The sequence below is a fragment of the Kocuria sp. HSID16901 genome (assembly GCF_003989425.1).
GTDB classification, from domain to species: domain Bacteria; phylum Actinomycetota; class Actinomycetes; order Actinomycetales; family Micrococcaceae; genus Rothia; species Rothia massiliensis.
The window spans coordinates 115,344-173,014 of the sequence record NZ_RBLM01000002.1 but is presented as its reverse complement, the minus strand read 5'-3'; the positions used below and the strand labels follow the sequence as shown (position 1 = coordinate 173,014).

Annotated in this window: 54 protein-coding genes and 3 tRNA genes (2 of these 57 cut by a window edge); 17 read left to right on the top strand and 40 right to left on the bottom strand. The window is 61.0% G+C overall.

What is annotated here, in order from left to right; all coding sequences use genetic code 11:
* From ilvC to D8M21_RS02975, 3 genes are all read right to left on the bottom strand, one after another.
* A protein-coding gene (gene ilvC, locus D8M21_RS02985; protein ID WP_048678051.1) for a ketol-acid reductoisomerase crosses the window boundary here: on the bottom strand, positions 1-56 show its 5' end (the start). Its footprint begins 970 nt before the window's first position; the window shows 56 of its 1,026 coding nt (coding positions 1-56); its start codon is at positions 54-56; its stop codon lies beyond the left edge, outside the window.
* A gap of 169 nt (positions 57-225) precedes the next feature.
* Positions 226-735 carry an acetolactate synthase small subunit gene (ilvN, locus tag D8M21_RS02980; RefSeq protein ID WP_048678049.1) on the bottom strand — a complete coding sequence of 170 codons (510 nt, stop codon included), beginning with the start codon at positions 733-735 and terminating at the stop codon, positions 226-228.
* Between the two features lie 3 nt (positions 736-738).
* On the bottom strand, positions 739-2,556 hold the full coding sequence (locus tag D8M21_RS02975; RefSeq protein ID WP_048678048.1) for an acetolactate synthase large subunit: 1,818 nt from the start codon (positions 2,554-2,556) through the stop codon (positions 739-741).
* A 451-nt stretch (positions 2,557-3,007) separates the two neighbouring features.
* Here D8M21_RS02975 and D8M21_RS02970 point away from each other — a divergent pair, with 451 nt between their 5' ends.
* The 3 genes from D8M21_RS02970 (at position 3,008) to D8M21_RS02960 (ending at position 3,756) form a co-directional block, all read left to right on the top strand.
* Positions 3,008-3,460, top strand: a complete 453-nt coding sequence (locus tag D8M21_RS02970; protein WP_048678047.1) for a hypothetical protein — start codon at positions 3,008-3,010, stop codon at positions 3,458-3,460.
* 111 nt (positions 3,461-3,571) lie between these two features.
* A tRNA-Lys gene (locus D8M21_RS02965) sits at positions 3,572-3,644 on the top strand.
* Between the two features lie 36 nt (positions 3,645-3,680).
* Positions 3,681-3,756, top strand: a tRNA-Lys gene (locus D8M21_RS02960).
* A gap of 80 nt (positions 3,757-3,836) precedes the next feature.
* Here the strand turns inward: D8M21_RS02960 and D8M21_RS02955 are convergent.
* On the bottom strand, positions 3,837-4,397 hold the full coding sequence (locus D8M21_RS02955) for a MarR family winged helix-turn-helix transcriptional regulator (RefSeq protein WP_238650999.1): 561 nt from the start codon (positions 4,395-4,397) through the stop codon (positions 3,837-3,839).
* Between the two features lie 121 nt (positions 4,398-4,518).
* Between D8M21_RS02955 and bcp the strand changes: the two genes are divergently transcribed.
* The 8 genes from bcp (at position 4,519) to D8M21_RS02915 (ending at position 12,627) form a co-directional block, all read left to right on the top strand.
* A complete protein-coding gene (gene bcp, locus D8M21_RS02950; protein ID WP_048680123.1) occupies positions 4,519-4,998 on the top strand; it encodes a thioredoxin-dependent thiol peroxidase in 480 nt (159 codons plus the stop codon).
* Between the two features lie 90 nt (positions 4,999-5,088).
* A tRNA-Leu gene (locus D8M21_RS02945) sits at positions 5,089-5,173 on the top strand.
* A gap of 112 nt (positions 5,174-5,285) precedes the next feature.
* Positions 5,286-6,920 (top strand): ABC transporter substrate-binding protein, encoded by a 1,635-nt coding sequence (locus D8M21_RS02940; RefSeq protein WP_048680126.1) that lies wholly within the window; start codon positions 5,286-5,288, stop codon positions 6,918-6,920.
* Positions 6,921-7,049: 129 nt separating this feature from the next.
* Positions 7,050-8,588: a malate:quinone oxidoreductase gene (locus D8M21_RS02935; RefSeq protein ID WP_425432067.1), complete on the top strand. Its 1,539-nt coding sequence runs from the start codon at positions 7,050-7,052 to the stop codon at positions 8,586-8,588.
* A gap of 230 nt (positions 8,589-8,818) precedes the next feature.
* Positions 8,819-9,892, top strand: a complete 1,074-nt coding sequence (locus D8M21_RS02930) for a YihY/virulence factor BrkB family protein (protein WP_053089966.1) — start codon at positions 8,819-8,821, stop codon at positions 9,890-9,892.
* Positions 9,893-9,895: 3 nt separating this feature from the next.
* On the top strand, positions 9,896-10,765 hold the full coding sequence (locus tag D8M21_RS02925; RefSeq protein ID WP_048680129.1) for an alpha/beta fold hydrolase: 870 nt from the start codon (positions 9,896-9,898) through the stop codon (positions 10,763-10,765).
* Between the two features lie 105 nt (positions 10,766-10,870).
* Positions 10,871-11,971, top strand: coding sequence for an S-(hydroxymethyl)mycothiol dehydrogenase (locus D8M21_RS02920; RefSeq protein WP_048680133.1), 1,101 nt, complete (start codon positions 10,871-10,873; stop codon positions 11,969-11,971).
* A gap of 2 nt (positions 11,972-11,973) precedes the next feature.
* Complete coding sequence (locus D8M21_RS02915; protein ID WP_048680135.1) at positions 11,974-12,627, top strand: MBL fold metallo-hydrolase; 654 nt, start codon at positions 11,974-11,976, stop codon at positions 12,625-12,627.
* A gap of 12 nt (positions 12,628-12,639) precedes the next feature.
* Here D8M21_RS02915 and D8M21_RS02910 read toward each other — a convergent pair whose 3' ends face one another.
* From D8M21_RS02910 to D8M21_RS02900, 3 genes are read right to left on the bottom strand one after another with little or no spacing between them, the layout of a single operon-like run.
* A complete protein-coding gene (locus D8M21_RS02910) occupies positions 12,640-14,016 on the bottom strand; it encodes an MFS transporter (protein WP_126855649.1) in 1,377 nt (458 codons plus the stop codon).
* The gene (locus D8M21_RS02905) at positions 14,013-17,120 is read right to left on the bottom strand and encodes an AAA family ATPase (protein WP_048680140.1); all 3,108 of its coding nucleotides are present in this window, start codon (positions 17,118-17,120) and stop codon (positions 14,013-14,015) included. The genes D8M21_RS02910 and D8M21_RS02905 overlap by 4 nt, the downstream gene beginning before the upstream one ends.
* Positions 17,117-18,292 carry an exonuclease SbcCD subunit D gene (locus D8M21_RS02900; protein WP_048680143.1) on the bottom strand — a complete coding sequence of 392 codons (1,176 nt, stop codon included), beginning with the start codon at positions 18,290-18,292 and terminating at the stop codon, positions 17,117-17,119. Before D8M21_RS02900 ends, D8M21_RS02905 begins: the two co-directional genes overlap by 4 nt.
* A gap of 74 nt (positions 18,293-18,366) precedes the next feature.
* Between D8M21_RS02900 and D8M21_RS02895 the strand changes: the two genes are divergently transcribed.
* Positions 18,367-19,428, top strand: coding sequence for an ADP-ribosylglycohydrolase family protein (locus D8M21_RS02895; protein ID WP_161800265.1), 1,062 nt, complete (start codon positions 18,367-18,369; stop codon positions 19,426-19,428).
* Positions 19,429-19,457: 29 nt separating this feature from the next.
* Here D8M21_RS02895 and D8M21_RS02890 read toward each other — a convergent pair whose 3' ends face one another.
* The 7 genes from D8M21_RS02890 to clpS form a co-directional block, all read right to left on the bottom strand.
* A complete protein-coding gene (locus D8M21_RS02890) occupies positions 19,458-20,321 on the bottom strand; it encodes a phosphotransferase (protein ID WP_048680150.1) in 864 nt (287 codons plus the stop codon).
* A gap of 14 nt (positions 20,322-20,335) precedes the next feature.
* Positions 20,336-20,998: a non-canonical purine NTP pyrophosphatase gene (locus D8M21_RS02885; RefSeq protein WP_048680152.1), complete on the bottom strand. Its 663-nt coding sequence runs from the start codon at positions 20,996-20,998 to the stop codon at positions 20,336-20,338.
* The gene (rph, locus tag D8M21_RS02880; protein WP_048680154.1) at positions 20,995-21,756 is read right to left on the bottom strand and encodes a ribonuclease PH; all 762 of its coding nucleotides are present in this window, start codon (positions 21,754-21,756) and stop codon (positions 20,995-20,997) included. The genes D8M21_RS02885 and rph overlap by 4 nt, the downstream gene beginning before the upstream one ends.
* Before the next feature lie 76 nt (positions 21,757-21,832).
* Positions 21,833-22,618, bottom strand: coding sequence for an MBL fold metallo-hydrolase (locus D8M21_RS02875; RefSeq protein WP_048680157.1), 786 nt, complete (start codon positions 22,616-22,618; stop codon positions 21,833-21,835).
* 33 nt (positions 22,619-22,651) lie between these two features.
* Positions 22,652-23,638, bottom strand: coding sequence for a glutamate racemase (gene murI, locus D8M21_RS02870; protein ID WP_082156732.1), 987 nt, complete (start codon positions 23,636-23,638; stop codon positions 22,652-22,654).
* Between the two features lie 151 nt (positions 23,639-23,789).
* Positions 23,790-24,347, bottom strand: a complete 558-nt coding sequence (locus tag D8M21_RS02865) for a DUF2017 domain-containing protein (protein ID WP_048680160.1) — start codon at positions 24,345-24,347, stop codon at positions 23,790-23,792.
* A gap of 2 nt (positions 24,348-24,349) precedes the next feature.
* A complete protein-coding gene (clpS, locus tag D8M21_RS02860; protein ID WP_048680163.1) occupies positions 24,350-24,688 on the bottom strand; it encodes an ATP-dependent Clp protease adapter ClpS in 339 nt (112 codons plus the stop codon).
* A gap of 119 nt (positions 24,689-24,807) precedes the next feature.
* Between clpS and D8M21_RS02855 the strand changes: the two genes are divergently transcribed.
* Both D8M21_RS02855 and D8M21_RS02850 read left to right on the top strand, forming a co-directional pair.
* On the top strand, positions 24,808-26,070 hold the full coding sequence (locus D8M21_RS02855) for a nicotinate phosphoribosyltransferase (protein ID WP_048680560.1): 1,263 nt from the start codon (positions 24,808-24,810) through the stop codon (positions 26,068-26,070).
* Between the two features lie 60 nt (positions 26,071-26,130).
* Positions 26,131-26,766, top strand: a complete 636-nt coding sequence (locus D8M21_RS02850) for an isochorismatase family protein (protein WP_048680167.1) — start codon at positions 26,131-26,133, stop codon at positions 26,764-26,766.
* On the opposite strand, the gene D8M21_RS02845 is transcribed toward D8M21_RS02850, so the two are convergent.
* The 5 genes from D8M21_RS02845 to D8M21_RS02825 form a co-directional block, all read right to left on the bottom strand.
* Positions 26,750-28,525: a DEAD/DEAH box helicase gene (locus D8M21_RS02845; protein WP_048680563.1), complete on the bottom strand. Its 1,776-nt coding sequence runs from the start codon at positions 28,523-28,525 to the stop codon at positions 26,750-26,752. The genes D8M21_RS02850 and D8M21_RS02845 overlap by 17 nt on opposite strands.
* Before the next feature lie 73 nt (positions 28,526-28,598).
* A complete protein-coding gene (locus D8M21_RS02840; protein ID WP_085529725.1) occupies positions 28,599-28,925 on the bottom strand; it encodes a DUF3039 domain-containing protein in 327 nt (108 codons plus the stop codon).
* Positions 28,926-29,012: 87 nt separating this feature from the next.
* Positions 29,013-30,524, bottom strand: a complete 1,512-nt coding sequence (locus D8M21_RS02835) for a hypothetical protein (RefSeq protein ID WP_048680169.1) — start codon at positions 30,522-30,524, stop codon at positions 29,013-29,015.
* A 50-nt stretch (positions 30,525-30,574) separates the two neighbouring features.
* Positions 30,575-31,501, bottom strand: a complete 927-nt coding sequence (locus tag D8M21_RS02830; protein ID WP_082156708.1) for an ABC transporter ATP-binding protein — start codon at positions 31,499-31,501, stop codon at positions 30,575-30,577.
* A 138-nt stretch (positions 31,502-31,639) separates the two neighbouring features.
* Complete coding sequence (locus tag D8M21_RS02825; protein ID WP_048680172.1) at positions 31,640-32,605, bottom strand: tetratricopeptide repeat protein; 966 nt, start codon at positions 32,603-32,605, stop codon at positions 31,640-31,642.
* A gap of 144 nt (positions 32,606-32,749) precedes the next feature.
* Between D8M21_RS02825 and D8M21_RS02820 the strand changes: the two genes are divergently transcribed.
* The gene (locus D8M21_RS02820; protein WP_082156710.1) at positions 32,750-34,102 is read left to right on the top strand and encodes an AI-2E family transporter; all 1,353 of its coding nucleotides are present in this window, start codon (positions 32,750-32,752) and stop codon (positions 34,100-34,102) included.
* Between the two features lie 31 nt (positions 34,103-34,133).
* On the opposite strand, the gene D8M21_RS02815 is transcribed toward D8M21_RS02820, so the two are convergent.
* Complete coding sequence (locus tag D8M21_RS02815) at positions 34,134-34,925, bottom strand: alpha/beta hydrolase (RefSeq protein ID WP_048680572.1); 792 nt, start codon at positions 34,923-34,925, stop codon at positions 34,134-34,136.
* Between the two features lie 55 nt (positions 34,926-34,980).
* A complete protein-coding gene (locus D8M21_RS02810; protein ID WP_048680174.1) occupies positions 34,981-35,316 on the bottom strand; it encodes a hypothetical protein in 336 nt (111 codons plus the stop codon).
* 62 nt (positions 35,317-35,378) lie between these two features.
* On the opposite strand from D8M21_RS02810, the gene nucS reads away from it, so the two are divergent.
* Positions 35,379-36,074, top strand: a complete 696-nt coding sequence (gene nucS, locus D8M21_RS02805; RefSeq protein ID WP_048680176.1) for an endonuclease NucS — start codon at positions 35,379-35,381, stop codon at positions 36,072-36,074.
* Between the two features lie 116 nt (positions 36,075-36,190).
* On the opposite strand, the gene D8M21_RS02800 is transcribed toward nucS, so the two are convergent.
* The 13 genes from D8M21_RS02800 to D8M21_RS02740 form a co-directional block, all read right to left on the bottom strand.
* On the bottom strand, positions 36,191-36,454 hold the full coding sequence (locus D8M21_RS02800; protein ID WP_048680182.1) for a F0F1 ATP synthase subunit epsilon: 264 nt from the start codon (positions 36,452-36,454) through the stop codon (positions 36,191-36,193).
* Between the two features lie 2 nt (positions 36,455-36,456).
* Positions 36,457-37,917, bottom strand: coding sequence for a F0F1 ATP synthase subunit beta (gene atpD, locus D8M21_RS02795; RefSeq protein ID WP_048680185.1), 1,461 nt, complete (start codon positions 37,915-37,917; stop codon positions 36,457-36,459).
* A 49-nt stretch (positions 37,918-37,966) separates the two neighbouring features.
* Positions 37,967-38,893 (bottom strand): F0F1 ATP synthase subunit gamma, encoded by a 927-nt coding sequence (locus tag D8M21_RS02790; protein ID WP_048680189.1) that lies wholly within the window; start codon positions 38,891-38,893, stop codon positions 37,967-37,969.
* Between the two features lie 58 nt (positions 38,894-38,951).
* Positions 38,952-40,589 (bottom strand): F0F1 ATP synthase subunit alpha, encoded by a 1,638-nt coding sequence (atpA, locus tag D8M21_RS02785; protein ID WP_048680198.1) that lies wholly within the window; start codon positions 40,587-40,589, stop codon positions 38,952-38,954.
* 141 nt (positions 40,590-40,730) lie between these two features.
* On the bottom strand, positions 40,731-41,549 hold the full coding sequence (locus D8M21_RS02780; RefSeq protein ID WP_048680201.1) for a F0F1 ATP synthase subunit delta: 819 nt from the start codon (positions 41,547-41,549) through the stop codon (positions 40,731-40,733).
* Positions 41,549-42,091, bottom strand: coding sequence for a F0F1 ATP synthase subunit B (locus D8M21_RS02775; protein ID WP_126855688.1), 543 nt, complete (start codon positions 42,089-42,091; stop codon positions 41,549-41,551). The genes D8M21_RS02780 and D8M21_RS02775 overlap by 1 nt, the downstream gene beginning before the upstream one ends.
* 59 nt (positions 42,092-42,150) lie before the next feature.
* Positions 42,151-42,360: an ATP synthase F0 subunit C gene (atpE, locus tag D8M21_RS02770; RefSeq protein WP_048680206.1), complete on the bottom strand. Its 210-nt coding sequence runs from the start codon at positions 42,358-42,360 to the stop codon at positions 42,151-42,153.
* A gap of 120 nt (positions 42,361-42,480) precedes the next feature.
* Entirely contained in the window at positions 42,481-43,215 is a 735-nt protein-coding gene (gene atpB / locus D8M21_RS02765; RefSeq protein ID WP_048680575.1) for a F0F1 ATP synthase subunit A, read from the bottom strand.
* Between the two features lie 147 nt (positions 43,216-43,362).
* A complete protein-coding gene (locus tag D8M21_RS02760) occupies positions 43,363-43,656 on the bottom strand; it encodes an AtpZ/AtpI family protein (protein ID WP_048680210.1) in 294 nt (97 codons plus the stop codon).
* Positions 43,653-44,138: a hypothetical protein gene (locus D8M21_RS02755; protein ID WP_126855646.1), complete on the bottom strand. Its 486-nt coding sequence runs from the start codon at positions 44,136-44,138 to the stop codon at positions 43,653-43,655. The genes D8M21_RS02760 and D8M21_RS02755 overlap by 4 nt, the downstream gene beginning before the upstream one ends.
* Positions 44,135-45,163, bottom strand: a complete 1,029-nt coding sequence (locus D8M21_RS02750; RefSeq protein ID WP_048680216.1) for an MraY family glycosyltransferase — start codon at positions 45,161-45,163, stop codon at positions 44,135-44,137. Before D8M21_RS02750 ends, D8M21_RS02755 begins: the two co-directional genes overlap by 4 nt.
* On the bottom strand, positions 45,160-47,073 hold the full coding sequence (locus tag D8M21_RS02745; protein ID WP_065424255.1) for a polysaccharide biosynthesis protein: 1,914 nt from the start codon (positions 47,071-47,073) through the stop codon (positions 45,160-45,162). The genes D8M21_RS02750 and D8M21_RS02745 overlap by 4 nt, the downstream gene beginning before the upstream one ends.
* Positions 47,070-48,998 (bottom strand): glycosyltransferase, encoded by a 1,929-nt coding sequence (locus tag D8M21_RS02740; protein WP_048680218.1) that lies wholly within the window; start codon positions 48,996-48,998, stop codon positions 47,070-47,072. The genes D8M21_RS02745 and D8M21_RS02740 overlap by 4 nt, the downstream gene beginning before the upstream one ends.
* 223 nt (positions 48,999-49,221) lie before the next feature.
* On the opposite strand from D8M21_RS02740, the gene D8M21_RS02735 reads away from it, so the two are divergent.
* Positions 49,222-50,277, top strand: coding sequence for an NAD-dependent epimerase/dehydratase family protein (locus D8M21_RS02735; protein ID WP_048680219.1), 1,056 nt, complete (start codon positions 49,222-49,224; stop codon positions 50,275-50,277).
* 106 nt (positions 50,278-50,383) lie between these two features.
* On the opposite strand, the gene D8M21_RS02730 is transcribed toward D8M21_RS02735, so the two are convergent.
* The 6 genes from D8M21_RS02730 to thrC all read right to left on the bottom strand — a co-directional run.
* Complete coding sequence (locus D8M21_RS02730) at positions 50,384-51,358, bottom strand: L-threonylcarbamoyladenylate synthase (RefSeq protein WP_053089967.1); 975 nt, start codon at positions 51,356-51,358, stop codon at positions 50,384-50,386.
* A gap of 53 nt (positions 51,359-51,411) precedes the next feature.
* A complete protein-coding gene (gene prmC, locus D8M21_RS02725; protein WP_238650995.1) occupies positions 51,412-52,371 on the bottom strand; it encodes a peptide chain release factor N(5)-glutamine methyltransferase in 960 nt (319 codons plus the stop codon).
* A gap of 3 nt (positions 52,372-52,374) precedes the next feature.
* Positions 52,375-53,457, bottom strand: coding sequence for a peptide chain release factor 1 (gene prfA, locus D8M21_RS02720; protein WP_048680222.1), 1,083 nt, complete (start codon positions 53,455-53,457; stop codon positions 52,375-52,377).
* Between the two features lie 130 nt (positions 53,458-53,587).
* A complete protein-coding gene (gene rho / locus D8M21_RS02715; protein WP_048680224.1) occupies positions 53,588-55,627 on the bottom strand; it encodes a transcription termination factor Rho in 2,040 nt (679 codons plus the stop codon).
* A 367-nt stretch (positions 55,628-55,994) separates the two neighbouring features.
* Complete coding sequence (gene thrB / locus D8M21_RS02710) at positions 55,995-57,005, bottom strand: homoserine kinase (RefSeq protein ID WP_048680226.1); 1,011 nt, start codon at positions 57,003-57,005, stop codon at positions 55,995-55,997.
* Positions 57,006-57,015: 10 nt separating this feature from the next.
* Positions 57,016-57,671, bottom strand: partial view of a threonine synthase gene (thrC, locus tag D8M21_RS02705; RefSeq protein ID WP_048680229.1) — the 3' portion only. It continues 445 nt past the right edge of the window; only the last 656 of its 1,101 coding nucleotides appear in the window; its start codon lies off the right edge, out of view — the gene reads right to left on this strand; its stop codon occupies positions 57,016-57,018.

Genomic DNA, 57,671 nt, shown 5'->3' with positions numbered 1-57,671 from the left:
GAGCGATCCTGAATTGCCGCGAGGTTTGCGTCGTCGTCGTAAAAGATGTCAGCCATGAGATTGAGAACTCCTCTGATCTTCTCCGCGGGCCGGTGCCCGCAGTATCTGGTCGTTGTGGACCGAGCCACCAGTTTTCACCCTAGTAGGCCGGTCCCCCACGCAACGGTTGGACACCGTCACGTGACGAATATGTGAACTCTTCGCGGAAATATGTTTCGCGGAGACTTAGTAACGGAGGGCCTTCTCGCTCATGGACCGCGCGCCGCGACCCATGCCGAGAGTCCCGGCGCGCACGATTTCGCGCACACCGAAGGGCTCCAAAATTTCCAAAAACGCCCGCAATTTTTCGGACGCTCCGGTGGCCTCGATAATGACGGACTCTGTGGAGACGTCGACAATCTGGGCGCGGAATAGGTCGGCGGCCTGCGTGACCTGTATGCGTGTTGCCGCATCGGCACGAACCTTGACCATGATGTGATCTCGCTGCACCGAAGTTTCCGATGGCAGCTCCACAATTTTCAACACGTGAATCAACTTGTTGAGTTGTTTGGTGACCTGCTCGAGCAGGACCCCGTCCGCGTCGACGACCACGGTGATCCGAGAGATTCCCGGGACCTCGGTGCCACCCACGGCGAGGGAGTCAATATTGAACTGGCGGCGGGCGAAGAGGCCCGAAACGCGGGCAAGGACGCCGGGGGTGTCTTCGACCAGAACAGACAGCGTATGACGTGACATGAATTATTCCTCCGTGTTCCAGTCGGGCGAGGTGTCCTTGGCGATTTGAATCGCGTCGTTCGAGACTCCCGCAGGCACCATGGGCCACACCATCGCGTCCGGGCTCACGGTGAAGTCAATCAAGACGGGACGATCGTTGATGTCGAGCGCCTTCCGGATGGTGGCATCGACGTCGTCGTCGCCTTCACAGCGGAATGCCGCGCATCCATACGCCTCCGCGAGCTTGACAAAGTCGGGGATTCTGACGGTGTCGTGCCCGGTGTTCAAATGGGTGTTGGAATACCGACCGTCGTAGAACAATGTCTGCCACTGCCGCACCATACCGAGCGAGGAATTGTTGATGACCGCGATTTTGATCGGGATGTTGTTGAGCACGCAGGTTGCGAGTTCCTGGTTCGTCATCTGGAAACAGCCGTCTCCGTCGATGGCCCACACCACTCGGTCCGGATTACCCACCTTGGCTCCCATGGCGGCCGGGATCGAATAGCCCATGGTGCCCAAGCCGGCAGAGTTCAGCCACTGATGCGGACGCTCATACTGGATGAACTGCGCCGACCACATCTGGTGTTGCCCGACGCCGGAAACATACACGGCCTCCGGTCCCGTGATCTGTCCGATTCGCTCGATCACGTACTGAGGCGAGCCCAGTCCGTCATCGGTGGGCACATACCCCAGCGGGTACTCTTCCTTGATGCGATTGAGCACCGCCCACCAGCCACCCAGGTCGGGGGCGCCTGCACTCTCAAAGACCTCGCCAATCGCTTCGGTCAATTCAGGGAGGACCACCTTGAGATCGCCCACGATCGGCACATCGGCCGCCCTAATCTTGGAGATCTCCGCAGGGTCAACGTCCACATGAACCACCTTCGCCTTTTGGGCAAAGGAGTCCACGACGCCGGTCACTCGGTCATCGAAGCGCGCCCCTAGAGCCACGAGCACGTCGGCTTCCTGCATGGCCGAGACCGCCGGAACGGAACCATGCATCCCCGGCATGCCCAAATGATGAGGGTCGGAATCGGGGAACACGCCGCGGGCCGTCAAGGTCGTCACGACGGGTGCGTCCGTCAGCCGAACCAATTCGGCCAATTCTTCTGAGGCGTGAGCTCGCATGGCGCCGCCACCGACATACAGAACGGGACGTTCCGCGGCCGCCATGAGCTTAGCGGCCTCGCGAACCTGTTTGTGGTGACCGCGGACGACGGGTCGGTACCCCCGCAATTGCATCTCCACGGGCCAGGTGAAATCCATGAGACCTTGCTGCGCGTCCTTGGTGATGTCGACCAGCACCGGCCCCGGTCGTCCCGTCGACGCCAGGTGAAAGGCCTCGGTCAGCAGACGCGGAATGTCCTGCGCGCTCGATGCCATGAAGGAATGCTTGGTAATAGGCATGGTCATGCCCACGATGTCCGCTTCTTGGAAGGCGTCGGTGCCCAGAACTTTGGAACCGACCTGGCCGGTGATGGCGACCATGGGAACCGAATCCATGTGGGCATCGGCCAAGGCCGTGACGAGGTTGGTCGCCCCGGGTCCACTCGTCGCAATGCAAACACCGACTTTTCCCGTGACGAGCGCATAGCCTTCGGCCGCGTGTCCGGCGCCCTGCTCGTGGCGGACGAGAATGTGCCGAATGCTCTCCGAGTCCATCAAGGGGTCGTACGTTGGAAGAATGGCGCCGCCAGGCAACCCGAAGACGTCGGTGACACCGAGCTTCTCGAGCGTGCGAATGACCGCTTCCGAACCCGTGATTCGTGGGGCGCTGCTCGGCGATCCGGATGTCGAGGCAGCAACCGTGGCCGGCGTGACCGACGATTCGTTGCTCATGTGATGGTCCTTCTGCTCTGGTAATCGGTTCTGCTATTCGGGCTCGAGGCCACGTTTTGGCCCCTCCGTGCCCTACAGGTCCGGTGAGACCATGCCTGACACGAAAAAACCCCTCAACCTAGGTGCTGGTGAGGGGTAGCGCGGTTCGAATTTCGACGAAGTCTAGGCCCGACGTCCCGCGCGACCCGCAATAATGAGCGAGACGCGTACGTCAGATAGAACGACGAAATTGTGCTGTGCCATGGATTCATAATCTGTGTCGGGCGCCGAGACGGTCAAAAACGTATCAAAATGTGAAACCGGTGACACTGACACTAGACTCCGCATCGACACGGAACGTCACGGCTCGTCTTCATGCAAACAGGAGCCCATCGACGAAATGTGCCGATGATCGTCCACAGTTTGTACGCAACCAGCCAGTAAGACTATTCACGTCGTTAGAATCGGCACCATGCCCCGCGAAACGGAACCTACTACCGTCCTCTCCGAGCGATTGCGCGATGTCTTCGATCGACATGTCATGAATTACGGCGCGTACAACCTCGTGTACACCACCGGAATTGAGCATCGCGCCGAATCGCCCATGACTCCTACCCTCGCGGAGGATTCGGGGCACTTTATCGTGGGATACCGCCGGGCACCCTCGGAAATCGTCATCGTCCCCATGGACACCAACCGCATGCAAGCCATCGGGGTCCCCGTCGCCATCGACAACACCAATCTCGTCCAGGCGGCGGCCTCATCCAGCGACTCTTTCTCGTTGGAAACGACATCTGGCGCCGTCTTCGACCTGAAGGTCTCGCCCCTGTCGGAGGTCGACACGCCCCACGGCACCGAGATACTCGAGCAAGAAGCTGATCGTGAGGACTTTCTCGACTACATTCGAGAGATTTCTGCTTTCTAACGTTCAGTGCATCACAATGCGGCACTTCAACTTGCACCGACTTCTCGCCCTGCGTATAGTTTCAGTTCGTTGCCGAAGCGCCAGGCTGTGTGTCTGAGCGTGGAACGGTAGGCGCCTCTAGCTCAATTGGCAGAGCAATTGACTCTTAATCAATGGGTTCCGGGTTCGAGTCCCGGGGGGCGCACGGAAGCACTCCGTGCTTCTCACCCATATGCAACACGCGCCTCTAGCTCAATTGGCAGAGCAATTGACTCTTAATCAATGGGTTCCGGGTTCGAGTCCCGGGGGGCGCACCAGAAATAGCCCGATCCTTTCTCAAGGATCGGGCATTTTTGTCTTTGCTGGTCGATGCACCGTGCCTCGGGGCGTGCCCCTCTTACGACGCCGGAACGTCCGACGGCAGCGACTCGGCCGACGGCGTCGGGTCATCCATACGACGCGAAGCGACGTCTTCGGCAACCCACCGCGACTCCAGGGGCAGGCTTTCCATGGTCTCGTTGACCACCGTGAGAGGCATGGTATCCGTATCCGAGAGGTCGCGGATCACCTGCTCCAAAGCCTCACGTAACTCTCCATGGTTCAGAACGCCGGTGCCGGCAAGCTCTTCCTCGATGGCCGTAGCTTTGGCCAAAGCGTCGCGCCCCTTGTCGGTCATCACGAGCAGATAGCTTCGACGGTCCATGGTGCTTCGCTGACGCGCGATGTGACCGTGGGCTTCCAATCGAGTGAGAGTCTTCCCCATTGTCTGCGCTTGGACACCGACTTTGTGGGCGGTCTGCGCCTGGGTCAAACTTCCCTCACGACTGATAACGTCCAAGGCCATGACGCCCGCGTGGGTGAGTCCCAGCGATTGAAGCTGGCGATTCCAATTGTGCTCCAGCATGCGCGCTGCGGTGGACATCAACCGGCTGATCGACCATTCCTGGATGTGAGGCATGCAGGCGATTATAGGCGGTCGTCACCGACCCAAAGCTCAGTAGCGACCACATATTACGGGTGAGCATCATTAGAATCGGGGAAACGAGGAGAAACCTCACCATCGATGGGAAGGACATCACGTGAGCACGCCCCACCGCCTTAACCCCGGAGACACCGCCCCCGCTTTCAGCGCCGAAGATTCCCGCGGGGAAACGGTGTCCTTGAAAGACTTTGCCGGCTCCCGCGTGGTCGTCTACTTCTACCCCAAGGCCTCCACTCCGGGTTGCACCACGGAAGCCTGCGATTTTCGTGACAATCTGGCGTCGCTAGCGTCACACGGCTACACAGTCGTCGGCATCTCCCCGGATAAGCCGGCCGCGCTCGAGAAGTTCACTTCCGAACAGGAACTCAATTTTCCGTTGCTTTCCGACCCCGACCACGAGATCGCCGAAGCATACGGCGCTTGGGGCGAGAAGAAGAACTACGGCAAGGTCTCCGTCGGCCTCATCCGTTCGACCATCGTCATCGATGAGGACGGCACGGTCGTGGCAGCGCAGTACAACGTCCGGGCAAAAGGCCACGTTGCCAAGTTACGCCGAGACCTAGGGATCGATTCCTAAGGTCCATGGAGGCCTTCCGGCGGTGCCGAGATATGCCCAGTTCGCCACGGTGGCTCATGTAGACTGTGGTGTCACCGAATTGGTCGGCCAGCGCGAGTGGTGAAATTGGCAGACACGCAGGATTTAGGTTCCTGTGCCGTAAGGCGTGCGGGTTCAAGTCCCGCCTCGCGCACCAACATGATGTTCCGGTTCCCCTTTTGGAGAGCAACCGCGGGAACGTTCCAGAAGAGAAGAGACATCGAGCAAGCAGACCCCTGGGTTGCTTCGATCGACCGAGGAGATGACGAGTGGCCCCGACGCGACGAAGCCTTCTGACCGGTTCGCTGGGCGTCGCAGGCATTGCATTGGCGGGCTGTTCCTCGTCCCGAGAATCTTCCGCTCCCAGCTCAGGCGCTTCTGCCAGCGCGACGAAGCAGGCCGAAGTTCCCTTCACCTTTGGGAATGCGGCGGCCGCACCAACTCTGGACCCTTCCATTACCTCCAGTTTGGAGACGTCGCGGATTTCGGCGCAGGTTCTCGAGACGCTGGTTGCGGCGGACCCGGATACGGGCAAGCCCACTCCAGGTTTGGCGACCAAGTGGACCTCCTCAAAGGACGGTTTGACCTACACCTTCACCCTCCGGCGAAATGTCACTTTTCACGACGGCACCAAGTTGACGGCCGACGTCGTGCGCAAGAACTTTGACCGCTGGGCCAAGAACACCGACACCGAGCAGGTCAATCAAACCGCTTACCAGACAATCTTTCGCTCGACGGCCGCCGACGGCAAGGCTCAACAGACGATCTACCGTTCCTGCACGGCGCTCGACGATCACACCGTCGAACTGAAGATCAGCACTCCATACCCCTCCATCGTGAAAGCCCTGACGCAACCTGCCTTTGGCATAGGCTCACCTCAGGCCTTTGCCGATCACGAGAAGTTCGGTTCGCACCCCGTGGGGACGGGGCCCTTCCGGATGGAATCGTGGGATGGACACACGGCGAAACTTTCACGTTTTCCGGATTACTGGGGCACCTCTGCACACATCACCCAGCTGACATTCCTGACTGTACCGAGCTCTCAAAAGCGCTATTACGAATTATTGGCTCAGTCGGTCGATGCCTATGACCAGGTCGGCATCGACGATTTCGTCAATCTCGCGCGACGCGGCTACCAAATCCAACAACGGGACCCGTATTCGGTGGCCTTTGTGACCATGAATCAGAAGGCTGGCCCGTTGGCGGACGTCAACGTTCGACGGGCGGCGGCCCACGCCTTGGGGCGCTCCCAGATTGCGTCCACGCAGTACCCCAACGGCACCAACGTCGCCAACGATTTCGTGCCCGAACTTTTCAAGATGGGAGGGGAAGATACCTCGTCGGCCTACCGCCAGGACCAAGGGCTGTCTAAGAGGCTGCTGGCAGAGTCGGGTTACAAGGGCGAAGAACTCCAGTTCTACTACCCCACCAACGTCTCCCTGGCGTACATCCAGCAGCCAGAGGCGGTGTTCGCGAAGATCGCCGGTGACCTCACCTCGGTCGGCTTCACCATCAAGCCCATGCCCATTCGTTGGGACGACGACTATCTCAGCAAGATTAATTCCGCGAACTCTGACAGGGCTTTCGCGCTCACCGGGTATATGGGCGCCTACCGGGACCCTGATGACTTCATCTCCCCCCTCTTCCGTCAAGACAACCCGCAATTTGGCTTCACGGATCAGCAACTCTTCGATCACGTTCACCGCGCCGCGGGCCTACCGGACGGCGACGAACGCTCGGATCTGTACAAGAAGGTCAACGAGGACATCGCCGAGATCATGCCGGCCATTCCGATTGCGTACCCGGTGTCAGCGGTGGCTCTGAGCCCAAAGGTCATTTCCTATCCTCTGGCCGCGACCGGCGTCGAGAACCTTTCTCTCGTGGAACTCAGGAAAGACTCCTAAGTCACGCATCAGTGTTCCAAGCATCACACTAATTAGTTACGCCTTCGTTCGACCGCTCCCCCTCTGAGCGATAACCTGAAGTGAGTTTGCGTCACAAATACCCTTTGCTGACGCCGCTCCACCCGTTGCTTGATAACGGGGCACCGACCGCATCATCACGCGGAATCCACAGCACAGGAGAGATCCAGAGTGACACGAACTCACACGACCGACGTCGTCCTCGTTGGGGGCGGCATCATGAGCGCCACGCTCGGCGTCCTACTCAAGGAACTAGAACCGAATTGGGACATCACCGTGCTCGAGCGATTGGACCGAGTCGGAGCTGAGAGTTCCAACGCGTGGAACAACGCCGGTACCGGGCACTCTGCCTTGTGCGAGCTGAACTATTCCCCGATGGGCGCGGACGGGACCGTTGATCCCGCCAAGGCCCTGAACATCAACGAACAGTTCCAGACCAGCCGTCAGTTCTGGACGTCGTTGATCGAGCAAAACAAGTTGACGGACTCGTCGTTCATCAATTCGGTCCCGCATATGTCCCTGGTCTTTGGCCAAGACCACAGCGACTACCTCGCCAAGCGCTATAAGGCACTGAACTCCCAGAAGTTATTCGAGCGCATGCAATTCACGCGTGACCCCGAGAAGATCGCTGAGTGGGCTCCGCTCACCATGAAGGGGCGTTCGGACGACCAACCGATCGCGGCGAATTACTCCCCCGAGGGAACGGATGTCGATTTCGGCAACCTGACCCGACAGATGATCAGCCACCTCGAGGCCGAAGGTGCTGACGTTCGCTTCGGTTATCAGGTGGACGATCTCCGTCAGGAGTCGGATGGCTCGTGGAGCCTGATGGCACGTAACCGCCTCAATACGGAAGACAACGTTTTGGTGCGCGCCAAATTCGTCTTCCTCGGTGCAGGCGGCGGCGCGTTGCCCCTCTTGCAGAAGTCTGGCATCCCCGAAGGCAAGGGCTTCGGCGGTTTCCCGGTATCCGGCCTGTTCCTCCGCAATTCGCGCGAAGAAACCGCCGAACAGCACAACGCCAAGGTATACGGGCAAGCATCTGTGGGCGCCCCGCCCATGTCGGTCCCCCACCTGGACACCCGTTGGGTGGATGGAAAGCGCTCGTTGCTCTTTGGCCCGTACGCCGGATTCAAGACGAACTTCCTCAAACAGGGTTCCTATCTGGATCTCTTCAAGTCGGTCAAGTTCGACAACCTCTACCCGATGACGCGAGCCGGCCTGGACAACTTGGGTCTCGTCAAGTACCTCCTCACGGAACTGGCCAAGGGTGAAAAGTCACACGTCGAGGCGCTGCGGGAGTACTACCCCTCGGCCGACGGCTCGGAATGGGACCTCATCGAGGCGGGACAGCGCGTTCAGGTCATGCGCAAGGATGCCAAGCGCGGTGGCGTGTTGCAGTTCGGTACCGAGCTCATCACCAAGGGAGACGGCTCGATTGCCGCGTTGCTGGGAGCCTCCCCCGGCGCGTCGACCGCTGTTCCGATCATGCTGAACCTCGTCAAGAAGTGTTTCCCGGATCATGTGGACGGGTGGGCACCCCGCATCAAGGAATTGGTGCCGGCCTATGGCCACCGCCTCAACGACGAGCCTGAGCTCGCCGACGAAATCATGGCCCACACCGCCAAGGTCCTGGGTATCAAGAACTAGGTTTCGCCGACGACGAGTTGATGGACGGCGTCCGGTTCCCCTTCTGGGGAACCGGACGCCGTTGTTTTGGCACCGGATTTAATACCGGAAAGACACAAAGCCACAACATACGGTGGGTGTATCGCTTGACCGTTCAACCTTTCGGGTAGGTTGTAGGCAGGCTACTGACGTAGCATCACACTGCACCGCGCGAGCTGCTCGCCACCACGAAACCACGGGGTCGTTGATCGATGGACCTTTCCGAACAAACTATTCAGAAGTCAGACGGCGCACGTCGCGCCGGTCACCAAGACAAGGCCACGAGTCTGACACAAATTAGCAAGCCGGGTTGGGGATACGTCTTTAAGCGGTCTCTCAATTCCTTCTCCGGCAACGGCGTCACCGACCTTGCGGCGTCCCTGACGTACTTTGCCGTGCTCTCGCTTTTCCCTGGGCTATTGGCCGTCGTCTCACTGCTGGGCGTTTTTGGTCAGGGCGATACGACGACGCACGCCATATTGGATTTCATTCGACCGTACGCTCCTGAAGAGCTCATGGCACTGATCAAGGAGCCGATCACTCAATTGACCAGCTCCACCGGGGCGGGCATCGTCGCCTTGATCACCGGTGTGGTTGGCGCATTGTGGACGGCTTCCGGGTACGTCGGTGGTTTCGGACGAGCGTTGAACAGGATTTACGGCGTGGTCGAAGGTCGGCCGATCTGGAAGTTGCGCCCGATCAATCTTTTGGTCACCTTCGTCATGGTCGTGATTGTCGTGGTCATGATGCTCATGATTCTCCTGTCGGGCAACGTCCTGCACCTCATGGGCGACTGGATTGGGCTCGGTGATACCGCTGTGTCCGTGTGGAGCTGGGCACGCTGGGTGGTCTTGGTCGTCTTGACCATCGTCTTGATCGCTTTGCTGTACTACGCGACCCCCAACGTCAAACAGCCCAAGCTTCATTGGCTGAGCCCGGGCGCTATTCTCGCGCTGGTCGTCATGGGCGTCGCCGGCGTCGGTTTTGGCTTCTACGTGTCGAATTTCGGTAGCTACAACGCGACGTACGGCACGATCGGTGGCGTCATCGTGATGTTGCTCTTCATCTGGATCATGAACAACGTCTTGCTCTTCGGCGCGGTGCTCGACTCCGAGCTCGAGCGTGCTCGCGAACTCGAGGCGGGCATGCGTGCGGAGGACCAATTGCAGTTGCCTCCGCGGGACACCCGCCAGGCCCACAAGCAGCTCGAGGCCCGGCAGAAGTTCGTGGACGAAGGCCGCAAATTGCGCCTGCGCAACGACCGACTCGACTATTCCGAGGAGTAGATCGTGCCGAGTCTTCGGTGGACCCGCGTCCCCGCCCGGAAGGGTGGCGGCGCGGGTTTTCCGCCTCTGTTCCTTATCCATGGATTCGCGACGACGGCGTCCCAGTGCTGGGTATCCACCGGGTGGATACGGCGTCTCGGCGCGGACCGGGACCTCATCCTGGGACAGCTTCCTTGGCATGATGACGAGTATCTGACTGAGGCCCTCCAGGATTTCGGCTCCCCGGAAGGCTTTGACTTCCACGACATTCCGCTCCAGGATTCCCCGGACGTGCTTCTGACGGCCGACGACGTGGTCGACGCGCTCTCCGAAGCCATCCGGATGATCGTGTCCCAGCACAGCGATGACTCCACCGGGGTCGACCTCCTCGGGTACTCCCTCGGTGCCCGATTGGCCTGGGACCTTGCCGCAAACGAATCCCACCTTGTCCGTCGAGTGTGCCTCGGCGGGCTCCCGGCTACGGACCGTCTCGCGGAAGTATCCCGAGCCATCTCCCAGAGCAGAAGCAGCGCCATGGGGAATGGCCCTCGCGACCCCATACTCGAGCCGTCAGGGCCCGCCGCAGAGTCCCCTTCGCCACAGGTACGGGAGGTTCTCAACTTCGTAGAATCGTCTCCCCTGGACCGAGCACTCCTGGAGCGGTGCGCGGACCGGTTAAGCGTCCCCGCATTTTCCCCCGGCGAGGCCAATGTGCCAGGACAACCCACCCTTCTGGTCTCGGGAGAGGCCGATGCCGTCGCCGACGACGGATCGCTCGCTCGCTTATTGCCTGGTGGTAGCCGATACGTCAAACTGCCTCGTCGGACTCACGTCGACGCACTCACCTCGGGTCAATTCGCACGGGCGGTGCGCGCACACCTCGACGCAGATTAAGCCACAAACCGAACAGATCCTGACGCTCAGCGTCGATGTGATTGACTGGTCATGACTATGCGGCCCGATGTCGCAGCGACTATTCCCCCAAGTCGAGGAGGCACCATGCAGAAGGTCCAGGCCGTTATCTCCCGCGCCCAGGATGCGCCGGTCGAGGTGACCACCATCAACGTCCCCGACGCCGGCCCCGGCGAGGCGGTCGTCAAGATTCTGACCTGTGGCGTGTGTCAGACGGATCTCCACTACAAGCGTGGTGGGGTCGGTGATAACTTCCCGTACCTGCTGGGCCATGAGGCATCCGGAATCGTCGAATCGGTTGGCGATGACGTCACCTCGGTCGCTCCAGGGGACCACGTGATCCTCAATTGGCGAGCGGTATGCGGTCAGTGCCGCGCATGCCGCAAGGGTCAGCCCCAATATTGCTTCGACACCCACAATGCGCAGCAGAAGATGACGTTGGAGGACGGCACCGAATTGGAACCCGCATTGGGTATCGGCGCCTTCGCGGAGAAGACCCTGGTTGCCGCCGGGCAATGCACCAAAATTGAAGGCGAGCTGACGACGGATCAGTACGCCGCGGTTGGCTTGTTGGGGTGTGGAATCACCGCTGGTATTGGCGCGGCCATCAATACGGGCCAGGTGGCACGCGGCGAGTCGGTGGCCGTTATTGGTTGTGGCGGCGTCGGTACGGCTGCCATTGCCGGTGCCGCTCTGGCTGGTGCAACCACCATCATCGCGGTAGATATCGACGACGATAAACTCGACACCGCCCGCAGCCTCGGCGCAACGCACACCATCAATTCCAAGAACACCGATCCTGTGGAAGGCATCCGTGAGCTGACCGATGGAAACGGTGCCGATCTGGTGATCGATGCGGTGGGCATCGCTACCACCTTCAAGCAGGCTTTCGAGGCGCGCGATCTCGCGGGCCGCGTTGTTCTCGTGGGAGTTCCTGATCCGGGCACCACCTTGGAGATGCCGTTGGACGAAGTCTTTTCACGCGGAGGATCCATCAAATCTGCATGGTACGGCGACACTTTGCCGTCGCGCGACTTCCCGATGCTGGTGGATCAGTACCGGCTGGGGCGGTTGGACCTCGACGCTTTCGTGTCGGAGACCATCCAACTCGATCAGATTGAGCCTGCCTTCGAGAAGATGCAACAAGGCAAGGTATTGCGTTCAGTCGTCGAAATCGCGGAGGCGTAATCATGGCGGAAACGACCATTGACCACACGGTCACCAGCGGAACCTTCAGTCTCGATGGCGGTACCTGGGACGTCGAGAATAATGCCTGGGTGGTTGGGGACGCATCTCGGTGCGTCGTCATCGACCCGGCTCATGATCTTGACGCCGTGGCCTCGCTGGTCGGTGACCGCACGGTGGATGCCATCCTCCTCACGCACGCTCACGACGACCATGCGGCCCTCGCTATCGAGGCGGCTCAGCGCTTCGACGCCTCGGTGCACCTGCACCCGGATGACCTACCGCTCTGGACTCTTACTCACGGTGACCCCGCCCCGTCCTTCGAACCATTGCGAGACGGCCACAGCATTTCCGTGGGTGACTCAGAGCTGACGGTGATCCACGTTCCCGGTCACTCCCCGGGGTCGGTGTGTTTCTTCTCCGAAGACCTAGCGTGGCAGGGCAGCTCCCCTGTGCTTTTCTCCGGTGACACGCTGTTTAACGGCGGGCCTGGTGCCACGGGTCGTTCCTACAGCGACTTTTCGACGATCATTGATTCGATCACGGATCGGCTCTTGACCCTCCCGAAGGAGACCATCGTATTGACGGGTCACGGCGGTTCAACGCGCATTGGCGACGAGGCTCCCCATCGCCAAGAATGGATTGACCGCGGAGAATAGCGCTGGACTGGCTCAGTACCGCTCGGCGTGGCGGCCACCCCAAATGCCCCGTTCAAAGTACTTTCTCCACAAGAGGCCGTACACGTGACTCAACAGCAGATAGGCGGCGGCGCTGAACATCGGGAGCAAAAGGGCAGTGTTGTATCCCTGGGAATCGCCGAGCACTGCACCCCAGACCAGGCCCAGCCCGGTACCCGCTAAGAGTGCCGCGAAGGTCGAGGTCATCACGAGTTCCAGCGAATCCGCAGGTGTCACCCGAGTCGCCACAGAATCCGTCACGATGCGGCAGATTCCTACGACGACGCCGAGAAAGACGAGTGCGAGAGCCATCGTCGGAATCGAGCCGGGCATAGTGGCCGGCAGCGCGACCAGGGTCAAGGTACAGGCCCAAAAAAGCCATGCTCCCCAGTTGGAGGTTCGGGCCTGGAGAAGATTAATGGCGATGGCTGCCATCAACGAGCTGAGCCCCAGAACCGCGTATAAGAGGCCGACGCCTTCCACGGAATCGAAGTTTTGGCTCAAGCTCACGAGCGATGACTGCATGGACCCCAGGAGTAGCCCCAAGGTGCCCATTCCGATCACCGGGAACCACATGAGTTTTCGGCGAACACGGTCTCTCTCGAGGTCATCCTCGGTGGCGTTTCTAGGCCTGGGCATCGGTGCCGAACTGTGCCGGAGCCGGGTCAGGGCGAAGGCCGTCACTGTCAGGAGATTGATCGCTGCGACCAGAAGGAGTGTCGCGTGCGCGTGCCACAGCAGGGTCGCGACACCGGTCACTGCGGCTCCGAGGGCGGTTGCGACCACATCGGCCACAGATTCAAACGCCAACGACGAATTCAATAACGATCGGTCCGCGAGGCGGTGGGATTCGCCGGCCCATCGAATCCGGGCCAATGCGGCGACTGGAGCCGATGTGGCCCCGGTGACCAGGCACGACGCGAGAAGCGCAGGGATGGAACCTCCACCTGGCGCCTGAAGCTTCACCGCCTCACTGATCAGCCAGAAAATCGAGACGGCATTACTCAGCACGCAAAGAAGTAAGACGAGACGCTGCCCGAGTTTCTCCGCCACGACGCCGTAAATAGGCACCACGATGGCGATGCTGATGGCTACGACGCCCGCCGCAAACCCGCCGAGGATGATCTCGTTGGTCCATGTGACGATCATGATCAACGTTCCCAGCGGCAGCATGGCGACTGGCAGGCGAGCGAAGACGGAGATCGCCAGGTACCCCAGCCCTGCCAAGCCGGTCAGAAGCCGCAACCGGTCGATCGTGCTCTCGGGACTCCGCTGGGAATTTGTCCCAGTCTCGCCTGGTGCGGGGGGAACCGACGATGTGACAGATCCAGCAGCCACGGGTGGCTCGTTGGTCTTAGGGGTATTGCTCATGCGGTCGTCGACTCCACCGAGGACCCTTGAGGCGCCCTCTTGATCTTCACGTGCTCGGGAATTCTCGTCTTCATGTCGGCCACGTGGCTCACGAGTCCGATGACTCGTCCATTCTCTCGCAACCCGTCGATGGCGTCCATGACGCCCTCAAGAGTGTCTTCATCGAGGGATCCGAATCCTTCGTCCACAAAGAGCGTATCGATCTCGATCCCTCCAGACCGCGCCTGCACGACGTCGGCAAGACCGAGAGCCAGACACAAGGACGCCATAAAGGTTTCGCCCCCTGAGAGGGACGTCGTGGGCCGGGCTTCTGAGGTCCACGCATCAAAAACTTCAAGGCCCAGCCCGGATTTCTTATTGTTGCCGGCGGAAGCGTCGGTATGGCGCAAGCTATACCTGCCGTCCGTCATGGCCAGGAGCCGGACGGTCGCGGCATCGGCAATCTCTTCTAATTGGGCGGCCAAGATGAACGTGGTCAACGGCATCTTTTGAAGATTTTCGCTTCCCAAACCTGCAGCAACATCCGACAGGTCTTTGAGCATCTGAGCCTTGGTCAAGGCGTCCTCGGACTCGCGCCGAAGGATTCGGTCACGTTCTGCGACACGCAGCACGTTGTCCAGACCGTCTCGAAGTTTCGTCTCGCGAATCACGGATTCCTCGTGCCGTTCGGCAGCGGCCGTTGCCGCGCGACGGGACTCCTCCACAGTGTCAGCGTCAGGTCGTTCGTGGTCCTCTTCTAGTCGTTCCAGGAAACGTTGGTGCCAGGATGCCTTCCAGGCTTCGTCCCAACGCACGAACTCTTGTTCGTCACCGCGGATGGATTCTTCGAGGGATTCCAACTCGTCGTGAGAAAGCTCGGACTCAGACACGCGCTCCTGATCCCGGAACGGGCTCTTCTCTAATGCCTTTCGGTAAGTGGATTCCAGGTCAGCGTCGAATGTGGCGGCCGTCTCGAGTTGTGCACGACGCATCGCCGCTTCCGCGCGCATGGACTTCAGCTGGTCAACGCGGCTCGACATCGAGTGGACTTTTTCTCGGTCCGGAGATTCCGCCAAGGTCGCGGTCAAAGCATCGCGACGGCGAGCCAATTCTTCGATACGGGAGGCCAATCCGGACTTTTCCAGAGCGAGCCGGTGCGCATTGTCTTGTTCGGCCTGAAGTGTCCCCTGGAGATCAGCCTGCTTCTTCTCAAGGTCCCCCAGACGCTGCACCCGTTCCTGAACCGTCTCATAGGCGAGGTTTGCCTGACGGTACGATTCCTCGGCCGCGGAAACCTCCCCCAGGGCTCCCTGAGCCTGGAGCTCGTCCAAGCTCTTTCGGAGTCCCGCAAGAAGTTCGCCAACCTGACGGACGGACGCTTCGGCTCGCTCGCGTTGTTGAGAGGCACGGTCGATCTCCTCCTGCCCAATCTCGACGGGCGACTCGCCCTGGGATTGCGTGGCCGGCCGTGGGTGCTCGAGTGAACCACAGACCGGACAAGGGCTCTCCTCTGTGAGGTCGTCCGCCAGTACCATCACCGCCTGCCGGAACCTCTGCTCCATCAACACGTTGACGCGCTCCGACGCCTCGCGGCGGTTCCGCTCGGCCCTCTCCAAATCCCTCTCGGCCTCATGACATTGGACCCGAACGTCGGCTGCACGGCGAGTGACCGTCAAAATCGCATCGGCCTCGGTGCGCGCCACGGATAAATCGGACAGCCGTTCAGCGTCTTTCCGAGCGTCGGCCGCCTCCTGATCTATGTGGAGCAACGAATTCTGAACCGATTTGATGCGCTGGGCAGTACGTTCCTCTTGCTGTCGGCCTTTCTCCAGCCGTCTCGTTGGGTCCTTAATCGCGAGCGCAAGCTCGTCGACCTCCGCGTACCGCTGTTCGATCTGGCGCAATGACTCCTTGCGGCGGTCCAATAGGGCGCCGTAGGCGTCGTCGTGCTCGGAGTTCAGACGGAAAGGGTCTTCCCAGTAGCGAGTCTCGATGGTGAGGTCTGATTCATTCTCGCCGCTCAGGCGCATGGGCTCGGCCGCTACCTCGCGCATGGAGCTCACGACGTGGCCCAGCTGGTCCCGCTTGTTGGCGGTCTCCGCGCAAGCTTTGCGCCATCGTTCGAACGATTCCGTGACGGGTTGCGCCGCCTGGGCGGCCCGAACGGTGGCCTTTCGGTTCGGCAGAGTCTTGGCCACTTCGTCGACGCGGCGCTTTCGCTCGAGGAGCCTGTCGTGTTCGGCCCATTCGTCGACCGATCGCTCGAGTCTCTCGGCCCGACGACGCGCATCGGTCACCGATTCACCAAGTTCCCGACGTCGCTCCGCGGCCTCTTGTCGCGCCGTCTCCAGCAGCTTGGCGGTCAGATCCAGGTTGATCGATTCGCTCGTAGCTTGTTGGCCCGCAGCGTCTTGGCCTACATCCAACCGTTCGAGGAGGGTGATCACTTCACGACGAGCGGATTCGGATTCCGATGCCAGAAGGTTGATGGCTTCCTCGGCCTCTCCTGCGCGGTCCTTAAGGACATCACGAAGGTCTCGGTACAGGTCTATGGGAAAGAGCTTGGCCAGGAGCTCTTCGCGGTCATTGGATGAGGCGGTGAGGAACCGGGCGAAGTCACCTTGGGGCAACATCACAACCTGGGAGAACTGTTGTAGGGTCAAGCCGAAGATCCCCAGAATCAAGGTGGCCGTCTCGTCGATTCGGTAGGACAAGACCTCCCAGGGCGATTCGTCCTCGCTCGACCACGCGTCCGTCGGGCATCGCGACAGGAGGACTGTTGCGTGCTGTTTGCTCCAGCCCGCTTTCGCCCGGGTAGAGGGTTTCAGCCATTCGGGGGTCCGTCGGATGCGATATCGGTACCCGCCGACGCTGAATTCCATGGCGACATACGGCTCGTTTCCGGGCTGTGCAAAATCCGAGTGCATTCCCTTGGATCCAGAGCCCGACGACCGACTCGTGGAGCCGTAGAGAGCGAAACAGATCGCATCGAAAATGGTGGATTTGCCCGCACCGGTGGGACCGCTCAGCAGGAAGAGCCCAGCTTGGTTGAGGCGCTCAAAATCTATTCGTTCGGTTCCTGGGAACGGACCGATGGCGGAAAATTCCAGGCTGTGGATTCTCATGCGTGGTCCCCCTGCGCTTCGGTGGATGCGGACGAACCTGCTTCAGTTTGAGCTAGTCGTCGTTCCGCCTCTCGGATGCCCGATTCCAACAAGCCTCGTTCCGCATCGCTCAATTCACGCCCTCGAACTTGTTCATAGAAAGCACTGCAAGTCTCTAGCGGTGTTCGAACGGCCGCAAGCTTCGTCGCATATCGGGATTCTTCACGGTGGGATAAACCGGTGAAACCCAGTTCGAGGGTTTCCGGGAATCTGGTTCTGAGGCGTTCCATGGGATGAGCCGGCCTTTGCATGTCCGTCAGTTTTACTTGGCACCAGCACGACTCAGCCCAGGCAAATTTTTCAGAGGCCAAGAGCTCTTCCAAGGTCCCACTGATCCTGGCCAATGGCACGGTATGCCGCCATTGCCCCGCCTCAACGGTGAGTTCGGTTCCAGCGGTGTCGATCAACCAATATCCCTTGGTGTGCCGAGCCTCCGAGAAGGAAAACGCCAAGGGTGAGCCGCTGTATCGCACGTTGGGAAGTAGTTTCTGACGGCCGTGGAGATGCCCCAAGGCGGCGTAATCGAACCGTTCGAAAATTCGTGCGGAAACGACGCCGAGGTTGCCGGCCTCGAGGGTCCGTTCCGACTCGCTGCTGACGCCTCCGCTGGCGAAGCAGTGCGCCATGATGATGGCGTGGGCCGCACTTCGCTCCTGGCGATCCGCCCAAGCGGCGTCCACCGCGGCCGTCAAGACCGAAGGGTGAGTAGGTTCGGCCCCCAGCGTCGGGGCGGAGGAGCGAGGATCCAGGTACGGCACTCCGTACACCAGAGTTCCATCGTTGAGGGTGACGGGCCGGTTGATGTCTTCCACCCTGGTACGGAGGTGCACCCCCACATCGCTCAAGAGCTCAGAGGCGAACCCCAGGCGTGCCGGGGAATCGTGATTACCGCTCGTGATGACGATCTCGATGCCGCGCCGTCGCAGATTGCCAAGGAACCGTGAGAATTGATCGATCACATCGGTGCGAGGGGACGCTTGGTCGTAGACATCTCCCGCGATGAGGACTGCCCCGACTCGGTGATCCTCGCACACCTCGATGATCTCTCGACACAGCGCTTCTTGGTCCTGAAACAGGGACCGTCCGTGGAAGGAGCGACCCAGATGCAAGTCCGATGTGTGAAGGATTCTCATAACCTCAACCTAACCCGGCCGACTGACAAGATAAGCTCCCGCCGCCCCTCGATGCGAAGTTTAGAATGATGGACATGCATATTCCCCCAGGAGAACTCCCCTTACTCGACCCGCGGACACCCGGTTACGCGACTCTCCTGGATCGCTTCCTCGCACCGGCAGCAGCGGCGGATGTTCCCCTCGGATTAGGCCCCACAGCCACATTGGCGGGTTTGACCGAAGTTCTCCACTGGGCGATCCGGGGGCAGAGTGCCGATGAAACCGCGTCCGTCTGGCTCGAGTATCTCCGATGGGCCCGGGTCCTGGGTCTTCCCGTGGAATCCGAGGCCCCTGCTCCCCCGAGGTCTGATTGGGAGAACCTAGCCGCTGACGGCGCTTCCTGGAGCACCGATACCCTCGATGCCGCCACCGCCACGGCTCTTCCACTAGCACAGATGCAGTATCCCGCCCGACACGAACTTCCCTGGGCAGATTCGTCGGCTTTCCTCCCGAGGCTAGTGCCGGTGGCGCTCTACCCCGTCGCCTCCGTCGCCCACCTGGGCCAATTGGCTGCCAACGTCACCGCATTGACTCACGGTTCCCCTGAGGCCTTGGCCACCGGCGTCGCCTGGGTGATCCTCCTCAGAAGCGTTCTGGGCGCCTCTGACACCGATCAACGCGCTCCTGAGATCCTTCGGTCGGCCTGCGCCAGCGTCCTCCAGATGACGCCTACCGAGCTCGACGACGGACCGGCCGCTCAACGTGGTCTCCGCGACCAGTATGCGGCCATGGGAGGGTCGCTTCGCGGAATCGGGGCGCTTTTCGTCAAGGCACCCTGCACGGTGGAGATGTTGCGCGACATCACGCAAAAACACCCTTCATCGCCAACTCGATGGAACACCGACGACGCCCCCGAATGCGTCCGTGACCTGCATGGAGCGCTGTCAGCGAACCTTGGACACGTGGTGGAGGACTCGATCTCCGCCAGAGCCACGGGCCTCAGCGACGTCGTGCGCGGCGCCCTGAACCAGGACCAGAGGACACGAGTCACCCTTCCCCGAAACTTCGACGATCCACTACGCCTGGTCTGGGAACGATGGGTCACTCTGGCTGGGGATGAAGGCCTCCTCGGCTCGTCGACACACGAGAATGGGTAGTCAGTAGCCGGCGGAGCGGCGCGGCTTTCCTACCAGGGAAGCTCGGGTTTATGTTCTTCGAACCACGCGTCGGTGCGCTCGAGGGATTGCCGAACGATGGCCCCGCCTCCGCCGTTGACAATGGCATAACCCACTGATTGCAACGGCATGAGACGGTGAATGATCTTGGCGCGCGCTGCCCAGTCCTTCCCCACACATTTGGTCAAAACGTCCCAGCCGTACCAGTTCGCCGCCGACGCAATATCCCACGCGGGATCCCCGATCGCCGTGTGATCCCAGTCGATGACGCCCGTCAATTTATCTTTGGTCCACAGCAGATTATGGCCCGAGAAATCGCCATGAATCACCCTCGGCTCCACGGGGTCCAGGTCTAATACGTCGTCAACAATGCGGTGGGCCATGCGTTGGTTGTCCGTGAAGAGGCGGGGAATCACGGTTTCGCGGAGCGTCGCTTCCCAGTCGTCGCCGCCCCAATGGAAGTGGGCCTTTTCCACGTATGGTCCCAGTTGAACCGCATCGATACGGCCAATCGCTCTGAGAGCTCGTCCCAAGGGTCGCGCGGGAGCCGGCCCAATGTCTCGAGCTTCGCCCGGAATCCACGTCAATCCCACGGCGGTATACCCGGCCCGTGAGATCACCCGGGTCAAGGGTCGCGGAACCTCGAACGGCAAATCACGCGGCAAAGCCCGCAAGATTCTGACACGGCTGTCCATTGCCTTGGCGGCATCGTGGGCTTTAGCTACGCGAACCGACAGGAGATGTCCGGCGTTGACGACGATGTGCGCCGAGCCGTTCGAATGCACCTCCCAATCGTCAGGTTCGACCCGCACACCGGCTTGGTCCAAAACAGCCTTGATGAGGGGGAAGTATCGCATCCGGGCGAACCGAGACATATGAGACACGGAGACTACCTTTGAGCGAGATCCTTGGACAACGCCGCCCGCACGTGAGGAATGATGGCGGTGAAGGCCTTGGCGCGGTGGCTAATGGCGTTCTTCCTCGCCGCCGAAATTTGTGCGGCCGACAATCCGGCTTCGTCACCCTCGAGTTCCGCGGGGGCAAAAATGGGGTCGTATCCGAAACCGCCATCACCCGCGACCGCTCGCAGCAACTGTCCAGGCATCTCACCGTGTTCGACAGCCTCGAAACCACTCTGGGTCGCCACACTGGCGGCACAGTGAAAATGTGCACCCCGGTGCTCGTCAGCGATATCGGAGAGCTGATCCAGGAGTAGATTTATGTTTGCCCCGTCGTCTCCGTGGCGACCCGACCACCGGGCCGAGAAGATCCCGGGGGCACCCTGCATCACGTCCACGCATAACCCGGAATCGTCCGCAATCGCGACGAGTCCGGTTTGGCGCGCCACGGAACGAGCCTTCAGCAGGGAGTTCTCTGCGAAGGTCACGCCAGTCTCGACGACGTCCTCCGCGCCCACGGTGCCCGCATCGACGACCTGAGTATCGACGTCGAGCCCTTCGATCTGGCCCCGGAGGAGTTCCCGAAGCTCCACGAGCTTCCCCGCATTGTGACTCGCCAAGACGACGCGTGGCGTCTGACTGGCGGCATTCATGCCGCATCTCCCAACGTCTGGCGCTGAATCGCGGCCAATTGCTCGGTCCCCGTGAGAGCCAGATCGAGGAGCGCGTTGAGCTCATCTCTCACGAACGGCGCACCTTCTGCCGTTCCCTGGACCTCGACGAAGGATCCTGAACCCGTGACCACGACGTTCATGTCAGTTTCCGCACGAACATCCTCCACGTAGGGAAGATCCAGCATCGGCACGCCGTCAATAATTCCCACCGACACGGCAGATACGGAATCGATCAGCGGTTGCTTGCGTCGGTCCACGAGGCCCTCTTTCTGGGACCAGGCGATCGCTTCCGCGAGCGCGACGTAGGCTCCGGTGATGGCTGCCGTGCGTGTTCCGCCATCGGCTTGCAGGACGTCACAGTCCAAGACAACGGTGTTTTCACCCAAGGCCTGGGTGTCGATGACGGCGCGGAGTGACCGCCCGATGAGCCTCGAAATCTCGTGGGTGCGTCCGCCGATTTTTCCTTTGACGGATTCTCGCGCAGACCGCGTACTCGTGGCGCGGGGCAACATGGCATATTCTGCGGTAACCCAGCCTTTGCCTTCACCCTTGAGCCATCGCGGCACTCCTTCGGTGAGCGAGGCCGTGCAGAGCACACGGGTGTTGCCAAATTCGATGAGGGCCGAACCCTCGGCGTTTTGGGACCAGCCTCTGGTGATGGAGATCGGCCGGAGCTCATCCACGGCACGACCGTCCGCTCGAGTGGTTGCTTCTGTCGCAGAGGTCTGTGAAGTCATAGTGTCAGCTTACCGCCGTCGTGTCACAGGTTCTCACCGTGTCGATCATGACTCTGGGCATGTCGGAACGGGGCCATCACACCGTGTATGTGGCGAGCGGCGTGACGACGTCGACGGGGCCGTCGAAATGCTCCCGAGCTTCTGCCAACGCCACGTCGGGTTCGTTCCAGATCGGAAGGTGCGTCAAGAGGAGTCGTCGCACCTGAGCATCCCGTGCCGTCTCGCCGGCCCGTGCACCGGTGAGGTGAATGCCTCGGATTGAGTCGTCCCGACCTTCCATGTAGGCGGCTTCGCATAAAAAGAGGTCCGCGTGCCAAGCCGCACGAGTGAGACCCTCGCATGCATCCGAATCCCCGGAATAGACCAAAACCTTCTCCCCCGAGGCGCCTCGTTCGGTCACTCGGAGCGCATACGGTTCGTCGATGGGGTGAAGCACCAGGTACGGCTCGATCGTCAAGGGCCCAATCGTCACCGGGACCTCAGGCGACCAGTCATGAAAATCCATCTGGTCCTTGAGGATTTCGGCCGATGCCATGCTGTGCGTCTGTGCCAGGTAGGTGCTCATCCCGGATGGGGCCCATACGGAGATGCGTCCACCTTGCCAACCGCGGGGGTCCCAACGAGCGGCTATGTAGAAACCGGCCAGATCGACGCAATGGTCCGGGTGCAGGTGGCTGATCAACACGGCGTCGATCTCGCTCAAGTTGACGTGCTTCTGGATTTCCCCGAGGGATCCGCTACCCATGTCGAGGAGGACCCGCCACGTCCGGCCGTGTTCATCCTCGGAGGAGAGCAGATAGCAGGACGCGGGAGATTCGGGGCCGGCGAAGGAGCCGGTGCATCCGATGATCTTCAGTTCCATGGTGGTACCTCTTGATCCCTGCGGATCTCGTTGTTACCGGGAATCTCCCGGAAGGTGGCGTCCCGGCGACTCATCGGAGTGAGTTCGGGCGGTCTCTGTGGGGTTCAAAACGGTGCGGGTCGCTTCCTGTCGTCTCTCAGGGACAACGGCAAGTGACGCGGTGGGAAAGGATTCGGCAAAGTTCTTGGCCTGTGTCACCCGGGAGACTTCGGGGCCGAGGAATCGACGTGCGACCCGTTCGAAGGATTCGGGGTGTCCTGTCGCCACGAATTCGTGCTGGGGCGGCTCGCTCTCGTCCCGGAGCAAATTCAAGTTGGTGAGAGCTCGGAAGAGATCCTTGGCGGTTTCCTCGGATGAGGTCACCAGGGTCACGGATTCACCCATGACGTAGGAAATCGCGCCGGTCAGTAGCGGGTAGTGAGTGCAGCCCAGGATGACGGTGTCCGCACCCGACTCTTGAATGGGTGCCAGATGCCGCTCAACAATTTCCAAGAGTTCCGGTCCTGAGGTCACGCCTCGCTCGACGAACTCCACGAACTCCGGGCAGGCCTCGGAACGAATCGCCAGGTGGGGTGCCGCAGCAAAGGTGTCTTCATAGGCCCTCGAGGCGATGGTTGCGGCAGTACCCAGAACGCCGATCTGGCCATTACGAGTCGCGGCAACGGCTCGCCGGACGGCAGGCTGAATGACTTCGACGACGGGAATGCCGTATTTCCGGGTGTATCGTTCGCGGGCGTCACGCAACACCGCGGCCGATGCCGTATTACAGGCAATGACGAGCGCTTTCACCCCGGAATCCACCAGATCGTCCATGACGCGCAACGCGTTAGCTCGAACCTGCGCAATCGGCAGGGGCCCGTAGGGTCCATTCGCGGTATCCCCCACGTAAATGATCTTCTCTTGGGGCAACTGATCCATGATGGCCCTGGCGACGGTGAGTCCGCCGACGCCGGAGTCGAACACTCCGATGGGCGCTCCGGGCGTCGGCCTCGCCGGAGCGGCACTACCCCACACCGTCATCTGCGGTGCATCGTCGATTGGATTCAGGCTATTCATAGTGCTTTCGAGGGTAACGGTAAGTGCCCTGATCAGGGGCATCGATGACGGTCATTCTTCCCCAATGCGTCCAAGTTCACCCTGGTCAGGCCATCATCCTTGAGGACATGAAGAATTAATCGAGGTCGGCGAGCATCGCCTCAACGAGGGAGTCCTGTAGCCAGGAGACGAACTGATAAACCAGCGACATATAGGATTCAACGTCGCGAGCTTGTGACCAGTCCGTATATTCCGCGACACGCTGTGCATCTTCTTCCGACTCGATGCCCAGACGTGTGGCGACTACCAATCGGACATCGTTGAGTGCCGAGGCGAAAGCCATCGCATGTTCGGGGTTCAGCACCAACTTCGGTGCCTCGCAGTCCATGGCGGCCATACGCAGGTGCGCTATTTTGCTCTCCCGAACTCCACGCTCGGTGTAACGGCGAAATTCCGTGGCTGCCTCGTCGTCGTCGCTGGCCTGGGGCAACAGACGCCTCAAGGCCGGGTCCTCCGGAATTTCCGGATCGTCGGTGATCCCGACCAAGGCCTCCAACGGATCCTCATTTTCTCCACGCGATTCCGGTTCCAGGGTGGTGATGACGTCGTGGAAGAGTTTGATGAGCAACTCGCGTTCGGGGCCTTCGAGGCCGCCGACAATTCCCTTACGTCCATTCTTAAATTCTTTGGCCATGCTTATTCTCCGGAGTCCTTCTCGAAGGTTGCCCACAGCCCGTAGCCGTGTAATGCGCTCGTGTGCCGTTCGGCTTCTTCCCGGCCTCCTGTAAAGACGATGGCTTTGCCTTCCTGATGAACCGCCATCATCAAGGTGCGCGCCTTGGATTCGGAAAACCCAAAGTGCGCCCGGAACACGTAGGTCACGTAGCTCATGAGGTTGACGGGATCATTCCACACGATGACCTTCCAAGGGGTCTCAGGTTCAACTCGTTCGAGCAACCCGACCCCGCCTTCGGGCGATAACTCGGCGGAGGATTCACTGGACAGGGTGACGTGACGAGAAGAGTGACTGACCATAGTGTGACGAGTCTACCCGTTCCTGTCCTTCCATCGTTGGCGAGGTACCGCCGGATGAGTACCCTTGGAGGGTGACTCACCACTCCCCCGCGCTTCTCACGGACCATTACGAACTCACGATGTTGCAGGCGGCCATCGGCGCCGGCACGCATCAACGTCGATGCGTCTTCGAAACGTTCACCCGCCGGCTCCCAGCGGGGCGCCGGTATGGGATCCTCGCCGGAACCGGTCGTTTCCTGGACTTATTGGAAAAGTTTCGATTCGACGATGCCCAGCTCGCGTACCTGGAGGAAGCTCGAGTCGTCGACCAGGCGACCCTCAACTACCTCGCAGATTTTCAATTCACGGGCACGATCCGAGGGTACGGCGAGGGTGAAGCGTTTTTCCCCCATTCCCCGGTTCTTCAGGTTGATGCTCCGTTTGCGGAAGCCTGCGTCCTTGAGACCTTGATCTTGTCCATCCTGAACTTCGATTCCGCGGTGGCTTCCGCGGCGTCCCGCATGACCGGGGCCGCCGGGAATCGGCCTTGCCTAGAAATGGGTTCGCGCCGCGCCCACGAAGAAGCGGCCGTAGCTGCCGCTCGCGCCGCGGCCATCGCCGGCTTCGTCGGCACCTCAAACCTCGAAGCCGGGCGTCGCTACGGCCTTCACACGATTGGAACGTCGGCCCACGCCTTCACGCTCCTCTTTGACGAAGAGGACGACGCCTTCCGCGCGCAGCTCCAATCTCTGGGAATCGACACGACATTGCTCGTGGACACTTACGACGTCGAGCGGGCCGTCCGTAGCGCCGTCGAGCTGGCCGGCCCACGGCTGGGTGCAGTACGCCTGGACTCTGGCGATCTTGCGGCCCAAGCGGTGGCGCTCCGGGAGCTCCTCGACCGGCTCGGTAATCCCAACACGAAAATTACGGTCACCTCTGACCTCGACGAATACGCCATTGCGGGCCTCGCCGCCGCGCCGGTCGACTCGTATGGCGTCGGCACCCGTTTGGTCACTGGGTCCGGCGCGCCGACCTCGTCCATGGTGTACAAGCTCGTCTCGCGGGAAAACTCCGCGGGCGAGATGGTCTCGGTCGCGAAGAAGTCTCAGGGCAAGGGGTCCATCGGCGGCGAGAAACATGCCGCGAGACGGCTGGATTCACGCGGCGTCGCAGTAGCAGAGTCCATTGCCCTCGATCCTGCCTGCTTGGAATCCGAAGGCTACCGCCCGCTCATGCACACCCTCGTCGACAATGGGAGAGTCTTGCCAGGCGCCACCGGCGCCGAAGGCGTCCACGCAGCCACCCAGCGGCACGCTGCGGCGGTTGCGGAATTGCCCCGGGCGATTCGGCGCCTCTCCGAGGGGGAACCGGCGATTCCCACCGAATTCGTGGACCACTAATCCCCGCTCACCTGACGCACTCCCATCGCGTCTTCCCCACCCCACAGTGAAAGGTATTTCATGGCTCGAGCATTGCTGATCGTCGACGTCCAAAATGATTTCTGCCGAGGAGGAGCCCTGGCCACCGACCGAGGAGACGACGTCGCCGCGGAGATTTCCGCCTATTTGCTGACGCATCACGCGGCCTACGACGTCGTGGTGACAACCCAGGATTGGCACATCGATCCGGGCACCCATTTCAGCGAAAACCCGGACTTCACGAATTCCTGGCCCGTGCATTGTGTCGCCAATTCATCGGGAGCGGCATTCCATCCAGACCTCGATATGGACTACGTCGACGCGATGTTCCGCAAAGGCGAGTACGAGGCTGCCTACTCTGGTTTCGAGGGCCTCCTGGCCCCCGAGGATTCCGTGATGACGGGCGAGCATGAGCCCGGGCACATGCCCGAAGACACGCTCAAGGTGTCTCTCGACGACTGGCTCCAGGAGCAGGATGTCACAGACGTCGACGTCGTCGGAATCGCGACCGACTACTGCGTCAGGGCCACCGCGCTCGATGCCGCGGATGCCGGCTACGAAACACGGGTGCTGGTTGACCTCACCTCAGCCGTCGCCGATGAGACGGCAGAGACCGCCGTGGCCGAACTGGAAGACGCAGGCGTCCAGGTCATCGAGTCGACTAGCGTCGGCCGATAAACCACCGCTGCAACGTCGAGATACGCGCTTCGATCTGTTCCGCAGTGGCCTGAGCAACCGGCGGGCCTCCGCATTCTCGACGCAGAGCATTGTGGACGGCACCATGCGGTTCACCTGTACGAGCGGCCCAAGCCGACACGTTCTTGGCGAGTTTTTGACGCAAGTTCTTCAGCTGGCGATGGTCCGGAACCGAAGGGGCCGAGGTCGCGCGAGGGGCCTGCTGGCGTGACTGCTCATGGCGTTGCTTCAGGAGCGTTCCCACCTGGTCGGCATCGAGCAAACCAGGAATCCCCAGGAAATCTTGGTCGTCCGAGCCCACCTCGTATCCTTGGTAGTCCTCCCCGTCGTACATCACGCCGTGGAAGGACGCTTGAGAGCCAATGGCCTCGAATTTTCCGGATGCCAACCTGGAGCTGGCTTGCTCTTCCTGGTTCGCCTCGTCGATGAGGTGATCGTCCAGACCTTCGTCGGCGGCGACGATGTCCACTTCGTCTGGGTTGTCCTTGAGATCGAGAGCGTGGTCCCGTTCGGCCTCCATCTCTTGAGCCAGGTACATCAGGATCGGCACGGAGGGAAGAAAGACGGAGGCGGTTTCTCCCCTCTTGCGGGCACGTACAAAACGTCCGATGGCTTGGGCAAAGAACAACGGCGTCGACGTGGACGTCGCATAAACGCCAACGGCCAGCCGGGGAACGTCCACCCCTTCAGACACCATTCGGACCGCGACCATCCAGCGATCCTCCGACTCGGAGAAGCGGTCGATCTGTGCGGACGCAGTTTTGTCGTCCGAAAGGACCAGTGTTGGCTGGGTGCCGGAAATTTTCTCCAGCCGCGCCGCGTAGGCCCGAGCATCCTCGTGATTTGAGGCGATCACGAGGCCTCCGGCGTCGGGAACCGTTCTGCGCACCTCGCTGAGCCTGGAATCCGCCGCGGCCAAGACCGACGGGATCCACTCGCCCCGAGGGTCCAACGCCGTGCGCCAAGCTTGAGCGGTGATGTCCTTGGTAAATCCTTCGCCGAGATCGGCCGCCATTTCCTCGCCCGAACTCGTGCGCCATCGCATCTGGCCGGAATACGCCATGAAAATGACGGGGCGGACCACGTGGTCGGCCAGCGCCGGTCCGTATCCATAGGAGTAGTCGGACTGCGAGCGCAGCAGGCCCTCTTGATCACGTTCATAACGTACAAATGGGATTTGCGACGAGTCGGAACGGAACGGTGTGCCGGTCAGCGCGAGCCGTCGGTAGGCCGGTTCGAAGGCTTCCTGAAGGCCGTCGCCCCATGAAAGGGCGTCTCCGGCGTGGTGGATTTCGTCGAGGATCACCAAAGTGCGGGCGTTTTCCGTGCGGGCCCGGTGTAGGAGCGGCTTATTGGCCACCTGGGCGTACGTCAGGGCGACACCCGAATAGCCCTGTGCGTGATGTCCGTCGGAATTCTTAAAATTGGGGTCGATCGCTATACCGACTCGCGCCGCGGCGTCGGCCCACTGTGACTTCAGGTGGTCCGTGGGGGCGACGACGGTGAGGCGGGACACGCTTCCCCGGTCCATGAGTTCTTTGGCCACCCGGAGCGCGAAGGTCGTCTTGCCCGCACCCGGCGTCGCCACGGTCATGAAATCGCGAGGTTCGGTTTCGAAGTATTTTTCGAGGGCCTCCGCCTGCCACGCACGGAGCTTCGGCGCGGTTCCCCAAGCTGCGCGATCCGGGTACGCGGGCGGTAGGTCTGCACCGGCGCCGCCGAAGAGGGATGGCTGGGACATGTCGTCGGACACGAGGGGCTATTCACTCCTGTAAAGGGGACGGGGGTATGGGACTCGAGAGGAAGCGCGCGACCTACTGGTCGCCGTCGTTGCCCTCGTCATCGCCGCCACGCATCATTTCGTAGATTTCCTTGCATTCGGGGCACACCGGAAAACGCTCGGGATCGCGGCCGGGGGTCCAGACCTTGCCGCACAGGGCGATGACCGGTTCGCCCGAAAGCGCGGATTCCATGATCTTTTCCTTGCGCACGTAATGCGCGAAACGTTCGTGGTCACCAGGCTCCGAGAGCTGGCGTGTTTCTTCCCGTTCAATGGTTGCGGTTCCGCCGGGAGTCGACCCGTATCCGGTGTCGTCCAGCGGTTCGGTGGAGTTCAAGGCGTCTACGGTTCGGTCAAACATCATGCGGTCATTCTACGCTGGTGAACGGATGCCGGAGAATCACCCGCGTGATTCTCCGGCATCATTCGGCGTCGTTCACTGGGGGCATCAGCGCATGCGAACGAGATCCTGGTACAGTTCCGGTGCCTTGCGTTCGTACCAGGTGCCGCCCATTCGGACGCCGAGCCACACGATGAGGGCACCGTACACCGGGCCGGCGATCAAAATGATCCAGTCAAATACCGGCACATGAGTGATTGACGCGGCGAGCATGAGGATCAAGATGGGAAGCGTGATGGCCCACATCGCGATGCTGCTCACGAACTGAATCAGGGCGTTTGCTAAACCAGCGTTATTCTTTCGGGACTTCCATGGGCTTTCACCGGGAGCCGGAACCGGTAGCGCGTATCGGACCGACAGCACCGCGCCAACGCCGAGCCCGGCAAGCAAGACCGCCCATGAAAGGCCGAGGTTCGCCGGAATACTTCCAGGCTCGCCTTGGATGATCTCGGCCGCGACGGAAACGAACGCCACGAGTGGCACAAAGATCACCATCATGCCGAGGGTGCGCCCCCAACGCTCCGATATGCCACGGACGGGTGAAGTGAGGTGGAGGGCAAAAGCTGTGTTGTCGTACGAGACGACGTAGGCACTTTGCCAGGCGAGCATCCACCCGACGATCGGCCCCACCATGTGCAGGAGGAAGCCTCCGGACCCCGTGGAGTTCATGAAACCGAAGAGGATCAGGAACCCGGGCGCCATCAACAAATTCAGGTTGAGTCGTGGATCTTTGAGGTAGTACGTCGTGGTCCGGGCCGCGATTGCACCGGAAGGGGTCGCCGGGAAGCGAGTAAAGAGGCCCAACCAGCGTCCGGACTTTGCGGCGCCGCCTTTCCTCGCGGGTGCCGAACCCACGTGGCTGATTTGGTACGCGATGACACTCTGCCAGACCCACAATCCCACGGCTAGGTAGGCCACGGTCAGCACCGAGCGCAGGATCAGGAGACCCCACGCGCCGGATGCGAGATCCCCGGGCAACGCCCAGGCGATACCCAACGGCGTCCACCCGGTGACGTTGGCCACCGACCGGACCCATTCTTCGGACATCAAACTGGAGGTGAGCGTCGAAACAATCGGCCCCGCGCACAGCAACGCTAAGAAGAAAATCGCCCCGATGGTCTCGGCAAGAAAGCGTTTATGGCGAATCGCCATCCCCAGGCAACTCATCAGCCGCGAGCACACCATCAGCAGGACGAACCCCACTATTCCCGCGGGAAGAGCGAGGAGTGCGGGGCCCGGAGAGGTCCATGCCAGGACGGGCATGAGGGAACCGATCAGCGTGACCAAGCCGAAGATGCCCACTACAGAACCCAAGAGCTGGCCGCCGATGATGTCACGAGGTTTCAACGGATAGGGCGCCAAGAGGTCGGGATCGAGGGTGGAATCCTGTCCAGAGAGCACCAGCGGCACGATGCACCACACCGCAGTGGCCAGGGTGCCCACGACGACGGCGACACCTTGCGCGAGCGCGGGGTCTCCCTCACGAAGGGCCATCATTCCGGCCACCACGCCAACCAACGCCATGAGGGCATAGATTCCGCCGATGATGGTTCCCGCCACGGACCAGCCGCTTCTCCGCAGAGACGCGCAAAAATGCGCCCATTTGAGGCTTACGAGGTTCCCAACCATGAGATCCCTTCCGACTCGACCCGTCCACCGACGAGCCGGACAAACGTTTCTTCCAGGCTGGATTCACCGCGAACCTGATCCACGGTTCCCTCGGACAGAATCACTCCGTCATTCATGATGGCCACGTGGTCACACATGCGTTGCACGAGATCCATCACGTGACTCGAGACGACCACGGTGCCGCCGTGGCGAACAAAACCAGCCAGAATGTCGCGGATATTCGTCGCCGACACGGGGTCCACGGACTCGAAAGGTTCATCGAGCACGAGCACCTTGGGCGCGTGCACCATCGCGGCCGCGAGCGCTACCTTCTTCTTCATGCCTGCCGAGTAGTCGGTCACGGTCTGATTGGCGGAGCCCTGCAGGTCCATGGCGTTGAGCAGATCGTCGGTGCGTTCCGCGACGGTTTCCTTGTCCAGGCCGTGGAGTAGGCCGGCGTACGTGATCAGTTGACGTCCGGTGAGCCGGTCGAAGAGGTGCACGCCGTCGGGAAGGACGCCCACCAGACTTTTGGCTTCTTGGGGCCTCTCCCAGACGTCAATGCCTCGGATGAACACCTGGCCGTGGGTGGGCCTCAAGAGCCCGGTGGCCATGGACAGCGTGGTGGTCTTGCCCGCTCCATTGCGTCCGACCAGGCCATACATCGATCCCGAGGGAATATCGAGGTTGATGTTCTGGACGACGGCGCGATCCCCGAAAACGCGCGTCAATCCGCGAATCGCGATGGCTTCATGACCCGTCGTGGCCGACGTCGTTGTCGATGATCCGAAAGTGGGGAGGTGAGGTTGTTGCCGCTCGTCCGGGGCGGACCAGGCTGGCGGTTCGGCCGTCGTTGCCTGCTGGTTCGTGTCCGACGTTGGGTCCTCGCCTTCGGAACCCTGCTCGGTGTGGTCCGGTGAAGTAGTCATGCCTTGATCTCATCACACGGCTCCCTAACCGGTCATCCACCCTGAGGCGGATTCTTCCCGCCCTGAACACGACGACGGCCCCACGGCGTATGCACCGTGGGGCCGATATCGAGCACTGAGCATTCGCAGCCGTCGGCCTCAGAAAAGGGCCCGCATCAGTGCGGCACGCGCGGAAATCACCCGTGGGTCTTCGGCGCCGACGACGTCGAATAATTCGAGAAGTCGTTCTCGCACCGTGTTTTTGGTCTGTGCATCAGACCGCTGGATGAGGCGAATGAGACGCTGGAAGGCATCTTCGACGTGACCGCCGGTGACGTCCAGGTCCGCTACGGTCAGCTGAGCTTGCACGTCGTCGGGATTCTGCGCTGCCGCGGCCCGGGCTTCTTCCAGGTTTTCGTCTTTGACCCGCGACAGAAGCCCAACGCGTGCTAGACCGACTTTGGCGTCACGATCACCCGGCTTCTCGGCGATGGCCTTCCGGTACGCCTCGGCGGCAACGTCACAATCGCCGGCTTCGAGAGCGTCCTGTGCTTTCTGGTGGAGGGGCGACAAGGGTTCCGGCTCGGCCTCACCCTGGGTGGCCACGGGCTCAAAGGTACCGGTGAGCTGCGCCTGCTGAGCGAGCTGAAGTACTTGGCCCAACAACGCCTGCGCCTGTTCGGCGGGCACCGGGGCGTCGTACATGGGCGCCGGGCGTCCCCCCAACATGGCGACGACGGTGAGCGAACTTTGAGCCTGGAACGCTTGAGCGATCTCGGGCGAGCGTTCGATGTCGACGGCCGCCAAGAGGAGACGTCCGCCGGCCTGGTCGATGAAGGATTCTAGATCCTTGACCCCGTTCGACGCTTCTTGATCGCTACCCCGATACAGGGCGAAAATCACCGGTCCCTGACCGGAGAGTTGAGCGACTTCCTGGAATTGTTGCGTGTCAGTAATGTCTCGCCGGTAGCTCGGACGTCCACCTTGTTGCGCCGCAGGGCCGTCACCGGCGACAGTTCCGCCACCCATCTGGGAGAGATCGGGGGCGGACCGCACCGATGCGGGGATGTGTTCCTGAGCCGTAGGCTCTTGGGGCTCTGCTGATCCGAAAGATCCTGTGGTCATATCGACCGTCCTTTCATCGCTGGGGCGCTGAGGCCGCATCTCGTTGACACTCATCTTCTCAAATTGCGGTGATAGTGCCCAAGCAGGTCCGCCCTCCGGGTAATCTCGAGTGAGGCAGGCACAGGATTCGGCGAGAGGACCTTCATGACTGGAACCGACCGTCCCCGGGAAAAGGGGCTGTCTCGCGTTCTCGAAAGGCTCCGCGCTCTCGGTTCGTCGCGTGCCGCCGCGCCCCCGATCCCTGGCGCCAAACCCCGCCCCCGCTTCGAGCTCCCTGACGTCCAGCCCCTCCATGAAGTCAAGGGGCTGTCGGCGGCCGGGAAAGACATAGACAGTGGACGCTTGGGAGCAACAGCCTCATCCGAGGACATTCCTTCGGACTCCCCGGGTGAAACAGCCCCTGCCTCGTCCGACGCCGAGCAGTCAGACGCCGGCGTCCCACCCATCACGCTGGTGCGCCATCCCGTCCAGTTCGGGTTCCTCGCTACCGTTGGTGTGGGACTCGCCTTGATGTGCTATTACCTAGCGGTCAATGTCGGCGCCCTCGGCGGCTGGATTACTGGCGCCATGTTCATTGCCCTGGGCCTGGATCCCATCGTCCGGTGGTTCGAACGCCGGGGTCTCCCTCGGCTCGCCGGCGTCATTGTGGTCCTGCTGTGTTTTGTGGGCTTGATCGTGCTCATGGCTACCGTCGTGATCCCGACGATCGCCCGCCAGGCTCTCGGATTCATTAACGGTTTCCCGGATACGTTCAATGATTTCCTGAATTCCGACTTCATGACCGACATCAACCAGCAATTCGGTATTCGGGACCGGATCAATTCCGAGGCTGGTAATTTCCTGAGCCATATTTTCAGCGATTCGGGCCTCGTGGGGAACTTCCTCAATAGCCTCATCAACGCCGGATCGACCGTGGCACAAGTGGTCACGGGCATCCTGATCGTGATGTTCTTGGCCCTTTATTTCGTGACATCACTACCGGCCATCAAAGCCTGGGGAGTCCGGCTCGCGCCTCGGTCTAAGCGACCGAGGGTAGCCGAGCTGACCGAAAAAATCACGAGCTCAGTGGGTAACTACGTCATGGGGCAAGGGATCGTCGCCATCCTCAACGCCCTGTTTTCGCTCATCCTGATGAGCATCATTGGGGTACCGTTCCCGCTGCTTTGCGCCTTCGTGGTTCTCCTCTTGGCTTTTATCCCCCTCGTCGGCGGAGTCGTCGCCGGGATTCTGGTGACCTTCATTGCGTTGGTGCAAGGGTGGCAGACGGCGCTCATCTACGCGATCTTTTACTTCGGCTACTTGCAGGTCGAGGCGTACTTTATCTCCCCGCGCATCATGAAACGCGCAGTTGCGGTTCCCGGCGCCGTCGCGGTGATTGCGGTCGCCGCAGGCGGTGCCCTCTGGGGCGTACTGGGGGCGATTATCGCCATTCCCGTGGCCGCGTCCGCCCTGATGCTGATTCGCGAAGTATTTATCACGCGACAAGATCAGCGCTAATTCGCGGGGCCTACGGCCCTATGCCGATCAATTACCGAGGCTCGGTGCCGATGCTCCCGTCCCAGGTGGTCTTGAGACGGACAGGGCGTCCCGCTACGGCTGAGACGATTTCATCGTGCGCGCGGCGAACAAATTTCTCCCCAACCCACAGGTGCTTGGCTCCATCGACACCAATCACCGATGCACTGGGAACGAGCCCGAACCGTTCGTGAGCCTCCTTAGGCCGGAGATAGTCGTCTTTCTCCGGGACCAGCACGGTCAACGGCAGTCCACTCTCCTCCCACCGGACCAGATCTGAATCATCCGCGCGGTGCAGAGGCGGCGACAGCAGAATGGCCCCCTTAATCGCAGAGGCTACGGGCTCGAGCGACCCATACTTCAAAACAAGTTCCGTGCCGAAAGACCAACCCACGAGCCAAATATTGGAGGCACCGCGTTCTTGCAGGAATCGAATCGCGGCGGCGACGTCGTGCGCCTCACCGATGCCTTCCTCGAATTGACCTTCGCTCGTGCCCCTCGGAGACGAGGTGCCTCGCGTATTGAATCGAAGAACCGAGGCGTGTGCGAGGGCCGGAAGACGATAGGAGGCCTTCTTGAACACATGCGAGTCCATGAAGCCCCCATGGGTCGGCAACGGGTGCAAGAACAAAAGTGTGGCCGAGGATTTCGCGCCTTCGGGTTCGGCCCATTCCCCCACCAGGACATGACCGTCGTCGGTATGTAGCTCGATATTTTCTCGAACCGCCGGTAACACCGTCGTGGGGCCGAGCTCCTCGGGGCCGTCGGTCACGCGATTCACGGTAGCGGGAGTAGAGATAGCCATGCCGCCCATTCTAAGGGGAGATGAATCCGACGAGATTCGGGCCGAGCACTAACGGCTAACGGATATCCCAGCACTTCAGGTGCCAATGCCGACGTTCCTCAATGGCTCGCTGCTTTCCAAAGAGGTGATCGTTCTTCCAGACGACGTAGTGAGCGGACCCGACGGCCACGTTGCGCCGACACCCCGGGCACACATAGGTCTTACGGGCCGACGTCGCGGAGATGTACTGCACGAACCATTGCCCAGAGACATCGGTATCGATGCGGGGCGCAGGGTCCAGCACCCGGGAAATATCGCCGCCTCCGAGTACGGCGTTCCTCTGCCATTTGCTCGGCCCGGCCTTCCCATGGCCGGTTTGCGGCCGGTGCGAAGATTTCCGAGAACGTGCCATGCCACTCATTGTGGCACATGCGAATGCGGGCCTTGCTGCTAGCTCCTTGTAGAGTGAGGCGGGTGCGACTTGTGATAGCTGACTGTTCTGTAGATTATGAAGGCCGCCTCAAGGCCCACCTTCCCATGGCCACTCGGTTGCTCATGGTCAAGGCCGACGGCTCGGTGCTCATTCATTCCGACGGTGGGTCCTATAAGCCCCTCAACTGGATGTCTCCCCCGGCAACCTTGCACATCGACACTGCCGACGACGCAGAATTCGACGACGACGCCGTCGAGCGATGGATCGTCCAGGCAACCAAATCGGACGACAAGCTGCTCATCAGAATTTACGCCAAGCACCATGAATCGAATCACCAGCTCGGCATCGACCCTGGTCTCATCAAGGACGGCGTCGAGGCGGATCTTCAACGCCTCCTGGCCGAACACATCGAGACACTCGGTGAAGGCTATCGCCTGATCCGTCGCGAATATCCGACATCGATCGGGCCCGTGGACATCCTGGCCAGAGACGCGACGGGTCACACCGTTGCGGTCGAGCTCAAACGCCGCGGCGACATCGATGGCGTGGAGCAACTGACCCGATACGTTGAACAGCTCAACCGGGATCCCCAACTTGCTCCCGTTCGAGGAATTTTCGCCGCTCAACTGATCAAGCCCCAGGCAAAAACGCTCGCCGCCGACCGTGGCATCGCCTGCGTGACCCTCGATTACGATGCCTTGCGCGGCATCGACGACACCAGCGACAAACTCTTCTAAAACTCGCTCCTTAGCCTCGCGTACCTCCACGCCCCCCCCGGGATACATGAAGGCCCGGCACCGAAACCGGTGCCGGGCCTTCGTCATCGGGCTGAAGCCGATGAGCTCGGAACTCTTTAGATGTCCGCGCTCTTGGCGGCGATGACGACTCGGTTGTTGGAGACCGTGAGGAATCCTTCGTGAAGCCTCGCGGTCTTACGCTCTCCGTCGACGGGATCGATCACGAGTTCACCGTCTTCGGACAGGAGCGCCAACGTGGGCTGATGCCCCGCCATCACGCCGATATCACCGGCGGCGGTGCGTGCACGCACGTACTTTGCCTCGCCCTGCCACACCACAGACTCGCGAGAGACCACTTCTACGTTGAGAACCGCTGCCATGTTTAGTTTCCGCCCTGTTCCTTGAGCTCCGCCCACTGGCGCTCGACGTCGTCCAGGCCGCCGACGTTGTAGAACGCCTGCTCCGGAACGTGGTCGAGGTCGCCGTCGCAAATGGCGGTGAAGCCCTCGATGGTGTCCTTGATGCTAACGGTCGAGCCCTCGACACCGGTGAACTGCTTCGCGGTGTAGGTGTTCTGCGAGAGGAACTGCTCGATGCGGCGCGCACGCGACACCACAACCTTCTGCTCCTCCGACAGTTCGTCCACACCGAGAATCGCGATGATGTCCTGAAGCTCCTTGTTTTCCTGAAGGATGGACTTCACGCGAATTGCGGTGTCGTAGTGCTTCTGACCGATGTACTGCGGATCCAAGATGCGCGAGGTCGAGGTCAACGGATCCACGGCGGGGTACAAACCACGCGAGGCGATGTCACGGGACAGCTCGGTCGTCGCATCGAGGTGCGCGAACGTCGTGGCCGGTGCCGGGTCGGTGTAGTCATCGGCGGGCACGTAAATGGCCTGCATCGAGGTAATCGAGTGACCCCGGGTCGAGGTGATGCGCTCCTGCAGGATGCCCATCTCATCGGCCAGGTTAGGCTGGTAGCCCACGGCCGACGGCATGCGGCCGAGCAGAGTCGAGACCTCGGAACCCGCCTGAGTGAACCGGAAGATGTTGTCGATAAACAACAGCACGTCCTGGTTCTGAACATCGCGGAAGTACTCTGCCATGGTCAGGCCGGTCAGGGCCACGCGGAGACGCGTTCCCGGGGGCTCATCCATCTGGCCGAACACCAAGGCGGTGTCCTTCAGAACTCCGGACTCTTCCATTTCAACCCAGAGGTCGTTGCCCTCACGGGTACGCTCGCCGACGCCGGCGAACACCGAGGTACCGCCGAAGTTGCGGGCCACACGGGTGATCATTTCCTGGATCAACACGGTCTTGCCGACGCCCGCGCCGCCGAACAAACCGATCTTGCCGCCGGAGATGTAGGGGGTCAACAGGTCCAAGACCTTGATGCCGGTTTCCAGCATCTCGGTCGAGCCCTCGAGCTGGGCAAAGTTCGGAGCCTTGCGGTGGATCGGCCAGAAGTCACTGGCCTGGATCTGGTCGTCGTCGACGTCCAGGGAATTTCCCAACACGTTGAAGATGTGGCCCTTGACGCCGTCACCCACGGGAACGGCGATCGCGTCGCCGGTGTCCTGAACCGGCGTGCCACGGACCAAACCATCGGTCTGCTGCAGCGAGATCGCACGCACCAGGTTGTCGCCCAGGTGCTGTGCCGTTTCGAAGGTAATCTTCTTCGTTTGTCCACCGATGGTCAGCTCGGTGGTCAGGGCGTTGTAGATGTCAGGGATCTGGCCGGCGGGGAACTCGACGTCAACGACGGGGCCGTTAACTCGGGAAACACGTCCGACGCCGCCCTGGACCGACGTTGACGTCGATTCGTTCATGGTGGCTGTCATATTTTTCACTTACCTCTTCGCAGAAAGTGTCCGTACGGGGGAATGGATTTTAGGAGGCGAGAGAATCGGCGCCCGCGACGATCTCGCTGAGCTCCTGGGTAATCTCCGCCTGGCGCGCATTGTTCATCAATCGGGTGTACTTCTTGACGAGCTCGTCGGCGTTGTCGCCTGCAGACTTCATCGCCCGCTGGCGTGAAGCCAACTCACTCGCCGCCGCTTCGAGGAGGCACGAGAAGATCCTGGTCGCGACGTATCGCGGCAGCAACTCATCGAGCACCTCTTCGGCGCTCGGCTCGAAGTCGAAGGACGCCGAGGTTTCAAACTCGTCGTCGGCCAGCTCTTCACCCGGCACGATGTCTTCGCCCATCTCCTTGGCATCCACAACGACCAGCGGCAGGAGGCGGAGAATCCGCGGTTCCTGTCTGACCATGGAATGGAACTGGGTGTACACAATGTGCAGGTCGTCCACGCCGCCCTGCTCGTACGGGGTCGAGAATCGCTGAAGTAGCTCATCTCGAATTGCAGACGCCGTCTCTACATCGGGATTATCCGTGTTACCGGACCACACCTTTTCGTAGGGACGTTCACGGAAATCGAAGTACTGCTTGGCCTTGCGGCCCACGAGGAAGAGTTCTACCTCGCGGCCTTCGCGGCGCAACTTCTCGATGAGCCCCTCGGCCTTCTTGAGCACGTTGGCCGAGTATGAACCGGCAAGTCCGCGATCGCTGGTCATGACCAGAACGGCCGCACGCCGGGACTCGGAACCATCGTGGATCAAGGGGTGCGAGACCGACGATTGAGTCGCAACGGCGCTGACGGCCCGGGTCAGTGCGTTCGCGTAGGGCCCTGCGGCATTCGAGCGATTGCGGGCTCGGTTGATGCGGGAGGTCGCGATCATCTCCATCGCCTTGAAGATCTTCTTCATGGACGACGTCGAAGCAATCTTTTGGCGGTAAACCCGAATTTGGGCTCCCATAGAGCTTCCTTTCAGCCCAGACGGTGTGCGGCCCGTGAGGACCGCACACCCTCAGGTCTTATCGCTTGACGATCTGTTCCTGATCAACATCCGACTCGGCCACTGGAGCGTGCTCCTCGTTGCCGGCACGGACGGCTCCACCCGATGCCTGGTGACCAGCCTTGAAGTCCTGCTTGACGTGATCCACGGCGGACTTCAGCTCGGTCAACGTGTCATCTTCGAGCTTTCCGCTGGTGCGAATCGCGTCGAGGACACTCGTGTTGCGGCGCAAGTGGTCGATGTAGCGCTCTTCGAAGTCCAGCACCTCGGAGACCTCAAGGTCGTCCAAGTGGCCCTTGGTTCCGAGCCAGATCGAAGCAACCTGCTCTTCCACGGGGTACGGGGTGTACTGGGGCTGACGGAGCAGCTCCATCAAACGTGCACCGCGCACCAGCTGGCGACGAGATGTCTCGTCCAGGTCAGAGGCGAACATTGCGAAGGCCTGCATCGAACGGTACTGAGCAAGATCGAGCTTGAGGGTACCGGAGACCTTCTTCATCGCCTTGATCTGTGCAGCGCCACCCACGCGGGACACCGAGACACCCACGTCGACCGCGGGGCGCTGGTTTGCGTTGAACAAATCGGACTGCAGGAAGATCTGACCGTCGGTAATCGAAATGACGTTGGTCGGGATGAACGCCGAGACGTCATTGGCCTTGGTCTCGATGATCGGCAGACCGGTCATCGAACCGGCGCCCAATTCGTCCGAGAGCTTGGCACAACGCTCCAGCAGACGGGAGTGCAGGTAGAAGACGTCACCGGGGTATGCCTCGCGTCCCGGCGGACGGCGAAGCAACAGCGAGACGGCACGGTAGGCCTCGGCCTGCTTGGAGAGGTCATCAAACACGATCAGGACGTGCTTGCCGCCGTACATCCAGTGCTGGCCAATGGCCGAACCCGCGTAGGGAGCAAGGTACTTGAAGCCCGCGGCGTCGGACGCAGGCGAAGCAACGATCGTCGTGTACTCGAGCGCGCCGTTCTCTTCCAGAGTCTGACGAACCGAGGCGATGGTGGACGCCTTCTGACCCACAGCAACGTAGATGCAACGAACCTGCTTGTTGACGTCGCCGGATTCCCAGTTGGCCTTTTGGTTCAAGATGGCGTCGACGCCGATGGCCGTCTTACCGGTCTGGCGGTCGCCAATGATGAGCTGACGCTGTCCGCGACCGATCGGAATCATCGCGTCGATCGCCTTCAAGCCGGTCTGCAACGGTTCGCCGACCGACTGGCGCTGCGTCACGCCGGGAGCCTGAAGCTCCAAGGCACGTCGCCCTTCGGATTCAACCGGTCCCAGGTCGTCAATGGGCTGGCCCAACGGGTCGACGACGCGGCCCAAGAAGGCATCGCCCACGGGAACCGACAAGACCTCGCCAGTCCGGTGGACTTCCTGGCCTTCTTCAACGCCCGTAAAGTCGCCCAGGACGATGGCGCCAATGTCGCGCGTGTCCAGGGTCTGGGCAAGGCCGAGGGTTCCGTCTTCGAAACGAATCAATTCGTTCGCCATGACCGAGGGCAGTCCCTCGATTCGAGCGATGCCGTCGGCGGCGCTGCTGACGCGGCCCACCTCTACGCGCTGCGCGTCGCCGGGTTCGTACGATGCCGCAAAGTCATCCAGCGCGCTGCGGACATCATCGGCATTGATGGTCAAATCCGCCATCTTGTGTCCCTGCTCTCCTAAGTTGGTGGTCCCGATTGCCTCTGGGACCGAGTGTACGTGTATGGGTTGATCGCACCGTGAATTCTTGGAGCCTCACGAGCGATCCAACTGAGTATCAGACTGAATCGTCGGGTGAGACGGTCAGGAGGAATGTACCGTGCGATCGAGTTCCGCAACGCGGGAAGCAACGGTGCCGTCGATGATTTCGTCACCGACCTGCACCTTGATGCCGCCCATGACCTCCGGGTCCACGGTGACGTCGAGCGTCATGTCTCGTCCGTAAATCGCCGAAACGGCACGAACGAGTCGTTGCTGATGCGCTTCCTGCAACGGGGCACCGACGGTCACCTTCGCGATGAATCGTTGTGACATCCCCACGAGGACGTTCGCAAACTTTTCAGCCAACTCAGCGGGCAACATGCCTCGTGGGTGTTCAACACACTGGTTGATCAACAGCGAACCCTCATCGGACGATGCGGGGCTGATGCGCGCGGCGAGCTTCTTCTTCGCCTCTGCATCCGCCCGCTGATCCGTGAGAGCCGTCTGCACCCGGGGCTCCGCCTGAACCGCCTTGGAAAAGCGCAGGAGATCGTCGATGACCGTCGACAAAGCATCCTGGCCGCTCGTGTTTTCGGCGGAGAATGCCGCAGCCACCACACCAAGGTTTTCCACGGCGTCGGCGAGGTCACGTTCTTCCGACCAACGAGACTCCGCGGCACGGGCCACGATGTCTCGAACAGCCGGATACACCTTGCCGTTGAGCACCGAGGAGGCGATTTTGCCGCGCTGTTCCGGCTCGCGTGACGGATCCGTCAACCCACGGCGCAAGGCCCCGTTGTGATCGATCGTGTCCGCGACGGCGAACAACTCGTCGCTCATCGACAGGTTGGCCTCGCTACCGAAGCGCTGCTCGAACTGCTGGTTCAGCTTCCTGAGAGATTCAGTCGATACTCCTGCCATTACTTGGTCGCACCTGCATTTCGCTGCTGGTCCGCCTCGAGGTCAGCCAGGAAGCGATCCACCACACGGTTGGAGCGCTCGTCGTCGTTCAGGGATTCACCAACGATCTTGCTGGCGAGTTGGGTTGCCAGGGTGCCCACCTCGGTACGCAAGGAAACCAAGGCGGCCGAACGCTCGGCCTGAATGGTTTTCTGTGCGTTTTCGGTGACCCGGGCAGCCTCGGCTGCGGCACGCTCCTTGTGCTCGGCGACGATTTTCTCGCCTTCCACACGAGCGTCCTCGCGGATCTTCTGCGCTTCGAGTCGCGCCGACTCGAGCTGCTGGTTGTACTCCTCACGAGCTGCAGCAGCCTCGGCCTGGGCCTTTTCAGCCTTAGCCAAACCACCCTCGATGGCCTCCTTACGATCTTGGTAGATCTTTTCGAAGGTCGGGGCGATGAACTTGACGACGAGGTACAGAAGGATCAGGAACCCGAGGCCGGTGATGAGGATTTCCCACCAGTCAGGGGCCAGAGGGCTTGCACCCTCTTCCGCTGCCATCATGAGTGACATAAAGGAGATTCCTGTTCTCTAGTTCTGTGAAGGGATGGAGTAGCCAGAAGCTACTTGATGAACGCCAGAACCAGACCCAGAATCGCGAGAGCCTCAACCACGGCGAAGCCCAGGAACAGCATCGGCTGCAGGACACGCTGGGATTCGGGCTGACGGGCAACCGAGGTCATGTAGGCCGCGAAGATGAGACCGACGCCGATGCCGCCGCCGATAGCTGCGAGTCCGTAACCGATGGCGCTGAGCGAACCTGAAATTTCCATTTGGCTATTTCCTTTCGTGATGCCCGTATCTGGGCTTTATCTGCCTCGAAGGCATGTCTATTGCGGTGGATTCAACCGGATGGTGTGCGGTCAAACCCCGATCCAGGTTTCCCCGGAATTCTAGTGAGCCTCCGCGACGGCACCTTGGAGGTACACCGCGAAGAGAAGCGTAAAGACGTAGGCCTGAATTGCCTGGATCAAGAGCTCCAAGAAGAAGAGGAAGATTCCGAAAACGCCGGAGAAGAGCGAGGCTACAATCCCGATACCGCCGACCTGGGTGACCAGGAAGGCCGTCAAGCTGGCGGCGACCATGATGGCCATGTGACCAGCGAACATCGTGGCGAACAGACGCAACGAGTGGGTAATCGGACGAATGATCAAGTTCGAGAGGAACTCGATGGGAATCAGAATGATGTAGAAGACCGGGGGAACTCCGGAAGGCATCGTCATCGCCTTGAAGAAGCCCACGAAACCCTTGGACTTGATGCCGACGGCTACCCAGCAAAGGTACGCAAAGCCTGCCATGAAATAGGCGCTACCTGCGTGGGAAAAGGTCGGCAGCTGAAGGAACGGGATGGAACCCCAGAGGTTGTTGACCAGTACGAAGAAGAAGGAGGCGAAGAGCAGCGGCACGAACGGCTTGAAGTGGTGGACGCCGATGATGTCTTTGCCAATGGAATTGCGAACGAAGCCGTATCCCATTTCGCCCGCGAACTGCATTTTACCGGGGACCATGGCCCGACGGCGGCCTGCGATCATGAAGAACGCCGCCACAACCACGACCGCAAGAAGCATGAGGAGCATCTGCTTGCCGAAGCCGAAGCTACCGACATTGAACAGGTCCGGCAGATGCATGTCCTCGATCGTGGGGGCCTGATAGGCCGCGACGACGTGCCCGGTTTCTCGCAAGGCGTGTCCTTTCCTCAGGAAGGTTGCGTCTTCGAAGCCAGAAGAAAGTTCACGGCCTCGATCAAGTAATCAGTTTATGTGCTTGAGGGAGGTCTAGTGGAACGACGAGTCGTCATCCCGCGGCCGCATATGGAGGTACACCAGGTAAAAACCGGCGAAGGCCCCTATGCCAGCGCCGAGCCACACAATCCAATGTGTCCCCAGCAAGCGATCCAGCCCATAGCCTACCAAACTCCAGAACCCGATTCCGATCACTATGTATAGCAAAATCATGATCGAGCCGGAGAGTCCACCTTGTTGGACGAGATCTCCCGCGTTTCGGAGATCACCCCGGTCGGGTTGTTCTTCGGCTCGGCCAGCTTGATCTGGCCCCTGTTCGGAGGTCACGGGCTGCCCTCTCTCGTTCGTGGCGATGGTCTCCGCCTCTCCTGGTCCGTCTCGAGAGGCTGCAAAAAATAGGGTATCCGGAGTCTCCAGATGACCCACACCTGCGTCCCTAGTGCCGCGACCACACAGGCAACGACGCCGATCAAGGCCCAAGTTCCGCTCCAAGACTCAGGGAATGGGACGACCGTGATGGCCACCAACCCAACGAGCGCTTTGACCACATAGGCGACCAGGAGATAGAACGCCGGATCCGAATTGAGCCTGTGGATCAGTCGCGTCACAATCCAGGTGACACACGTGGACCCCAGCATGAGGCCTGCACCAAAGGCAGCTCCCGGCGTCGCCGAACCCGGCCCCCACGGCAAGGAAATTATGAGGATTATCACCGTGACCACGGCGAGGTTTCCGAGCGTCGCGTCGCACAAGGCGATGACCGGCCGAGTCGTTTGCCGGGGGTGACGCAGCCACACGGGGCGTCTCATGCGGGACGCCTCTTGACGGCCGCGATCAGGCTCGGCAAGGAGAGGTACAACACCACAATGCAGATGACCAAGAACCCCATCCACAAGGTTCCGTCCACCTCAAAGGGAAGCGCCATGACCGTCAGAACCGTCACGGCCACCGTTGCGGCCGTCACCGTCAAGGCAGAGCCGAGGTGGCTCATCCCCAAGTCCGTGAGACGTTGATAAACGTGTTGGCGGTGCGGCTGATACCAGGCTTCTCCCCTATAGATCCGTTTGAGCAAGGTGAAGCCCGAATCCGCCAAGTAAATGACCACCGGCGAGAGAATGTATTCGATGTAGATATTCGACAGGAACGCCCCCACCGCACAGCAGGCAATGGCCCCGCCCAAGAAGTAGGAGCCGGTGTCTCCGAGAAATACCCGTTTGCCCAAGAGGTTCCACGGTAGAAATGCTAAGAATGCCGCGGCGATGGCGGCCCCACAGACCGTGAGCCAGGAAATATTGGTAGCCCAGCCGGCGTAGGAGTACGCCAAGCCCACCACGAGGCCGTGCAGCCCCGAAATTCCGTTGACGCCGTCGATGAAGTTCGCAACGTTGATGTAGCCGGCGATGGCCACGGTTCCGACAGGAATCCACCAAGCGGGTGTCGCCAGGGTGAAGGTGATTCCGGACGACACCGCCAATCCGATGAGCAGTTGGTAGCCGGCCCGCCAGCGAACCGGAAGCCCTCGGTAATCCTCGGCCCACCCCAAAGCCGCACAGAGCGTCATGCCGATCATGACCACCAAGAGTACGGAACGGTCGACCTCGACCAAGCCGCTCGCCCCGGAAATTCCTATGGCTACAAGGGCAGCGATCGCCGTGGCCAGGCCCATCCCTCGAATCGTCGGTGTCGTGTGCGACGACCGATGCCCGGGTATGTCGACGACGCCCCAGCGCGTCAACAACGGTCGGATAACGAGGGGCAAGATCGCGCCAAGGAATAGCGCGATCAGGGCGGGAATGAGGAATTGAGGCCAACCGGGGCCGCTGGATTCGATCATGCGGACTTGTCCCGACGCTCTTGGTCGTCCGTCGCCTCGTGACCCTTGTTCAAGACGACGCTCGGACCTCCGGAACCGTCTGGCGGCGAGACAACCGGAATTTCTTCAGTGGTCGGCATGTTGCCCCGGAGTTTCCATTCGTGACGGTCGAGATTCTCGGGGTCGAGCATGGTCGATTCGGTATGGGAGATCTGAGGGTGCCCCCTGTGCACACCGTGTTCGTCTACGCCAACGAGGTCCTCATGGAGCTTCTCCCCCGGCCGCAAGCCAGTAATCTCAATCTCGATATCCTCGCGACCACTCATGTGGATCAATTGCTGCGCGATGTCATAAATGCGGACCGGCTGACCCATATCCAGGATGAGCACCTCACCGGGCGCACCGATCGCACCCGCCTGAATGACGAGCTGACACGCCTCGGGAATCGTCATGAAGTACCGAGTCGCCTCTCGATCCGTCACGGTGATCGGGCCCCCGCGGCGAATTTGCTCCGTGAATAGCGGCAACATCGAACCTCGGGATCCAAAGACGTTACCGAAACGCACCGATGCGTAGCGCCCGTCGGTGTGATGGCCCATCCACGCCGTCATTTTCTCTGCCATGCGCTTGGAGTGGCCCAGCACCGTCGTCGGATTGGCTGCCTTGTCCGTGGAGACGTTCACGAAAACTTCGACGTCCACCGAAGCGGCCGCTTGCAGAACATTCCTCGAACCCAAGACGTTGGTTTGCCACGCTTCGTTGGGGTATTGCTCCAGAAGCGATACGTGTTTGAGGGCCGCCGCGTGGAAGACGACGTGCGGCCGCCGATGCGCGAAGATGCTCGCCAGAGCCTCAGGGTCTCGGATGTCTGCCAAGACCGTGTCGGGACCATCGAGCAGCCCCCGGCCGGTCATGGAGATTTGAGTCGCCTGAAGGGCGGATTCGTCGCGATCGAGCATGATGAGTTCGGAGGGCGAAAAGTGCTGAATCTGACGGCACAACTCGGAGCCGATCGATCCGCCGGCCCCAGTCACGAGCACGCGCTTGCCCGTGAGGTACTTGGCGATGCCCTCGACGTTGATGTCGACGGCTCGCTGCCCAATGATGTCTTCGAGCCGGATATCCCGGAGGTCCAACCCGTTGCCGGTGGTATTTCCGAACATGTCTTTGAGGGGTGGCGCCGTCAGAATACGCACGTCCATGCCGTCCAACTCTTCATGGACCTGATCCATGAGCGTGGACTTGACGTTGGCCATCGCGATGATCAGGACCCTGGCATTGGATCGACGCATCACGGTTCGCAGTTGGGAGACATTTCCCGCGACGGGCACGGAATTAATGCGCAGATGCTTCTTCGCGGGGTCGTCGTCGATCAGCGCAATCGGCAGATACGGCGAGTCCTTGTCTTGCACCATCTGCGTAATGAGGGTGTTCGCCAAGAAACCGGCGCCGTAGACGACCGCGTGCGGAGCGTGCGCGCTGGGTTTTGATTTTGACTCGACGTACATCCGCTTCAGATACCGCACCGCCGCCATGAAGAGCAGGGCAAAGGGGAACGCGATCATCGGAATCGATCGCGGCATATGCAGCGAGACCCCGAGGAAAAGGAGCATGATCTGCACAATGGCCGTCACGAGGACGGTCACCAGCATGAGGGCCTTGGCCTCGTCAAAACTGCCAAAGCTATAGCGTCCCCGATACAACGCAAAGACGCTGCCCACGAGGAGCTGCGCCACCACGGCAACGACACACACCAGCACGAGTCCCGGAACATGGACCAGCTTGTAATCCATTTCGTACCGAAGGAAGAGGCTGAGGAGAACGGCGACAACCCAGGAAATGGAGTCCAGGAAAATCTGGGTCCAGATCCATGTGCGGGGCCGCTCGTACCCGGCGTTCGGCTTCGCATCCGACGTCGTACCAATGCTCATGCCCGGTGGAGTCCTTCCTCTGACCCTGCGATATCCGTCTGGCGATCCGCCGCCCCCAAGTCGATCGATGAATCTTTCGAACCACGCCGGGAAATTAATGCACGATACGCACCGATTCGCCAGGCCCTCGGGACGAGACGGTATCCGCCGCGTACCACCACATTACGCGCCCACTGTCCCATTCCGATGAAACCCGAAGCGCGAAGGTGGCTCTGCAATTCGTATTCGCGACGCACGGCGGCGACCCCGCCCCGCCGCTTCCACGTCGGTATCCCGGCTCGATATTTCACCAGAGCCTCGTCGAGATTTCCGACGACGGCTCCGTCCCGCATCATTCTGGTCCACAGCCCGTAATCTTCCGCTCCGGGAATGGGCTCGTAACCGCCGGCCGCGCGAACCTGATCGACATCAAAAACCACTGTGGGGTGACAGATGGGGTTTCGAAGGGACGCGACGCGGCGAATGGCGGCCTGGTCAGTTTCAACATGACGTACAGATTGAACCTCAAGCAAGTCTCCGCTCATTTCGAGCATTGCCGAGCCGACGACGTCGTAGGCCCCGGAAGAGACCAGAGGAACCTGACGTTCGAACCGTTGCGGCAAGGAAGCGTCGTCGGCATCGACTCGCGCAACGACCCGGTACGAACATCTCCGAAGCCCAACGTTGAGAGCATTGGCCAGGCCGCCGTTTTCGGCCAAGCGTTGAATGACCACCTCGATGCCGCGGGATCCAGCCTCGGCTTCCAGGGCGTGAAGCTCCTGATCGAGGGCGGGAGCGATGGGACCGTCCACGACCACCACAACCTCGTGAGGGCGGAGGGTTTGTTCCCATGTAGCGGAGGCGAAAGCCGTTCGGAGCGCCTGAGGTTCGTCGCCGTGATAGACCGGCATCAAGACCGAGAAGGCGTCTTCATCTTCAGCTTTAGGTTGAAGTGGTGCCGCGCTTCCTGGAACCGCATGAGACCTCAGACTGTAGATTCCTCGCAGCGCTTGGTCATTCGTGCGAGGAGCCCGCAGGGCGTCACGGATTCCCCGGCCCAAGAGAGCCGCGACGTCCGTCCGCGCGGTCGCTTTCTGAAGGGTCCTGAACCACAGTCGCCCTGTGGCGCCCGCGTAGAGAATTTTCTCCCAAGGAGCCAGGGACTGACTGCGCGTAAAGACCCACAACTTATTGCGGACATCGTTATAAAAGCGTGGCCCGGGATTCGCGTCGGTGGTCCCGAAAGTCTTCGTATGATGCGCCACCACCGAGGTGGGCAACGAGATGGCGTCCCGGAATCGCGCGAGCCGTGTGGAGTACTCGAAATCGTCGTTCCAAATGAAATAGTCGACGATCGGTAGCCCCACCCGGCGCATCCCGGCCGCGTCCATGAGCAGGGATACGAAGGAGCCCGACCGAATGGTTTTGGCGCCTACCGCCGCAGCTCGAGCTTTACGGGCACGAGACGCACCAATTCGCTGAATCATGGAGTTCATCGGATGCTCGCGACCATCAGTCCACACGACGTGGCTAGCAACAAACGCGGGCCTCTCCTCTGGTGCATCCGCGTAACGTTGCCAGGCCTCCACGGATTCCTCGAGGGTTCCTTCCAATGGCTCGGTGTCGTCGTCCATGACCCACACCAGATCGGCGTCGTGCACGGAGAGCGCACGGTCAATTCCCACGGTGAATCCCCCAGCCCCGCCCGTATTCTGGGGTAGAGCAACCACGTCGAGGGGCAGTGGATAATCGAGGCTCTCCACATAGGAGAGGGTCTGATCCGTCGAGGCGTTGTCGACGAGCACCACCTGGTCGGGGACCTTGCGGCCACCGGCGATTCCCGAAAGGGTCTTCGGCAAGAGATGCACCCGGTTAAAGGTCACGACGACGGCCACAACCTTGGGACTCGGCTGGCTCCCCTGCTCGGGCGTGAGGCTCTGGTGCACAGTTTCCTTTCCCTCGCGCAGGTTGCGCGGCGGTGCTGTTCGTCCATACGTGCCGGATCCTCGAATCGGGAATGGACCGATTCTCTGGTTTTGGTCGGTAAAGTGGACCGGTAGAGTCACGAACTCCGTGACTCAGGAACGGCACCTGACAGTGTACCGGTAGGAGTGCCCCATACGTGGGCCACATGCCGCGTCACCGTCGAGTGGATGAAAGCGAGGAAATATGAGCCAGAGCACGTGGCGAGTACTCGGTGCCACCGGATTTGCCGGATCGGCCATCATGACGCGGCTTCAGCAAGAGGGCATCAACGCTTCCCCCGTGGCCGCGCCTCGACTCGCGACCTCCGCCGAGTCGGCGGGTCAGATCATCTCCGAAGCCCGTCGGTTGGAATCCGTGATCGATTACCTCGCAGATTCCTTTGCGGGAGCCGATGTGGTGGTCAATGCAGCGGGCCTGTCGGCTCCCGATCAGCAGGACCTTACGTCCCTGGTGGGTGCCAACGCTCTGCTTCCTACGGTCGTCGTGGTCGCGGCACAGCGCACGGGTGTGAAGCGCGTCGTCCACCTGAGCTCCGCGGCGGTTCAAGGTTCTCGACCGGTATTGGACGCGAGCGAGTCGACATCCCCCTTCTCCGCGTACTCTTTCTCTAAGGCTTTGGGAGAAGATTGCATCCTCCGTTTGAGAGAATTCATCAATGCCACCGCTCAGGCCGGTGCCGCACCCGGTTCCGCAGCATCAGATTTTCCCCCGGCACCGAGCGCCGCTCCGGCCGTAGTAGGCCCTCATCACGCCGCAGAACTTTGCATTGTTCGCGCGACATCCGTCCAGGGATCCGGCCGTAAAACCACGTCGAATCTGGCTCGCGTATCCGCCTCTCCCCTGGCCATGGTCGCCGGCAGTGGGGATCGCCCCACCCCCGTCACTTCGGTCCATGCTCTAGCGGAGTACGTCGTCTCCGTCGGGTCCTTCGCCGGTGACCTTCCCTCGATCGTCCTCCAACCGTGGGAAGGCGCCACCACGGGATCAGTGATTCGCGACGCCGGCCGCAAGAACCCACGGCACGTTCCGTCCTTCGCGCTTCGCCTGGGAGTCAAGATGGGCCACCTGATTTCTTCGGCGATGAATGAGAAGCTTCAAGGAGCTGTGCGTCGTGCCGAACTCATGTGGTTTGGCCAAGATCAGGACGACACGTGGGCGACCGAAAATGGGCTCCTCCCCGAACGACGGATCGGCTCCGTCCTCCGCGAAGCCCACACCGCTTCCGGTTCGCGTCGATAGGCGGCGCCCCGTGTAGAGGGGCACGACCCAGAAAGAAGGGCCTCTCCGGCACGCGGAGAGGCCCTTCTTTTCTCCCCGAGTCACAGGGCTCAAGCGACAGGGTTACTTATGAACGTTCGTCGCCGGATTCAGGGAAAAGCAACGAACGCGCCTCGTCCACGCCCAGCGGGCGAATGTCCTCCTGGCGAGCCCGACGTCGGTGATTCTCAGCGGATTCACGGGTGCGCAGTTGATCCACGGAACGGGCTTGATCCACGGAGCCGGAACGATGCGACGTGACCAGACCTTCCTCAACCGAACCTGGCGTGGCGGGTGCCGCATGAGGTCCATCTCCCGGTCCGTCCGCGATCGACTCGGTACGGTCCGGGGACTCCTCTGCAGCTTCCTGCTCCCGTTCCAACTCGTCACGGGTGATCAGGCGCGGCGCAACCTTCCTCAGCGAATCGAGGTCGAGGGCACCTTCTCTCACGACGACCGGACGTTCCCCAGTGAGATCGATGATGGTCGAGGGGACGGCCTCGGCCTCCGTGGCGACCTCAGCGCGTCCGATCGGGCGGACGCCGTCGTCGACAATGAGCTCCACCCGATCGCCGAGTTGCGCCACTGCCTCGTCGGCGTTCGTCGCCGCAGCCTGGCCCGTGCGGTTGGCCGAAGAAACGGCCAAGGGGCCGGTTCGACGCAGGATCTCACGGGTTAGATCGTCGTCGGGGACACGCAATGCGACGGTCCCGCGGGTCTCCCCGAGGTCCCAGTTCAATGACGGCTGCGAATACACGATGAGCGTCAGGGCACCCGGCCAAAAGGCTTCGGCGAGGGCCTCGGTATCCGCATTGAGTTCATCGGCCAGCCCTGGCAGCACACTCGCATCGGAGATCAAGACGGGAGGAGGCATCTGCCGGGACCTACCCTTGGCATTGAGCAGTTGTTGCACTCCCCCTCGCGAAAAGGCATCTGCCGCTATGCCATACACGGTGTCCGTGGGTATCACCGCGGTTCGACCGTCCAAGACGGCCTTCTCGACGGCGCTTACGGCGGTCTCGCGCTCCTCGTCGGTCTCTACGGTGTACACGGTTGCGTTCACAGTCGATGCGTCTTTCGTTGCGTTGCGGATAGTGCGTGGGCCCTGTGGCGATGTCATGTCCCAGCGTAGCCCTTGGTAGCCCGAGGCCGCCCGGTCAGGTCTGGAATCGTCTCGATGGATTCGAAACCGGCGGCGGCCAGAACCTCGCTGGCGGATTCCTTTTGTACCTCGGCATGTTCCATCACGAGCAGTCCGCCCGGTTTCAGCAATTGCGCGGCTCGACGGACAAAAGTCTCGGGAATGGCCATGCCGTCCTCCGAGCCGCCATAGAGCGCCATCTCCGGGTCGTGCTCTGCGACCTCGGGGTCTTTCGGTGTCGCGGAGGTCGGGATGTACGGCGGATTGGTGATGACGGCATCGACGCGGCACTCCCACCCGGGCAGTGCTTGGGCAGCATCTCCGTGGAGGATCTCCACGCGCTCGGCTGCCTCCGGAGTACCGGCCTCCGTGAATGCCGTCGTCGCGTTGCGACGGGCCCACGCGAGGGCCGTTTCCGAAAGCTCCACTCCGAAAACCTTACATCCCGGATTTTCGAACGCAGCCGACAGCGCCAGCGCGCCCGATCCCGTTCCAAGGTCCACGACGACGGCCTCCTGGTCGGGACTGAGGGAACAGAGATAGCCGTTGAGGTGCTCGATCAGCAGCTCTGTTTCGGGCCGAGGGATGAAAACCCCCGGGCCCACAGACAGCGTCAGATGACGAAAAGGGGCTTTTCCGGTCAGATGCTGAAGAGGAACTCGCCCCTCCCGTTCACGGACCAGATCCTCAAAAAAGCTTGGAGCGCTGGTTCGTCCCGTCAAGGCACGGGTGGCGACTTCACCCCGAGTGAGTTCGGGACCCGACGGCTCTCTGAGAGCATGGGCCGCCAAGAGTTCCGCCTCGGCTCGGGCAGATGCGATTCCCGCCTCTTCCAACCGGCGGGTCGCCATCCGGATCGCTTGGTCCAGGGGCAAACCTGCCACCTGACGGCCCGGCGCCGTGCCCGAAGCAACTGCTGGACGATTCCTCGACACGGGCTACTCGGAGTCGTCGCCCAGCGCGGCGAGACGGTGTTCTTCATCCATTTGGATCGCGGATTGAACCACGGCCTCGAGGTCGCCACCCATGACGGTTTCGAGGTTGTAAGCCTTGTACCCGGTGCGGTGATCGGCAATTCGATTTTCGGGGAAATTATAGGTACGGATGCGCTCAGAGCGATCCATTGTCTTGACCTGAGACTTACGGTGTTCCGCGGCCTCTGCATCCAACTGCTCTTGCTGATGCGCCAGGAGTCGGGCACGCAGCACGCGCATTGCTGCCTCGCGGTTCTGCAGCTGCGACTTTTCGTTCTGCATGGCCACAACGATTCCGGTCGGCAAGTGGGTAATGCGCACGGCGGAGTCGGTGGTATTGACGGACTGTCCTCCCGGTCCAGAGGAACGATAGACATCGATTTTCAGGTCGTTCTGGCTGATCTCGATCTCTTCCGGCTCGTCGACCTCGGGGAAAACCAAGACGCCGGCGGCCGACGTGTGAATGCGGCCTTGCGACTCCGTGACCGGAACGCGCTGCACGCGGTGCACGCCGCCTTCGTATTTGAGGTGAGCCCACACGCCCTCGGCCGGATCATTCGAATTACCCTTAACCGCCATCTGGACGTCTTTATAGCCACCCAAATCAGACTCGGTGGAGGAGATAATCTCTGTCTTCCATCCTTTGTGCTCGGCGTAGCGCGCGTACATCCGCAGCAGATCGCCAGCGAAGAGGGCAGACTCATCACCGCCCTCACCGGCCTTAACTTCCAGGATGACGTTACGTCCGTCGTCGGGATCACGGGGAATCAGCAGACGACGCAATCGTTCTTCGGCCGCCGAGAGGGACTCTTCCAGGCCGGGAATTTCGGCGGCGAAGTCGCTGTCTTCTTCGGCCATTTCCCGGGCCGCTTCCAAATCGCCTTCCAAGCCCCGGACCCGACGATAGGCTTCAACGATGCCATTGAGCTCCGAATAGCGGCGACCGAGCTTGCGGGCCTTCGCCTGGTCGGCGTGTACCGCGGGATCGGCGAGTTGCTCTTGCAATGCTTGATGCTCGTCGAGCAGGGAATGGATGGAATCGAACATGAGGTCCTCGGTGATCGTCAGTTGCGGGGTGTGGCCTCCAGTATTTCATCCTCCAGCGCGGCCACGGCACTCGGACGACAAAAGCCGGCGCCCGGTCCACCGGGGTGGAACGGGCGCCGGCTCAAGCCTGCTAGTCGTCAGACTTGGAGCCCAACGTGGTCTTCTGAACCTGCAACAGGAACTGCACGTTGGTCGGGGTGTCACGCAACTTGCTGGTGAGCACCTCGAGAGCCTGCTGCTGGTCGAGACCGGCGAGCACGCGACGCAGTCGCCACATGATCTTGATCTCGTCCTGTGACAACAAGTTCTCTTCGCGGCGGGTGCCGGACTCGTTGACGTCCACGGCCGGGAAAATTCGCTTGTCGGCAAGCTGACGGGACAGACGCAACTCCATGTTGCCGGTTCCCTTGAACTCTTCGAAGATCACTTCGTCCATCTTCGAGCCAGTCTCCACCAGAGCCGTCGCGAGGATCGTCAAGGAGCCGCCCTCTTCGATATTGCGAGCGGCACCGAAGAATCGCTTGGGCGGGTAGAGAGCCGCAGAGTCCACGCCACCGCTCAGAATGCGGCCGGAAGCGGGAGCAGCCAAGTTGTACGCACGACCCAGGCGAGTCATCGAGTCCAAGAGGACGACGACGTCGTGCCCCATTTCGACGAGTCGCTTGGCACGCTCGATCGCCAATTCCGCGACGGTCGTGTGGTCGTCTGCCGGGCGATCGAAGGTCGAGGCAATAACCTCGCCGTTGACCGTGCGCTGCATATCGGTCACTTCTTCGGGTCGCTCGTCCACCAAAACCATCATGAGGTGAACCTCAGGGTTGTTCGTGGTGATCGCGTTGGCGATGGACTGAAGCATCAGCGTCTTACCCGCCTTGGGCGGCGAGACAATGAGACCACGCTGTCCCTTACCGATCGGGGCCACGAGGTCGACCACGCGAGGTCCGATGCGCTTCTGTTCCGTCTCGAGGCGAAGACGCTCGTTCGGGTAAAGCGGCGTGAGTTTGTTGAACTCCACGCGGTCGTTGAGCTCTTCGACCTTCTTACCGTTAACGCTGGTCAGCTGGACCAGTGCGTTGAACTTCTGGCGGGAGTTGTTCTGGTTCTCTCCCTCACGCGGTGCCCGGATGGCACCGACGACGGCGTCACCCTTACGCAGGTGATTCTTCTTGACCTGCGCCAGCGAAACGTAAACATCATTGGGGCCGGGAAGGTAACCGGAGGTCCGGACGAATGCGTAGTTGTCCAGCACATCCAAGATGCCGGCGACGGGTAGCAGAACGTCGTCCTCGGTGACCTCGGTGTCGTCGACCTCTGGGCCATTATTGCGGCCGCGGCGACGGTCTCGACGATCGTTCCGGTTGCGGTTGCGGCGATTGCGGCCACCCTTGCGATTGTCGTCATCGTCCGGGCCGTTGTTATTGCCCTTATTCCGGTTATTACGACGGTCGTTATTCTTACCGTCGTTGGAATTCTTACCGTCGTTATTCTGACGGGAATCGTTCTGACGGTTGCCATCCTCAGACTGGTGGTCTTTCGACTTATTCCGTCCGCGACGATTGCGGTCGTTCGAACCTTTCTCCTCACCATTGGAGGAGTCTTGGTCTTGCCCGCCCTGTTTGGAGCCACGCTGATCGTTGCGCTTGCCGCGCTCTTGATCCTGCTGATTACCGTCAGTCTGGCCTTGGTTCGAGGAGGACTGCTCCTCATGGTTCTGGGAGTTGCCCGTATTCTGAGGGGCGTCCTTCTCCGGTGCAGAATCCGAGGTCACACGACGTGAACGCGAGCGCTTCGGGCGTTCGGACGAAGTATTGTCGGACGAGTTCTTGCTCTCCGCCGAAGCTTCCTGCGGAGAAGAATCTTGGTTCTTCTGCTCCGAGTTCTTCTTGTCACGGTCGGCGACGGACGAACCACGCTGGTGAGCCGAAATGGCTTCCACCAGGGCAGATTTACGCATCCGACGAGCACCGACGATCCCCAATTGCGAAGCGAGCGATTGAAGCTGCGCAAGCTTGAGCGCGCTCAGGCCGCTTTTGCCCTTATTGTCGCTCTGGGTCGCCTGATCATTATTGCTGGTGTTCTGAGTTTCTTGAGACTCGGCACGATGGCGAGTCTGTTCAGCCGAATCGTTGGCCGGCTGGTCCGCACCCGATAGGTCGGTCGATACGGTCACGAAGGATCCTTCCCCCTCGACATGGCTTGGCCTTCTGAAGCACAAGCCGAATATTAATGGTCTGCACACACCGCCAGAATTGACGCGATGCGCACGCAATTCACGCGCCAGATAGCACGCAAATCAACGACGCGGCTCTGCCCTCATTACCCGGAAAACTTCTCTACGTCAGTTCACCGTGGCATTTCTTTGTCGTGAGCACACCCGGTCCGCGACCGAGACACGCTCATGGCGACAACATCAAAACTGAGGGGCGTGATGTGAACGCGTCCACCCGCCAGAGCGGCGGGCTTTCTTCATCCGATCTGATGAACTCAGCCATCACATGACGGGGAGTTCGATCGGCAAACCTCGCAACCTCAAAAAGTCAGACGGGTTTGTTGTGCTCAACTATAACACCGTTCCGGTCAACGGTCAGCCTTTCGACATTCCACGTGATGTCTTGGTCGTCGGCCTGATCAAGATCGCCGGAGTTCAACGCCTCTATGGCAGCCACGATGCGCTTCGATTCCTCCTCGCTTCCGGCCAACGCCAAAACCGTAGGACCGGCTCCCGAAATGATGGCGGCATGTCCACGCCCACGGAGATGAGCCACGAGTGATGCACTCGGCACCATCGCGCTGGCACGATACTGCTGGTGGAGGTGGTCCTCGGTACCGGCAAAGAGCTCTTCCGGAGCGTCCTTCATCGCGTGGACTAGCAGCGCGGCCCGGCCGGAATTGATAGATGCTTCCCGGTGAGGTACGGTCTCGGGGATGAGCCCCCGGGCGATGCGCGTGGGAACCTCGTAGTCGGGCACGGCGACGACGGGGATGATCTTCTCGTTGACCGTCACCGGCACCGAATGGAATCCGTCAGCGCTCGAGTATGAGATGACCAATCCCCCATACAACGACGGGGCGACATTGTCCGGGTGACCTTCCATCTGTGAGCACACCTGCAATACCGCGTTGTCCGAGAGGCGAACCTCTTCCGGAACCATTGCGTTCGCCGCCACGACCCCGGCGACAATGGCCGAAGCGGACGATCCCATGCCTCGCGAATGAGGGATGCGCTGGTGGGCCGTGATGCGGAGGCCAGGCAATTCCAACAATCCGATGGCCCGCCACGCAGTTCGCATGGCACGAACAACCAGGTGATCTTCGGTTCGCGGAACGTCGTCGCTACCTTCACCGCTGAGGTCAAAGCTCAACGGTTCCTCGGTGCGTTCAACCGTGATTTCGTCATAACGGCCCAACGCCAATCCGAGGCTGTCGTACCCGGGTCCCACGTTCCCCGTCGACGCGGGGACCCGAACACTCACGGTAGTTCCGATCGGAATTAAATCTGGCCCGTAGGAGGCGGCAGATTCTCCATCGATCAGGCGTGTATTGCTCATACAGGCCGCCTTACTCGAGGCCTAGGGCGTCGGCGACCGAAACGACGTCGAAGTCCACCGTCTTCGGTTCCACGTCTGCGCCGTCGGCACCCTTGAGAGCCCACTGCGGGTCCTTCAGGCCATGGCCGGTCACCGTAATCACGATTGTCTTACCTTGAGGCGCTTCACCTGCTCGGTGCTTTTTCAACAGGCCGGCCACGCCAGCGGCGGAGGCGGGCTCCACGAAGACCCCCTCTTGCGAGGAGAGCCAACGGTGAGCTTCAAGGATTTCCTCATCAGTGACGGACTCGATCAGTCCGCCCGACTCGTCTCTGGCAGCAACGGCCTGGTCCCACGACGCAGGATTTCCGATCCGAATCGCGGTCGCGATCGTGTCCGGCTCAGACACCGGATGCCCTTGAACGATGGGTGCGGCACCGGCGGCCTGGAATCCCCACATAGCCGGCGTCGTGGTCGAGACGGCGGGCAGCGTCTCTCCGGCATCGTTCACGTACGGCGCCGAATATTCCTGATAGCCCTTCCAGTAGGCCGTGATATTTCCGGCGTTTCCGACCGGCAAGAGGTGATAGTCGGGCGCATCTCCCAAGACATCGACGACCTCGAAGGCCCCGGTCTTCTGGCCCTCGATGCGTGCCGGATTCACGGAATTGACGAGGAACACCGGGT

Excerpts from the sequence above, each read along its gene's own strand:
- ilvN (WP_048678049.1), bottom strand. The coding sequence starts at position 735 with ATGTCACGTCATACGCTGTCTGTTCTGGTCGAAGACACCCCCGGCGTC.
- D8M21_RS02975 (WP_048678048.1), bottom strand. The coding sequence starts at position 2,556 with ATGAGCAACGAATCGTCGGTCACGCCGGCCACGGTTGCTGCCTCGACA.
- D8M21_RS02970 (WP_048678047.1), top strand. The coding sequence starts at position 3,008 with ATGCCCCGCGAAACGGAACCTACTACCGTCCTCTCCGAGCGATTGCGC.
- D8M21_RS02955 (WP_238650999.1), bottom strand. The coding sequence starts at position 4,397 with ATGCCTCACATCCAGGAATGGTCGATCAGCCGGTTGATGTCCACCGCA.
- D8M21_RS02930 (WP_053089966.1), top strand. The coding sequence starts at position 8,819 with ATGGACCTTTCCGAACAAACTATTCAGAAGTCAGACGGCGCACGTCGC.
- D8M21_RS02920 (WP_048680133.1), top strand. The coding sequence starts at position 10,871 with ATGCAGAAGGTCCAGGCCGTTATCTCCCGCGCCCAGGATGCGCCGGTC.
- D8M21_RS02915 (WP_048680135.1), top strand. The coding sequence starts at position 11,974 with ATGGCGGAAACGACCATTGACCACACGGTCACCAGCGGAACCTTCAGT.
- D8M21_RS02910 (WP_126855649.1), bottom strand. The coding sequence starts at position 14,016 with ATGAGCAATACCCCTAAGACCAACGAGCCACCCGTGGCTGCTGGATCT.
- D8M21_RS02905 (WP_048680140.1), bottom strand. The coding sequence starts at position 17,120 with ATGAGAATCCACAGCCTGGAATTTTCCGCCATCGGTCCGTTCCCAGGA.
- D8M21_RS02900 (WP_048680143.1), bottom strand. The coding sequence starts at position 18,292 with ATGAGAATCCTTCACACATCGGACTTGCATCTGGGTCGCTCCTTCCAC.
- D8M21_RS02895 (WP_161800265.1), top strand. The coding sequence starts at position 18,367 with ATGCATATTCCCCCAGGAGAACTCCCCTTACTCGACCCGCGGACACCC.
- D8M21_RS02890 (WP_048680150.1), bottom strand. The coding sequence starts at position 20,321 with ATGTCTCGGTTCGCCCGGATGCGATACTTCCCCCTCATCAAGGCTGTT.
- D8M21_RS02885 (WP_048680152.1), bottom strand. The coding sequence starts at position 20,998 with ATGAATGCCGCCAGTCAGACGCCACGCGTCGTCTTGGCGAGTCACAAT.
- rph (WP_048680154.1), bottom strand. The coding sequence starts at position 21,756 with ATGACTTCACAGACCTCTGCGACAGAAGCAACCACTCGAGCGGACGGT.
- D8M21_RS02875 (WP_048680157.1), bottom strand. The coding sequence starts at position 22,618 with ATGGAACTGAAGATCATCGGATGCACCGGCTCCTTCGCCGGCCCCGAA.
- murI (WP_082156732.1), bottom strand. The coding sequence starts at position 23,638 with ATGACGGTGTGGGGTAGTGCCGCTCCGGCGAGGCCGACGCCCGGAGCG.
- D8M21_RS02865 (WP_048680160.1), bottom strand. The coding sequence starts at position 24,347 with ATGGCCAAAGAATTTAAGAATGGACGTAAGGGAATTGTCGGCGGCCTC.
- clpS (WP_048680163.1), bottom strand. The coding sequence starts at position 24,688 with ATGGTCAGTCACTCTTCTCGTCACGTCACCCTGTCCAGTGAATCCTCC.
- D8M21_RS02855 (WP_048680560.1), top strand. The coding sequence starts at position 24,808 with ATGTTGCAGGCGGCCATCGGCGCCGGCACGCATCAACGTCGATGCGTC.
- D8M21_RS02850 (WP_048680167.1), top strand. The coding sequence starts at position 26,131 with ATGGCTCGAGCATTGCTGATCGTCGACGTCCAAAATGATTTCTGCCGA.
- D8M21_RS02845 (WP_048680563.1), bottom strand. The coding sequence starts at position 28,525 with ATGTCCCAGCCATCCCTCTTCGGCGGCGCCGGTGCAGACCTACCGCCC.
- D8M21_RS02840 (WP_085529725.1), bottom strand. The coding sequence starts at position 28,925 with ATGTTTGACCGAACCGTAGACGCCTTGAACTCCACCGAACCGCTGGAC.
- D8M21_RS02830 (WP_082156708.1), bottom strand. The coding sequence starts at position 31,501 with ATGACTACTTCACCGGACCACACCGAGCAGGGTTCCGAAGGCGAGGAC.
- D8M21_RS02825 (WP_048680172.1), bottom strand. The coding sequence starts at position 32,605 with ATGACCACAGGATCTTTCGGATCAGCAGAGCCCCAAGAGCCTACGGCT.
- D8M21_RS02820 (WP_082156710.1), top strand. The coding sequence starts at position 32,750 with ATGACTGGAACCGACCGTCCCCGGGAAAAGGGGCTGTCTCGCGTTCTC.
- D8M21_RS02815 (WP_048680572.1), bottom strand. The coding sequence starts at position 34,925 with ATGGCTATCTCTACTCCCGCTACCGTGAATCGCGTGACCGACGGCCCC.
- D8M21_RS02810 (WP_048680174.1), bottom strand. The coding sequence starts at position 35,316 with ATGGCACGTTCTCGGAAATCTTCGCACCGGCCGCAAACCGGCCATGGG.
- D8M21_RS02800 (WP_048680182.1), bottom strand. The coding sequence starts at position 36,454 with ATGGCAGCGGTTCTCAACGTAGAAGTGGTCTCTCGCGAGTCTGTGGTG.
- atpD (WP_048680185.1), bottom strand. The coding sequence starts at position 37,917 with ATGACAGCCACCATGAACGAATCGACGTCAACGTCGGTCCAGGGCGGC.
- D8M21_RS02790 (WP_048680189.1), bottom strand. The coding sequence starts at position 38,893 with ATGGGAGCCCAAATTCGGGTTTACCGCCAAAAGATTGCTTCGACGTCG.
- atpA (WP_048680198.1), bottom strand. The coding sequence starts at position 40,589 with ATGGCGGATTTGACCATCAATGCCGATGATGTCCGCAGCGCGCTGGAT.
- D8M21_RS02780 (WP_048680201.1), bottom strand. The coding sequence starts at position 41,549 with ATGGCAGGAGTATCGACTGAATCTCTCAGGAAGCTGAACCAGCAGTTC.
- D8M21_RS02775 (WP_126855688.1), bottom strand. The coding sequence starts at position 42,091 with ATGATGGCAGCGGAAGAGGGTGCAAGCCCTCTGGCCCCTGACTGGTGG.
- atpE (WP_048680206.1), bottom strand. The coding sequence starts at position 42,360 with ATGGAAATTTCAGGTTCGCTCAGCGCCATCGGTTACGGACTCGCAGCT.
- atpB (WP_048680575.1), bottom strand. The coding sequence starts at position 43,215 with ATGCATCTGCCGGACCTGTTCAATGTCGGTAGCTTCGGCTTCGGCAAG.
- D8M21_RS02755 (WP_126855646.1), bottom strand. The coding sequence starts at position 44,138 with ATGAGACGCCCCGTGTGGCTGCGTCACCCCCGGCAAACGACTCGGCCG.
- D8M21_RS02750 (WP_048680216.1), bottom strand. The coding sequence starts at position 45,163 with ATGATCGAATCCAGCGGCCCCGGTTGGCCTCAATTCCTCATTCCCGCC.
- D8M21_RS02745 (WP_065424255.1), bottom strand. The coding sequence starts at position 47,073 with ATGAGCATTGGTACGACGTCGGATGCGAAGCCGAACGCCGGGTACGAG.
- D8M21_RS02735 (WP_048680219.1), top strand. The coding sequence starts at position 49,222 with ATGAGCCAGAGCACGTGGCGAGTACTCGGTGCCACCGGATTTGCCGGA.
- prfA (WP_048680222.1), bottom strand. The coding sequence starts at position 53,457 with ATGTTCGATTCCATCCATTCCCTGCTCGACGAGCATCAAGCATTGCAA.
- thrB (WP_048680226.1), bottom strand. The coding sequence starts at position 57,005 with ATGAGCAATACACGCCTGATCGATGGAGAATCTGCCGCCTCCTACGGG.